Consider the following 57671-nt stretch of genomic DNA (forward strand, 5'->3'; position numbering starts at 1 on the left):
ACCAAAGGGGTATCAAATCACGCAGGATAATCAACCGATTTGTGTTAATGGTTTCATCGGAGTAGAATTAGCTGATGGCTCGACAAAGAAAATCGGAATCAATAGAATTCACTTGGAAGAAGATGCGGGCAAAAGCATTCATGACCAAGATGATAATTATTCTTTGGTTGATTTAAACCGTGCCGGGGTTCCTTTAATTGAAATTGTAACCGAACCTGATATTCGTAGCGCAGAAGAGGCATCGGTTTTATTGAGTGAAATTAGAAAGCTGGTTAGACATTTAAATGTAAGTGATGGGAATATGGAAGAGGGGAGTTTACGTTGCGATGCAAATATTTCGATACGTCCTTATGGTTCTACAGAATTTGGAACACGTTGCGAAGTCAAAAACCTAAACTCGATGCGTAACGTACGTAGAGCGATGGATTTTGAATTCGGCAGACAAGTGGAAGTGATTTCAAATGGTGAAAAAATTATCCAAAGCACTTTGAATTTTGATGCTGATAGAGGTACGACATCGCCAATGAGGACAAAGGAAGAGGCAAATGATTACCGTTATTTTTCAGATCCAGATTTACAACCTATCTTTATCTCTGATAATTGGTTAGCGGAAATTAAATCGGCTATGCCGGCTTTACCAAATGAGATTTCGAAACAAATGGTTTCTGAATTTGGTATCAGTAAAGCTGATTCGGCATTATTTGCTGAAAATATAGGTTTGATGAATTATTTTAATCAGGCGTTACCAATTGTTAATATAAAGAAAACATTAATTAATTGGCTAATTGGCCCAATTAGAGCAGTTTTAATTGAAAAAGGAATAACGATTAGCGATTATAAAGTAAAACCAGAACAATTGGCTGCTGCTATTAATTTGGTTGATGATAAAAAACTAACACAGCAAATTGCCATTCAACAATTGCTACCCGCTATTGAAGAAAAAGAAAATACCGATGTTAATGCTTCAGCAGAGTCGTTAAACCTACTTATTTTGGAAAATAGTGATGAATTAATTGACTTTATTAATGAAGTGTTGAATAAATATCCGCAACAGGTTGAGGCGTATAAAAAAGGAAAAAAAGGCGTTTTAGGTTTGTTTGTGGGCGACGTAATGAAATTGGCCAAAGGCAAAGCAGATGCTAAAAAATTAAATGAATTGATAATTGAAAAACTAAAATAATGAGATTAAAAAACTTAAGCCTTATCGTATTAATCGCGATTGCTTTTACAGCTTGTAAACCAAAAGATAGTTTTACCATTGATGGAACATTCCAAAACCTAGGAAAGGAAAAGAAAGTTTTTTTGTACGGAATGCAAAACAGCCAAATGATTGCCGTTGACTCAACCAATTTATCGGAAAAAGGAGAATTTAAATTTATACATAAAACACCGTCAGTAGATTTTTTTAGGGTTTCAGTAGGTAATCATGAATTTATGTTAATCGCTAAAAATGGAGATGAAATTAAATTAGAAGCAGATTTAGCCGATAAAACAATGGCTTATAAAATTTCTGGGGCTAATGAAGTTGAGAAGTTATCTGATTTAAATGCAATTAGAAATACTTATGCCAAACAAGTTGAGCAGTTGCAAGCAGATTTTGAAGCCAAAGTAGCAACACAACCACAAAATAGAGCTATGATTTTGGAAGAGTTAAAACCAAAATATGAATCTTACACAAATCAGCAAAATGCCTCAATTATTAAATTTGCAAAGGATAATAAAGGAACTTTAGCCAGCTTTTATGCAATGAATACTTTAAGTCCGCAGGAGTTTGAAGCAGAATTGGTGAAATTTGCTGATGAAGTAAAAGAAGAAATTAAAGGCAATGCAACGGTAGATACTTTTGTTAAACAAATGGCTTTATTGAAAGCAGTGCAGGTAGGGCAAATGGCTCCGGCGTTTACAATCAATACTGCCGATGGAAAACCAGTGAGTTTATCTGATTATAAAGGGAAATATATTTTAGTAGATTTTTGGGCATCCTGGTGTCAGCCTTGTCGCCAAGAAAACCCTAATGTAGTTAAGGTTTATAATAAGTATAAAACTAAGAACTTCGATATCTTAGGGATTTCTCTAGATACCGACAAAGCCGCATGGTTGGGTGCAATTAATGCCGATGGTTTAATGTGGACGCATGTTTCAGAATTGAAAGATTTTAATGGCGAAACGGTTAAAAAATATCAGGTTCAGGCAATTCCTACTTCATATTTAATTGACCCAAGTGGAAAAATCGCAGCAAAAAACCTTCGTGGTAACGAACTGGATTCGTTTTTAGCAAAAACGTTACGTTAAAAAAAACTCAATGTTAAACTAATTTAAGTCATTAACAATTTCTTAACTTAGGCTTAACTGAAAATTACTTCAGAGATACTACTTTCGTAACAAATATTTAATTTATGAACAATCCAGGTCAGAAAATATTAATTGTTGATGATGAACCAGATATTCTGGAATTGATTGAATACAATTTAAAGAAAGAAGGTTATCAGGTTTTTACAGCATCAAACGGACAGGAGGGAATTACTGTTGCCAAAAAAGTCCATCCAGATTTAATTATTCTAGATATCATGATGCCTAAAATGGATGGAATAGAAGCTTGTCGTTTGATGAGAGCCATTCCCGAATTCAAAAATACATTCATGGTTTTCTTAACTGCCAGAAGTGAGGAATATTCTGAAATTGCTGGTTTTAATGTCGGCGCTGATGATTACATTGCAAAACCCATTAAACCCCGTGCTTTAGTAAGTCGTATAAATGCTATTTTAAGAAGAAATTCGGGTACGGAAGAAATATCAGAAAATAAATTGGAAATTGGCGATTTGGTTATAGATCGTGAAGCGTATTTAGTTTTTCAAGGTGGAAATAAAGTAGTTTTAGCTAAGAAAGAATTTGAATTACTTTATCTATTGGCTTCAAAACCTGGCAAAGTTTACACGCGAGAAGCAATCTTAAAAAATATTTGGGAAGATTCAGTTGTGGTAACCAATAGAACCATTGATGTTCATATTCGTAAACTACGTGAAAAATTAGGTGAAACTTATGTATCTACAGTTAAAGGTGTAGGTTATAAATTCGAACTTTCTTAGAAATTTATCATAAAATATTTAAGCCGCAGATGAATAAAATTCATGCGGCTTTTTTGTGTTCTAACAATTTGTTATTATATTGTATTTCAACTAATTAAATACTATAAAATGACTGAAAATTCACTTAATCGTTATAATTTTATTGCAGACTGGGGTGGTGCTAGGATAGGTTTTTCTGAAATATCTGGTTTAGATATAGAAATAGAGACAGTTTCGGTAAGAGATGGCTCAAGTCCAGTAGACAGCGGCAGAAAGATTCCAGGTATTCGTAAATTTTCAAACATTATCTTAAAACGTGGAATAATTAAAGGCGACAATGATTTTTTTAACTGGATTAATTCTAAATCAAATGGTAACATAGAGCGAAGAAATATCGTAATTAAACTTCTAGATGAAACACATAACCCTATTTTTATATGGCAAGCTAAAAACGCTTTCCCTGTAAAATACATCGGACCAGTTCTAATTTCAGATGATAGTGAAGTTGCTCTTGAAATATTGGAACTGACACACGAGGGACTAACTGTTAGTTCTGCAAAATAGTAAAGGCTTTAACTTTCTTGTTTTTTGTAATTTATTCGAAAGCGATATCGTAGTAAGCTTACTACCTAAAAATAGTTGCCTTCCTTTCAAATTTCTAATTTGCGTCAATACTTTTATCTGTGGTTAATTTCTAAACCAATAAAAATAAATCTGTATTTTTGCGTTTCATTAATAATACCATAGATTGAAGTATCCTAATTTTAAAGATCTTATTCTTTTCGAAGATAGCGATTTTATTGTAATCAATAAACCTCCATTTCTGGCCTCACTCGATGAAAGAGGTGGTTCTGGGGAAACAAATGTTTTACGTTTAGCTAAACAATATAGTGATGATGCACAGGTTTGTCACCGATTGGATAAGGAAACTTCTGGTGCTTTAATTATTGCGAAAAATCCAGAAGCGTATCGTCATGCATCTATGCAATTTGAGCGAAGAAAGGTGAATAAAACTTATCATGCAGTGGTGGATGGACATGTTATCTTTGATAAGTTATTAGTTGATTTGCCCATTTTAAACGATGGAAATAAAAATGTAACCATCGATAGGGCTGAAGGTAAAAGGGCTGAAACCATTTTCGATTCATTAAAATACTACAAGAATTATACTTTGGTAGAATGTAAGCCAATTACAGGCAGAATGCACCAAATCCGGATTCATTTAGCTACACAACGTGCTGCTATTATTGGAGATGAAATGTATAAAGGAAAGTCTGTTTTTCTATCATCAATTAAGCGTGGCTATAAATTAACAAAAGGCGAAGAAGAGCAGCCTATAATGAAACGTTTTGCACTTCACGCAAGGCATTTAGTTTTTAAGGGATTAAATGACCAAGATATTTTTATTGATGCACCTTATCCTAAAGATTTTGCTACTCTTATTAAGCTTTTAGATAAGTTTGATGCTTAATCCCCTAAACCCGATAGTATGTATATCCGCTTTGTAAATTACCTTGATAAGATTAACCGTTACAGAAAATCAAAAATATCAAACCGTAATTTCTTAGTTATAATTGCAATTGTTGTTGGTGTTTTAGCAGGACTAGCAGCCGCGGCTTTAAAAAGTTTGACACATCATATCGAAGAGTTTCTTCAATCAGATTGGCAGTGGAAATACAAATACTTCCTCTATTTGCTTTTCCCGATGATTGGTATATTTCTTACGGTTTTATACATTAAATGCTTCATCCGTAAAAGTAAATTTGAAACAGGATTAACACCCTTGCTTTATGCGATTTCTAAAAAATCGAGCAGGATAGAGCCGCATAATATTTACTCCCAAATTATAACGGCGGCCATTACAGTAGGTTTTGGCGGTTCAACAGGATTGGAGGCACCAATTGTTACTAGTGGATCTGCCATTGGCTCAAATTTGGGAAGAGTTTTAGGCTTATCGTATCGGGAAATTACTATGTTGGTGGCTTGTGGCGCAGCTGCAGGAATAGCAGGAGCTTTCAATAGCCCCGTTGCAGGAATCGTTTTTGCTATTGAAATATTACTTCCCGAATTTACAATACCCGCATTTATTCCATTATTGCTGTCTGCAGCAACAGCTGCAGTAGTTGCAAGGTTATTTTATACACAACAATTATTTTTTCTGGTAACCGAGGGGTGGAAGGTAAATGCCTTATTTTACTACGTGATTTTAGCTTTATTGATTGGTTTATTTTCTATTTATTTTACCAAAGCAAATTATTTAGTAAAGGGATTTTTCTACAAAATTAAGCATCCATACACCAAAGTAATTATTGGTGGTTTGATGCTTGGCGCTTTAGTCTTTCTATTCCCAACGCTATATGGTGAGGGTTATATTACCATCAAAAGTCTCTTAAAAGGAGATTATCTGGCAGTGATAAACAATAGTATTTTTTCGGATTACAATACCGTTCCTGCGCTTGTAATTCTCTTTACGGTGGTTACGATTTTCATGAAATCAATCGCTACTTTGGTTACTTTGGGTGCTGGCGGTAATGGCGGTACTTTTGCACCCAGTTTAATAATGGGCGGACTGATCGGGTTTATTTTTGCCTATGTAGTTAATCTTTCAGGAATTGCTCAGTTAAATGTTTCGAATTTTATTGTTGCAGGTATGGCAGCAGCTTTAGGTGCTATAATGCATGCACCATTAACCGGTATTTTTTTAATAGCAGAAATTACTGGAGGATATATTCTGATGGTTCCTTTGATGATAACAACAGCTATATCTTATGCTGTTAACCGCAGTTCTCAAAAACATTCCATTTATACAAAAGCACTTGCAGATAAAGGTGAATTACTTTCTCATGAAGATAAGGACACCACAGTTTTAAATCAAATGAAACTGAAATATCTGCTTGAGAAAAACTATCCTGTGCTTAATATGGATGATTTGATTTCTTTAAAAATGCCTGAAATTTTGCAATCGCACAAAAATATTTGCGCAGTTACTGATGAGCTGGGTGATTTTAAAGGAATTATTTACGTGGAAGAGCTTTTTGGTGAGATGATTAACAACAATGGTAAGGAAAGTTTAACAGCCTCTCATTTACTTCAACAAGCACCAAATACCATTAGTGAAAATGACGATTTAAAAATTGTCTTACAAAAAATGGAGCAAGAAAATGCCTGGATTTTACCGGTTATTAATAACCAGAATCAATTTAAAGGTTTTGTTTCCAAAACAGCCATTTTTAATAAATACAGAGCATTATTGATGAGGCAGAATGATTACATGGGGTAAACCCAACCATCTACAGGGGGCTTCTGACTTTTTAACGCTCTTGCATTTTCGATAAAAAAAGTTGGAATAAATTAAGATAAATCTCAATATTCCAACTTAATATATCATAAATCTCGCTATTAGTTCCCGCTTTAGGGGCTAGGGAGTATCAGCTCTCTTTAAGCCAAATTTCTCAATCTTACTGTATAAATGACTTCTTTGGATGTCAATTTCATCAGCTGTTTTTGATACGTTCCAGTTATTTTTTTCCAGCTTAAATTTGATAAATTCTTTTTCAGCATGGTCTTTATAATCCTGAAAATTATTAAAACTATCAAAAGTAGATGATAAACCTGAACCAGCCAGGCCAGCAATTTGTGTACTTGTTGCTGCTCCAATATTGGTTCCCCCTCCCGGATTTGCAAAAGCACGAACATCATTTTCAGTAATTACTTTATCACTTAAAATAATTAAACGCTCAATCATGTTATGCAGTTCACGAACGTTACCTGTCCAGGGTAAAGCTTGCAGAGCGGCCATACCTCCGTCGTTAATTTTTTTTATCGGCATTCCGTAATCATTACAAATACTCTCTAAAAAATTTTGAGCAATTACTGGAATATCATCAGTACGCTCAGTTAAATGCGGCACATGAATATTAATTACATTTAAGCGGTGGTATAAATCCATTCGGAAATTACCATCTTCAATTTCTTTTAATAAATCTTTATTGGTCGCCGCCAATACGCGAACGTTTACTTCTATTTCTTTTTCGCCACCAACACGAGAAATTTTATGTTCTTGTAAAGCACGAAGCACTTTTGCTTGAGCCGAAAGGCTCATATCACCAATTTCATCTAAGAATAAAGTTCCGCCATTTGCCAGTTCGAATTTACCAATGCGTTGCTTTACAGCTGAGGTAAATGAACCTTTTTCATGACCAAATAATTCACTTTCGATTAACTCCGATGGAATAGCAGCGCAGTTTACTTCAATTAAAGGACTATCGGCACGATTAGATTTTTCGTGTAACCAACGGGCTACCAATTCTTTACCACTACCATTTGCACCAGTAATTAAAACCCTAGCTTCGGTAGGCGCAACACGTTCGATAGTTTCCTTAATTTTAGAAATACTTTCTGAAGCACCGAGAATCTCACGTGTTTTACTTACTTTACGCTTTAAAACCTTTGTTTCGGTAACTAAATTTCCCCGATCTAAACCATTGCGAACGGTAATTAATAAACGATTTAAGTCAGGTGGTTTAGAAATGAAATCGAAAGCGCCTTTTTTACTGGCCTCAATGGCAGTTTCAACTGTTCCATGACCAGAAATCATGATGAAAGGTAAATCCGGTTTAATGATTTGTGCCTGTTCTAGCACTTCCATACCATCCATCTTATTCATCTTAATATCGCACAGAACTAAGTCGAAATTACTTTTTTTAATCATTTCGAGTCCATCAATACCATTGTCGATGTCTTCAACATCGTAATTTTCGTATTCTAGGATTTCGCGTAAGGTACTCCTTATCGCTCGCTCATCATCAATTATTAATAGTTTAGCCATTTAGTATTCATTTCTTCTAATTGAAATGCGAATATATTATTTTTAAATTAATGTATAGTTTTTTATACAATGATTTTAAGCTAAAAATGATAAATAGAGGAAAAGGTTTTACAAGTTTTAACTAAAGTAATTAGGTTAGTTTTGGATTTTGAATTAGAGGTTTTCGTTAATTAAACCTGATGTGAGTAGTATATTTTTTTGATGATTCCTTCGACGAGCTCAGGATGACAATCGCAAAAAAGATATGGCAAACAGCAAGGCGCAAATAGCCAAAGAATTACTGCTTTCGCTTTTAAAAAAAATAAAAAAATGCAGGTCTATAAGCCGGGTTCTGTTTCCTGATTGCTCAGGATATCTATCATTAATCTACTATAAACGTTGCCATTTATCTCTAACGACCTACCCACTAACATCGGACGGGCAGCCCTACATGCGTTAGCCTATTTGGTCTTTCAACTCTCGGGGTTTACAAACCACTGCAGTCGCCTGCAATGCTCGGGCGCTCTTACCGCACGTTTTCACCCTTTCCCAACAATTAAATGTCGGGTGGTATATTTTCTGTTGCACTAATCCGTAATTCAGGTTTTCATTCCTAAATCCCTTTCCGTTAGAAAGCGAGATGCCCTGCGTTGCCCGGACTTTCCTCTCTCTCGATTTTATTCGAAACAGCGATAGAACAACCTGCATTTTGCGCAAAGATGGATTTTTTAAACCACAAAGCCACAAAGAACACAAAGTTTTTTATTGTAATTTACAATTTTGTAATTGGACAGAAACTTCTGTATAAGGAACAAAACCTTGTTTATTTCCGAATGAATTTGTAATGTAAACCATTACTTGCGCAACATCTATATCTGCTAATTCAGGAAAAGGAGGCATTTTTTCTTTATATTCTTTCCCATTAATAACAATCATTTCGTTTGCCCCATTTTTAATGATGCAAGCTAATCGGTTTTTATTGGTTTTTAAAAAAACTGAATCTGTTAGAGGAGGAGCCAACTGACCTAAACCCTCGCCATTTTCGCCATGGCAATTTTGACACCTGGATTTATAAACCTCTTTACCATTAGACATATAGTTCTGAAAATCAATTTCTTGCTGATTTTGACATGAGAAAATTATAGCGACGACTGAAAACAGAAAAATAGAATTGATAATGTATTTGCGCATTTACGTTTGCTTAAAAAGTCGTCATTTCGATCGGAATAAAATGTTGCCGTTAAATCTTTCAATGAGTTTAAAAGATTTATCCAATTCGGTCGAAATGACGACAAAGTTTAGTCTATTTCTTATATTCAGCCAATAAAACCAGAATATCTTTTTTCAATTGTTCTACTTGATCTTTTTTTGTTCCATCATAAGCACCGCGAATTCGTCGGTCTTTATCAATTAAAACTAAATATCCCTGATGAATGTAGCCATCTTTTGCCGTGCTATCTTCGCCTACGGCAACTAAATAGTTTTTTTCTGCTAAGGTGTAAACGCTGTCTTTACTTCCATAAAGGAATTGCCATTTAGCACCATCAACACCTAATTTTTGTGCATACTTTTTTAAAACCGATGGTTTATCATATTTAAAATCAATAGTATGTGAAACAAACATCACATCAGGATTGGTTTTAAATTCATTGTAAACCGTTATTAAATTACGGTGCATAGTTGGGCAAATGGTTGTGCAAGAAGTGAAGAAAAAATCGGCTATATAAATTTTGCCATCCGTTACTTTATTGGTTGTAACAACGCTATCCTGATTTAAAAAAGACCAATTTGGAATAGTTTGATAAACCGTATCAACCTTTTCTGAACCATCAGCACTTGTAGAGGTTTCAGCATGTCGTTCACCATAAAATGGCAGTTTTTTCTCTTGTTTACAAGATGATAATATGGTAATGGATAGCAAACAAACTGCTATCGAAAAAATCATTTTATTCATGGTATTTTTTATTAAAGTGTAAATATACTTACCGCGACTTAATATTTAAGGTTATTTTTGTGGTTTTCCTTTACATAAACCAACTACTTCATGGAATACATTATGTAACTCGCTAATTTTTTTAATTAGTTTCTCATCAGCAGCTTTATTTTTAACGAGCTGATTTAATTCTGTGATTTCAATGTTTAGTTTATTAATCGAATTTCGAATCTGCGGACTGTTATAAGCCAATGGAATCTTGGATTTCTTCAGCTCATTTGCTGTTTTCACTAATGCTCCACTTTTTTGCTTCAACGGTTTTAAATTACCCGTTTCGCTTGCGTGAAATGTCTCGGACATGATTTCATGAAATGCATTTAATTTTGGCCATTGGTTGAAAACATCCTGAGAAAATGAATGAATATTAATACCGACAACAAGTAAGAATGACATAATTAATGTTTTCATGCGCTACTTTTTGATATAATTTGACGGTTTTGCAACGAATTTTTGCTTGCAACTTTCTGCACAAAAATAGTAAGTTGTTTTGTTGTACACCACATTTTTCGCATTAGTTGTTTTAACCTTCATTTTACAAACAGGGTCTATATGCACTGTTTGCACGGTGTCTGTAACTATATTTTTCATGGTGTTATCGCTGGCTTTTGCATTAAAGGATGCGATGTAAAGAACAATGGTGCAAAGTGTAATCATAATGCTTAATTTTTTCATAATATTAGTGGTTACGAGGATTATCTAAACTTGATTGAATAGGAACAACCTGATAAGATTTAAGCAAAGAATCTGAAGTCCGGGTAACTTTAATGTATTCATCTTCAACTTCTCTTATTTTTATCATTTGTGTTTTATAATAATTAAGAGTTTCCTGCTCATTTTTACCTTTGAAATCATCTTTGAAAAAATGCATCCAATCCATCATATTTTCATCTGCTTTGTTTAATTTTTCAATCAACTGGCTGATTTTTGTCGTGTCTGGTGATGATTTAGCCTTTTCTGAAATAAGAAGTGTATCTAATTTCATTTTATTCTTAATCACTTTTTCGCCATCAACCATTACCTTATCATGGATGTTTAGCACTTCTTTGCGAACAGCTTGTGCATCTGGCTCAGTTTTGCAACCTGCAAAGAATACTATGCTTATTATTAAGTAATACCAGTGTTTTTTTAAGTTTTTCATCTTGTTAATTTAATATTTTAAAAAGGTAAAGATACGTGCAGCATCAGCCGATTACCTGCATAAGCTCTACCACCAGCCAAATCTTGAGCACGTACGTTTTGATAATTGGCACCAAAAGATAAACCTTTCATCGCAACCTCAACACCAGCAACAGCAGATAAAGAATAACCGCCCGATACGTCAACAGAGTATTTTTTACTTTCTACATCTTTTTCAGCCGTTTCATACAACATGCCCGCATTGGGTGCAACGGTAACAGTATTTGCAATTCTAAATTTGTAATACGCTAGTAGGTTTGCTGTAAACTTGTTTCCATAACGGTATTGAAACTTATTTTCGGTATTAATTTTATAATTCAAATTTGCGTTAATCCCCAAATCGTTCAGCCGAACATCATAAGCTGCATTAATTGTAAAATCTGTACTTGCTGTTCCGAGCTGAAAGTTGTTCGGTGATTCAGAAATCGCTAAGCGTTCTGTTGGCTCATATTTACCTGTAGGCATTTTAATACCTGCGCCAATCCATAGTGACTGAACCAGAAGTTTTTCGCCCAGTGTACCACTATGGTTAAATAAATTATAATAACCCATAACAGCGACATCTCCCAACCCTTGTTTTGTGCCGGTATTATCTTGTGTACTCCGCTTATTAAAGTTGTAAGGTACAAATGCAAGTACTCTAAATTTGCTGCCAATATTCCAACCACCCCAAACTTCAGTACTTTGATAAGTTTCATTCGCTGTAATCGGGGTAATTTGTCCTTGCGGACCTAAGTGGGTTTGCAAAGTTTTGTATTGGTATCGTAATCCTAAAAAACGCTTGTTGTATTCAGGTAATATGCCAATGTAGTAACTGCCAACACCGCAACCACAAATGTCGCAGGCAATGGCACTAAATGAACACATCAGAATAAATAAGCTTAATATAATTTTAAATTTCATTTTTTTTATGTGAATTATTGTTCGGCTAATAGTCTGTTGTTAATGAAAGATTCATCGTTTAAAGTAGCCAGAAAGGCGAGTAGCTTTGTTTTATCTGTCTCGGTTAAATTAATGCCAAGCTTACCGTTTTGATTTAAAATAGGGTCGAGGTTTTCTAAGTTTTGAACCTGACCGCTATAGTGCTCTAAAACGGCTCCTATGGTTAAAAATCTCCCATCGTGCATAAATGGTGCGGTGTAATTTAAGTTTCGTAATGATGGAACTTTGAATTTGTACCTGTCGGATGCCAGAAGCGTAGCCAGGTATAAACCCTGGTCTTTAACCGGACTCAGCGATAAACCATTATTTCTAAATGAACCATCTGTAAACAAAGGTTCTTTGTGGCACGACGAGCATTTTTCCTTAAATATATTGTAACCATCCAACTCCGTTTGGGTAAAAGAGGCATTGTCTTCTTTCCTCATTACCTTATCGTACTTAGAATTGCTACTAACACACATCACCATGAATTGTGATAAGGCCTTCATAAAACGACTTGTAGTAATATCTTCGCTACCAAAGGCGGATTTAAATAAAGCGGTGTATTTTGGTAAAGCCCTAAGTTTATTGAGCACATTATCTAAATTCTCATCCATTTCTTCGTGAGTGGTAATGGGTACAATAGGCTGTAAATCCAAATCATATACACCACCACCCCACATAAAGGCCTTATTCCATGCTAAATTCATTATCGGGGGAGAGTTTCTTGTGCCTAATCTATCATCAATACCGTGACTTACATCATGCCCATGTTGTGTAAATGCTGAAGATTGAATATGACAAGAGCCGCAGCTAACGGTGTTATTTCTTGATAATCTGGCTTCGTAAAAGAGTGTTCTACCTAGCTCAAAAACCGATTTTGTTACCGGATTTGCAGTAAAATTATAAACTGGTTCCGGGAAATTAGCAGGTTTCTGAAAACCTAAAAATGTTTCTATTTTCTCCTGAATAATTTCACTTTTTTTACATGCAAAAATGAAAATACTAATGGAGAGAATAATTATCCAGTGTCGCTTGTTCATCTTTATTAATTTTCAGTATGGTCATGTCTAAACATTTCGGTTAAATTCTTGGCAATGTTTACGCTGTAATCGCTAAACATTACATTCGGATGCTCGGCTATTTTAAAGCTATTAGTGCCATTAAATACTTTCATTGCATCCATAAATAAATGAACATTGCTTTGCCTGTCTTTTCTAACTTTAGCAATTCCAGCTTTCGTTAAATCAACCGTAATCGTTTTTATATTATTAATAGTAGGAGCGGAGTAACCACCAAAACCGCCAATGTGGTATTTGAATTGCTTTTTGCCAGTCGGGTCGCCGTTTACATCGTCAGAAATTACATTCGAATTTCCTTCAAATCTAAAAAAGATATAACCTGAATTCCAGCCCCAATACATGCCACCGCTATCATGCCCGCCATTTGCTGCAGGGTCTAAAACACCCGTCCGCTTGTCTATTCCCATGGTGCTGCGCAAACTGTCAACGCCCAGGGTAAAAGTAAGTCTGGTGTAATCACCTTCAGGAACACGAACTTTTGCAAATCGAGTAGACTTGTCAGAAGATTGGATTAAGAAATAACTGGAATCTTGCTTTACCGCATATTCCTTTCCATCTGCGGTAGCTACCTTAATGTTGCTAATGAAATATTGTAGCATTGAAATCGAAAAGGATTCTCCTTTAGCGTTAACATAAGGGGTTGTAGTATTGTTAAAACTCAGGGTTCTATCGCCAACTATATTATCAAATTCTACAGAAAAGGGCGCCAGATTTGTTTCTGCAAATTCTGGTGCTGGACTATCTTCTTTAGAACAGGATGCAAGTAATAAAATAGAGCAAAATGCGAGTAACGTAATTCTTATGCTTAAGTTTTTCATGATAAATTAATTAGGATTACTAAATTTTTTGTTGCTGATAAACGAGTTATCAGTTAATGCAGATAAAAATGCTTTGATGGCTATTTTCTCTGTCGCAGAAATTGGAATGCCTACATTTCCATTATTTTGATAAAGACTTTTATCCAGTGTTGCAGAAATTTTTATACCCGAATTATAATGTTCAAGTACATCATCAATGGTTTTAAATCTGCCATCGTGCATATACGGGGCAGTAAGCATTACATTTCTCAACGAAGGCGTTTTAAACTTTCCTAAATCAGCTAGGTTGAAGGTTACTCTAAATCTGCCCTGATAAATCCCTTCTAAATCATCAGGATAAGTATCGTCAATCCCATTGTTGCGGAATAAATCATCAGTAAAAAGTTCTCCAACATGGCATGAGCCACATTTTGCTTTTACTAAATTCATCCCCGATATTTCTACATCTAATAAGGAGACATTATTTTCCTTTCTAACGTACTGGTCGTATTTTGAGCCATCGGATATGAGTGTTCTTTGAAATTGGGCAAGGGCTTTCACGATGTTTGCAGATTTAACTTCTTCATTAAAAACTGCTTTAAATCTGGTTACATAGTTCGGAACCTGTTTCAACTCTGTTTCCAACTCCACAAGGTTTTGGTGCATTTCGTCGGCACTAGTTAATGGTCCAAATGCCTGAGATTCTAGATTTGTAGAACCACCATCCCAAAATAGTCCGTTTTTAGCCCAGGCTAAATTAAACAGCGCTGGTGTATGCCTTTCTAATTTCTTTCCAGAGGCACCAATGTTGGTTAAAGCAACTGCATCGGTAAAGGCAATGTCTTGTCTGTGGCACGATGCGCAAGATATCTTGTTGTTTCCCGAAAGCCTGGTATCATAAAATAAAAGTCGGCCAAGTTCAATACCTTCTGCAGTAAGCGGATTGTCAATATCATTATCAATTGCTGGAAAGTTAGACCCTGCTTTAAGTTTTACACTAGTAAGCTTTGGAATAATTTCATCCACAATATTATCCTTTTTGCATGCAGTTAAAACGCATGCAAAAAGGATACAGGCTGATAATTGCAGAAAAGCATTATTGCCTTTGTACATGATTAATTAGCAGATTTTACAGTAAAAACTTTAGTAGCGTAGTTGTTTGCAACAGCTGTCATCACGCTAGCCTGCGATGCACCTACAGTTGGTGTTGCAATTACATCAATACCATCAAATGCTTTTGCAACATCTACATTTAAAATGATGCTACTTGATTTTGAAGACCCGATTTTTACAGCTTGAGGGAAGTTTAAAGAAACTGTCTTGTAGTTTGCATTTAGTCCCGTTTCTACTTTCAAACTCTTGCTGGTAGACCCTTCTTTAACCGTTCCGGTAGCAGAGGTAAAAATGTAACTGGTTAACCACATCCACGAAACATTTGTCATTCCGTTTAATTGCGATAATTCTCCAGATTGAAGACTTAAGTTATCATTGTATTTTTGGTCTACACCAACTCCAAACTTAATGGCCTTATAATCTCCGGCAGGAATTTCTTTTAATGAAACATCTTCTCTTTTTGTAGCAGGATAAATGGTAGTAGAAACTTCGTTATTTACACCAACTAAATTGATGGCACCGGTTTCTTCTATTAAATAATATGAACCTTGAACTTTTACTTCTTCACCGGCAGCGTTAACCAATATTAAGTTACTTACCCAATATCTGAATTTATTAAAATTGAAGGTTTTTGTACCGAGTGCGAAATCCTTATTTAGGGCAAAGTCGCTACCATTGAAAGTTGCATCGAATGTTAAAGTTGTTTGTCCAGCTCCATCAGTTGTTGCGATTAAATCATCATCTTTAGAGCATGATGTAAATAAAATTGTAGCTAATGATAAGATTGTTAAAAATTTTTTCATTTTGATTTTTGTATTTTTCCAGGCCATGGCAGCTTGAAAACGCGTAAGCCATAGCCCAAACCGTTTTAAATATTTGAATAGTAATATTATTGACAGTACACGCTTAAAAGTGCACAGCAATAAAAAATAAATTGAATTTAAATTTCCCTAAAGCCGAGGTTTCGGATAAGGAATAAAAAGAAATTACTAAACCAATTTTGGCGGTTGAAAAATAGAAAAATGTAATGAAGTAAGTGGCTTTTGTATAAAACCAATTTCTGATTTTATTTCAAAAGAAGGGATAAGGCTAACTATATTGATATTCAAGAAAATAGGTTCAGCCTCAACAATTCTTTTTAAGTTATCTTGAATTTGTTTGTTCTTACCTTCTAAATCTTTAAGCTTTTTTGCTAGAAAACATTGACCGTCGCAATGTAATTCAGGATGTGCCTTATTAATACAGAAAACACTGGTAATATATTCTTTGTTCATTTGATAACCAGAAAACAGCACCAATTGCATCGCACCTTGAGATAAGGTGAACAAAACCAGTATGTATATAATTAATCTCTTGAACATAGTATTTGCTGCAAAAGTAATAAAAGATAACGGTTGAGGCAAGGAAATATTAAATGAATAATGATAGCTATAAATAAAAAAAAACACAGATGAAATTCTTCATCTGTGCTATCAATAAATTTGCAATTTAAAAACCTAAGCCTGCAAATCGGCCATTACCGCCTTAATCTTATCACCAAGTTCTCCATTTACTTTAGCAAAATCTGCTCTATCAGCCAATGGTGCATTTACGCTGCAATAAAATTTGATTTTTGGCTCTGTACCACTCGGACGGGCAGAAACGATACTTCCATCTTCAGTAATAAATTGCAACACATCCGATGCCGGATAATCTAATTTAGTTACTTTTCCACTTGCTAAATCAGTTTCCTTGCCCAGTTCGTAATCCTTTAATATCGAAACCTTAGAACCACCTAAAGATACTGGCGGATTGTTTCTAAACTTCTCCATCATGGCTTTAATTTCTTCAGCACCCGTTTTTCCTTTTTTGGTTAACGAAACTAAATCCTCTTTATACAAACCGTATTCTACATACATATCCAGCATTGCATTGTACAAACTCGCTCCTTTATCTTTGTAATAAGCCGTCATTTCAGAAATGAAAGCAGCAGATACGACAGCGTCCTTGTCGCGAACTAAATCACCAATTAAGTAACCGTAACTCTCTTCACCACCAGCAATAAAAGTTTTTTTACCTTGTAAATTGGTAATCACCTGTCCAATCCACTTGAAACCTGTTAAAGTATTAAAGTATTCTACGTTTTTAGCATCGCAAATTGCTTTAATTAAACTTGTAGTTACAATAGTAGATACCACATATTCTTTACCATCAAGTTTACCACTTTCTTGCCAAGCTGTTAAAAGATAATTAATCAATAAACTACCGGTTTGGTTACCATTAAGTAAAACCCACTCGCCATCGTTATCTTTAACTGCAATACCAACACGGTCGGCATCAGGGTCAGTTGCTAAAACTAAATCAGCATCAATTTCTTTTGCTTTATTCATGGCTAAAGTCAATGCTTCTTTTTCCTCTGGATTAGGATAAACCACTGTTGGAAAATTACCATCTGGCTCGCTTTGTTCTTCAACAACCGTTACGTTGGTAAAACCAAATTGCTTAAGTGCTTTTGGCACTAAAGTAATCCCTGTTCCGTGGATAGGAGAGTATACAATTTTTAAATCGTGTTGTCTTTTTATTGCATCAGGAGAAATTGAAAGTGCTGTAATACCGTCTAAGTAGAGCTTATCTATGGCCTCGCCTATTAATTCAACATTTGCAGCAACTCTATCAAACTTCACTTCATCAATGCTTTTGATTTTATTTACCTCATCGATAACCAATTTATCATCAGGAGAAGTAAACTGACCGCCATCTGCACCATAAGCTTTATAACCATTATATTCCTTTGGATTATGCGATGCTGTTAACATTACACCACTTCTGCAGCCAAAATGACGAACTGCAAAAGATAATTCAGGTGTTGGTCTTAAGGCCTCGAAGAAGTAAACATGGATACCGTTTGCGGAGAAAACATCTGCTGTAATTTTTGCGAAGTAATCTGAATTGTTTCTACTATCATGTGCTATGGCAACACTAATTTTTTCACCTGGATATTTGTTGTTCAAATAGTTCGCTAAACCTTGAGTTGCCGTTCCTATCGTGTATTTATTAATCCGATTAGAACCCGCACCCATAATACCGCGTAAACCACCTGTGCCAAACTCTAAGCTTCTATAAAAAGCATCTATAAGTTCTGTAATGGCGTCTTTATCTACAAGAGCCTGGATTTCTGACTTCGTTTTTTCGTCGTAATTTCCGCTTAGCCACTGATTAATTGTGGCCTGGGTCGATTGGTCAATTGATTGCATTTAGCTTTATTTTTAATTTAATATCTGGTGTTGAACAAATTTATGAGGATGAAGTTTGGTTAGAATCAATTAATTTCAATTCATCCAAATTTTATTTTGTTGAGGATGTTGCTTTTAAGCTGCTTTTGCTTATTTTCACGCCCCGATACAATAATAAAGAAAATTACATATTCCAGTATATAAATGAAACCATTATAATTTTTTTCTTTGATAAAAACTATGATAGTTGCATTACCGATAAAAATCAATAAGACTAAATGAAAATATTAAAATTTGGGGGTACTTCTGTAGGTAGTCCCGAGCGCATGACGAAGTTGTTGGATATTATTAATCCAAATGAAGAACAGATTGTAGTTTTATCAGCCGTGTCTGGTACTACAAATAGTTTAGTAGAAATTTCAAATTATTTTTTGGCCGGAGATAAGAAAAAGGGAAGCGAATGTGTTGAGAATTTATATCAAAAATATAAGGATTTTGTAATTGAACTTTTGCCAGCGCCTGATTTTCAGGAAATGGGAAATGAAGTTATTGATTATCACTTCAGCTTTTTAGCAGTGATTACCAACGATATTTTTACTTCGATTGAGGAAAAAGTTGTTTTGGCTCAGGGCGAATTATTATCAACCACCTTATATCATATCTATCTAAAATCAATTGGTGTAGAGTCTGTTTTATTACCAGCTTTAGATTTTATGAAAACAGACGAGGATAATGAGCCTGATATTCCATTTACAACCAAAAATTTAACGCCTTTATTGGAGGCAAATAAGGGTAATAAACTTTTCATTACCCAAGGATTTATTTGTCGCAATAGTTTTGGCGAAGTAGATAATTTACGTCGTGGTGGAAGTGATTATACTGCCTCCTTATTAGGTGCTGCAATTTTAGCAGAAGAAGTTCAAATCTGGACAGATATTGATGGAATGCACAATAACGACCCCCGAATTGTAAAGGGAACCAAACCAATTGCACAATTATCTTTCGATGAGGCAGCTGAGTTGGCGTACTTCGGAGCAAAAATTTTGCATCCGCAATCGGTTTTTCCAGCACAGAAATATAAAATCCCAGTTCGTTTATTAAATACCATGGAGCCATCGGCTGCCGGAACTTTAATTGCCCACGATAGCGAAAAAGGTAAAATTAAATCTATCGCCGCTAAAGATGGTATTACGGCAATCCGCATTCAGTCTAGCCGTATGTTACTAGCTTATGGTTTCTTACGTCGTGTATTCGAGGTTTTTGAACGTTATAAAACGCCAATAGATATGATTACTACATCGGAGGTTGCGGTTTCCTTAACAATAGACGAAATTGGAAATCTTCCGAAAATTATAGAAGAATTAGAAAGTTTCGGAACGGTTGAAGTAGATACTAACCACAGTATTGTTTGTGTAGTTGGTGATTTTGGTTCAGAAAAACATGGCTTTGCCAGTAGGGTCTTGGAAGGATTAAAGCACATTCCAATTCGTATGATTTCTTACGGAGGAAGTAATTATAATGTTTCGCTTTTGATTTTAAGTGAATATAAAACAGAAGCTTTAAGGAGTCTGCACAATAGGTTATTCGAATAGAAGATAAAAGGTACCGGTTACTACTAATAATCCGATAAGGAAATGAAAAGCCAAAAAACTTGCCGGCAGTAATCCGTTTTTGTATTTCTTGTAAGAATTGAATAAACCCAAACAAATAACGAAAACGATAAAAATGGAAGCTACTATCTTCATTTTTTAATAAATAAAAGGAATAATACAATCAGGAGTAAAACCAGAAAGAATCTAATTTTTCCATTATATTGTTTTTGGGTAATTCTTCCATGTTTTAAATCAAGGTAATTACCTATATAAATTAGCCCAAAGAATAAAATTAAAATTATAATAAGAAATTTGAACATGTTCGCCGATAAAGATATATCAAAGTTTAATAATATAGAAACACCTTTTTATTATTACGATACAGAGTTGCTTCAAAAAACGTTAAGCACTTGTGCAGAGGCTGCCGCTACCTATCAATTTCACATCCACTATGCAATGAAAGCGAATTTCAATTCGGTTTTATTGAGTCAAATTAAAGAAATTGGTTTTGGCGCAGATTGTGTAAGTTCAGGTGAAGTAAGAAGAGCAGCAGAAGTTGGTTTTGACCATAAAAAAATCGTTTTTGCTGGTGTAGGCAAATCAGATAAAGAAATAAACGAAGCTTTAGATTTAGATATTTTCTGTTTTAATGTAGAATCCATTCAGGAACTGGAAGTGTTAAATGAACTTGCTGCTGCAAAAGGTAAAACTGCCCAGGTAGCCATTCGTATTAACCCAAATGTTGATGCGCATACCCACCACAACATCACCACAGGTTTGGATGAGAATAAATTTGGTATCAATTCCTGGGATTTACCAGAATGTGCGGAAACTTTAAAGGTATCTAAGAACTTAAAATTCATTGGGATTCATTTTCACATCGGTTCGCAAATTACCAACCTCGATGTATATAAAAATCTTTGTGTTCGCGTAAACGAATTTGCGAAATGGTTTGAAGATAAAGGCTTTACTTTAGAAGTTTTAAACGTTGGTGGCGGTTTAGGTATCGATTATTATAATCCTGATAATCAAATACCTGACTTTAAATCTTATTTTAAAATATTTAATGAATTTTTAGAAGTTAAGGCTGGTCAGGAAGTTCATTTTGAACTTGGACGAGCGCTTGTTGGTCAATCAGCGTCACTAATTACCAGAGCTTTGTATATCAAAAATGGTAAGAAGAAGAATTTTGTTGTTTTGGATGCAGGAATGACAGAATTAATGCGCCCGGCGTTATACCAGGCATACCACAAGATAGAAAACTTAACTCAATCAAAAACAGTAAATCCAATATCCGAAATTATAAAATATGATATTGTTGGTCCAATTTGCGAAAGCACTGATTGCTTTGGAAAAGAAGTTGAGCAACCGGAATCGTTCAGAGGAGATATTTTTGCCATTCGTAGTGCAGGTGCTTATGGCGAAGTTATGGCATCAAAATATAATTTGAGAGATGCAATAAGATCTGTTTATAGTAACGAGATTTAGAGATGTGTCAAATTGAGCTTGTCGAAATGCTTTAAAGTTCTTCGACAAGCTCGAAATGACATCGTCTTTATTTTCTTTTCGATGCTACAAACACAAAAACGCCAGCTACTAAAATTATCCCACCAGCATAAGGCGGCCAATTAACTGATTTTTCTCTGTCTGCAGAGATTTGTATCGGACCAGCATCTACAATTTTTTCTTTTCGCGTGTATGTGAAGCCAGTCCAAACCAGCATTGCGATTCCAATAAGAATTAATATTAGTCCTACAGTCTTATTCATGATTTTATTTATTGATTAAAATCTAAACAGTTGTAAGAAGTTAATGTTTTATTCGTCAAAAAAATCAACCAATCCACCAATAAAATACTCTTCAATTCCTTCAGTAAATTCTTTATAATCTTCCTCAGGGATGTTGGTTTGCTTAAACTCTAAAGAAGTACCAGCTTTATCAGCATGAAGTTTAATTGTTACTATAGATGGTTCGCCATCTTCGCCAAAATACCATTGCTGCACAATTTTTTTATTGGTTTCAAACGCTATGTTTTTACCAACGATATCACCATCCCAAAAAGAAAACTCAGTATCTGATTTCTCTTCAAATTCTACTTCAGTACCAGTCCAAAGTTTAATGCTGATATCTTTTGTAAGTGCTAAATAAACTTCTTCAGGTGTTGCTGGTATGTATGTGTATTTTTTGTAGTCCATTCTTTATCAGGATTTTTAAGGATTTAAAGATTTTCAAGATGATAGTTCAAAAAATCAATTCGAGAGTAAATGTGCTTTTATAATTCGTTAATGAATATGATTTTTAATATTTAAAGATTTTCAAAATGATAGTTCAATAAATCAAATCAAGTGTAAATGTGCTTTTATAATTCGTTAATGAATATGATTTTTAATATTTAAAGATTTTCAAAATGATAGTTCAATAAATCAAATCAAGTGTAAATGTGCTTTTATAATTCCTTAATGAATATGATTGTTAATATTTAAGGATTTATCGCCTTGTCATTTAAATCCTCAAATCTTGTTCAATCCTGTTCTATATTTATTAATTATAGGGTTGTAAATCTTTTTAAATTGTAAACTTGTTGCCCCAAAATTAATCAATAATCCAATATTGAAATTATAAGCAACAACATAATTTTTTGCTTGTGCTAAGTGGTTATTTTCTAAATTTATACAAGCTTTAAGTTCTACCGTTAATAATTCTTCAACAACAAAATCAGCTCTTCGTTTTCCAACAATTAAACCATCATAAAAAATCTCTTGTTCAACCTCTCGTCTGAATTTTATTCCAGCTTTCTCTAACTCAATGGCTAGGCAACGTTGATAAATAACCTCTTGAAAACCATTTCCTAAAATGTTATGCACTCTCATTGCACAACCATTTATTCTATAGGTCAAATCTTCAATATCCATTTTTAAATAAATTAATGGAATGAAAAATACAACAATAGGGAACAGGATTAAAAGGATTTAAGAATTTTTAAGGTGATAGTTTCTAGAACTCAAATTAAGAAAATTTATATTATTTATTGAATCTTTAATTTTTATATATTAACTCAAAAAGCAAGTTGACAATCCTGCATTGATTTTATTCTTATATATTTCCTTTCAGAATAGAAATTTGTTAAACTTTTTAATCCTCTAATTTCAATTCTTATCTAGAAAATCTTTAAATCCTTTTAATCCTGCTCTTATTTAAATGCATTTAATCCCGTCACATCCATGCCTGTAATCAGTAAATGAATATCGTGAGTTCCCTCATAAGTTACTACTGATTCCAGATTCATCATGTGACGCATAATGGAATATTCGCCAGTAATTCCCATTCCGCCTAACATTTGGCGGGCATTTCTGGCGATATCTAATGCAATTTCAACACTATTTCTTTTAGCCATAGAAATTTGCTCTGCAGTCGCACGATTTTCACTTTTTAGCACACCCAAACGCCAAGCCAAAAGCTGACCCTTAGTAATTTCAGTAACCATTTCGGCTAGCTTTTTCTGCTGCAATTGAAATCCTCCAATAGGTTTTCCAAACTGAACTCGTTCTTTAGAGTAACGAAGCGCAGTATCATAACAATCCATTGCAGCACCTAAAGCACCCCAGGCAATTCCGTAACGAGCCTGGTTTAAACAACCTAAAGGACCTTTTAAACCGGTAACGTTAGGCAAAATATTTTCTTCAGGAATTTTTACATTATCAAAAACCAGTTCTCCTGTAGCTGATGCTCTTAAGCTCCATTTGTTATGTGTTTCAGGTGTAGAGAAACCATCCATCCCGCGTTCAACTATCATTCCTCTTATTTTACCAGATTCATCTTTCGCCCAAACCACCGCTATATCTGCAAAAGGAGCATTGCTAATCCACATTTTAGCACCATTTAAAATATAATGCGAGCCAGCATCTTTTATATTTGTAACCATTCCACCTGGGTTAGAGCCATGGTCTGGCTCGGTTAAACCGAAACAGCCCATCATTTCACCACTGGCTAATTTTGGTAAATATTTTTTACGTTGTTCTTCACTTCCATAAGCGTAAATAGGATACATAACCAAAGAACCTTGAACCGATGCAGTAGAACGAATGCCAGAATCGCCACGTTCAATTTCTTGCATTAAAATACCGTAAGCTGTATAATCTAAACCTGCTCCACCATATTCTACCGGAATCGTTGGTCCGAAGGCACCAATATCAGCTAATCCTTTTATTAAATGTTTTGGAAATTCTGCTTTTTGTGCATAATCTTCAATAATCGGACTCACTTCTTTTTTTACCCATTCGCGTGCTGAAGAACGTATAAGTTTATGTTCATCCGTTAACAATTCATCCAATAAATAGTAGTCTGGTGCCTCGTACAGGTCTTTTTTTACTGATTTGCTCATGTAATTTCGTATTATCTGGTTAAGAAATCCGTTCAATTTCAAAGGTAACAATTTACGGCAAGGGGCATGATATTCATGAATAAAAATATAATTTTACACCACACAAATTATACATGGGTAAATTTAAACAAACAGTAGCTTTAAAAGATGTAAAATGCTTTGCTTTGCATGGTTATTATCCTGAAGAGCAACTTATTGGAAATCATTTTATTATCGATTTAATAACTGAATTTTCACCTCATGGTTTTGATGATGAACTTGCTCAAACGGTAAATTACGAAGATTTGAATAAGATTATTCAAGAAGAAATGAAAAATACCCAAAAGCTTTTGGAAACCGTTTTGAATAATATGATTACCAAAGTTATTGAGCTATATCCTTTTGTAGAAACTGTTAATGTCAGTATAAAAAAATTAAATCCACCAATGCCAGGACAAATCGGGCATTCTTTTGTTCAATTATCTTACACATCAGCGAAATAGAAATGAACTTTACCAAAATAAATTCGGAAATTTTAGCAGAAATTAAATCAGCTATAGGCGAGGAAAAAGTATTTACCGATGCTGAAAGTTTAGATAATTACAGTCACGACGAAACGGAAGATTTGCGTTATCAGCCAGAAGTTGTGGTTAAACCGACATCTCCTAAAGATGTTTCTACATTACTTAAAATTTGTAATGCACATCATGTACCAGTAACGCCACGCGGTGGAGGAACAGGTTTAAGCGGTGCTGCTTTACCGATCTATGGTGGGGTTTCTTTATCGATGGAAAAATTTAAATCGATACTTGATATTGATACAGAAAACTTGCAGGCAACAGTTGAACCCGGTGTAATTACCGAAGAATTTATTAATGCGGTTGGCGAAAAAGGACTGCTTTATCCAGTAGATCCAAGTAGTAAAGGTTCTTGTTTTCTTGGTGGTAATGTTGCTCATGGTTCTGGCGGGCCAAGAGTTGTAAAATACGGAACAATCCGTGAGTATATTTTAAATCTCGAAGTTGTTTTACCTAACGGAGATATCATTTGGACGGGTGCTAATACATTAAAATATGCCTCAGGATATAATTTAACACAGTTAATGATTGGTTCGGAGGGAACTTTGGCTGTGGTAACAAAAATCGTAACTAAACTTTTGCCTAAACCAAGTCAATCAGTTTTAATGATGGGTTCTTTCAGTTCAAATGAGGATGCCTGTGCTGCAGTTTCGGCTATTTTTAGGGCAGGTGTAACACCATCTGCATTAGAGTTTATGGAACGGAAAGGAGTGGAGTGGGTAATTAAATTCGATGACATCAAGTTTGATTTAAAGGATGATGTTGCCGCATTGTTAATGATTGAATTTGATGGAGATGATTTAGATGACATATTCAAAAACTGCGAAAAAACTAATATCGTTTTAGAAGAGCACAATTGCACGGAGGTTTTATTCGCTGATACCGCATCGCAAAAGGAAGAACTATGGCGGATGCGTAGAACGATGGCTGAATCGGTAAAAGCAAATTCTGTTTATAAGGAAGAAGATACCGTTGTACCTCGTGCAGCTTTACCGAAATTAATCAACGGAATTAAAGAAATAGGATCTAAATATGGCTTTGAAAGTGTTTGTTATGGCCATGCAGGTGATGGAAATTTGCATGTTAACATTGTTAAGGCTGGTATGAGTGATGGAGATTGGAAGGATAAACTCAAATTTGGTATCGCTGAAATTTTCGAATTAACAACTGCTTTGGGTGGAACTTTATCCGGTGAACATGGAATTGGCTTGGTACAAAAAGAGTTTATGCCAATTAAATACTCCGAAATACATTTAAATTTAATGCGAGGAATCAAAAATGTTTTTGACCCAAATGGGATTTTAAACCCTGGGAAGATAATGCCGAACCCCCAAACCCCCTAAAGGGAGAGTTAAAGGCAAAGTGGAAAAGCGATTCAAAGAAATAAATGTGGTTTTTAGTGGCTCATAGAAAGACCTTTGGAAAGGCAAAGCCCCTTTAGTGTGTTGGGGGTATTGCTTCAAAGCCTAACATCTTTTGCTTTTCTGCATCTGGTATAGCTGTTGGTTTGCTTGTAGTATAATCAACAGCTATACAAATCGTTTTGCCCTTGCTACAGATTAACTCTTCTGTCCCTTTAATTTTTACAATTTGATATTCCAAATCAAAGCTTGTATTTCCGATTCTTGAAGTTTTTACATGAACGGCAATTTTATCATTCATCACGATAGGTAAAATGTAATCTAATTCTGCATGCGCGATTACAATTCCTGTTTTCTCCCAGTCCCATTTTACAATCTCTTCCCAATATTTCGTTCTGGCGATTTCTAAGTAGGTAAAATATACCGAATTATTAACGTGACCCATCATGTCGAAATCAATAAAACGCAAATGAATATTCGTTTTATAGTTGAATTTATCTGAAAATTCCCGAATATCTGTCAACTTGTCTTTTGATTTGGAAATAATTTGCCATAATGTCTTGAAAATCATAAATATTTGGTTTGGTATGTAAGTTGAATAATGGTTAATATCAAATTAAAAAAATAAAAATTAGAGATATGACACTTGTAAATTTTAACAACAGAACCCGCAACACAGCTCCTTACTTTAACAATGTTTTTGATTCATTGTTTAGCGATGCAGTAACTAAAAATAAAATGGTTGATAAATCGCCAAACGTAAATATTCACGAAAAGGAAACTTCTTATATTATTGAGTTAGCTGCGCCAGGTTTAAAGAAAGAAGATTTTCAAATCAACTTAAAAAAAGAGACTCTTTCTGTTTGGGCAGAAGTTAAGAAAGATGAAACCCAAGTAGCTAAAGATTTTACACGTAAAGAATTCGACTATAGCTCATTTGCAAGATCGTTTAATTTACCTGATAAAGCTGATGGTGATAAAATTACCGCTGAATATAAAGATGGTATTTTAAGTATCAATATCAGCAAAAAAGACGATGTTAAATTACAACACAAAGAAATTGTAGTATCGTGATAAAAATATTCTCGTAAGAGGGTTTTCATAATAGTTTAAGTTTAGGTTTTACGAGGTTAGCATTGGATAATGCTAACCTTATTTTTTACATGAACTTCTCAAGTATCTAATAAATAACCAGTGAACTAATTTACAATTGAACTAATGAACCATTTTTGTACTTTTGAGGCATGATGGCAAGAGAAATTCTAGATACTAAACGTAAAGCACTTAAAATAAATCTTGATCCGAGGATTTATGGAACTTTCGCTGAAATTGGGGCAGGGCAAGAAGTTTCCCGAAATTTTTTCAACGCTGGTGCAGCATCTGGAACCGTGGCCAAAACCATGTCGGCTTATGATATGACTTTTAGCGATGCCATTTACGGTGCTGAATCTACCGGCCGTTATGTTTCTCAAAACAGGCTCTTGCAAATGCTCGACCATGAGTTTGGCTTACTTAATGAGCGTCTATCCGCTGCAAAATATGATAGCCAAACTTTTTTTGCTTTTGCTGATACCGTTACTACGCTTAATTACAAACGTACAAATGAACCTCATGGTTGGGTTGGTATTCGTTTCCAGGATGAGCCTAGAGGTTTACCTAACGAAATATTTTTCCATGTTCGCCTGCTAGATACTGATGTAAATATGCAGCAACGTGTTTTGGGCATTATTGGTGTAAACCTGCTTTATGCAGCTTTTTATCATTATCAAGATCCAAAATTAATGGTCGAATCTTTAGCGGATAATTTAACCATTGGTTCTGTAGAAATTGATTTAATCTCTGTTAAAGGTCCTGCTTTTACTGAAGTTGATAACATCTTACTTAATCTTTATATGATTATGAAAGATTTCTCGGCAGCTGCAATCTTCGATTCAGATGCACATCCTCGCCAGGCAAAAGATTTGCTATATAAAAAGGATATCATGATTTTGAGAACTAAATATGGCCAGAAATCATTGCCTAACTTTAATTTATTTAATAAAGCAACCGACCAATTTAAACGTACCAATAAAGTAGAAGATGGTAATCTTGCCGTAATGATTGAGGTTTTATTAACAAATGTTTTAACTGATGAACAAGAAACACCTGATGATATTGATTTAGAATCTGTTGCGAAACGTACTCAAGAAATGTGCGATACAGGCAATATTGTGATTGTATCTAATTTCACACGTCACAACCGTTTGGCCAAATATTTAGCCCGATGTAAACCTAAAAGTGTTGGCTTGGCAACAAACATCAATAACCTAAAATTTGTATTTAATTCTACAAACTTCAAAGGTGAAAACTATTCAGGCCAGTTATTGAGTTATGTAAACGACATGTTTAATACAAACGTTCGATTGTTTGCTTACCCTTTTTTAGATAAAAAAACAAATGAAGTGATTACAACTTCGAATATGCCAATTACTCCAGAAGCGAAACCACTATTTGATTTTCTTTTGATAAATGGTTACATAACTGATATTAAAGATTATAATGAGGACGAAGTAAAAACTGTTTAGTATCGTTTATCTCGATAATGGCTTAAAGTAACGATACGGTGAAATGTTAAAGACTTCGAAGTGTCGAGACAGTTTCATTTACATCCAAAACATGTTTTACGCCGCACTTTAAAGCAAAGTTATTACGTTGATGGCCAACAGGAAAATCGAAAGCAATAGGATAGTTATATTCTTTAACTTTTTCCAGAACGATATCATAAATAGTTTTACCGAATTCTTCACCAACATCATCTGGCTTAACTTTGAAACCACCGATAATTAAACCTTTTAAGTTTTTAAGTTTACCACAACGCTTTAAATTCCAAAACATCCTATCAATACTGTAAAGATATTCTCCAGTATCCTCTATAAAGAGAATTTTGTTTTTGGTATCTAAATCAGAATCGCTTCCGGCTAATGTTTCGATGATACTTAAATTTCCACCCACTAAAACGCCATCAACTTTCCCCAATCTGTTGTTCGGATTGATAGGAGCAGTGTAAAACATTTGTTCACCGATAAGTGCATTTTTTATAGATAAAATGGTTTCTATTTGAATGGGTTCAGCTTTTTCCCAATCATCAGGAAAACTATTACACATTTTAGAATGGATAGAGGCAATACCATAATTTTTGGCCAAATGACAATGAAAAACGGTAATATCGCTAAAACCAATAATCCATTTTGGGGTTTTCTTTAATGATGAAAAATCCAGCTTATCAATTATCCTAACAAAACCATAGCCACCGCGAGCACACATAATTGCTTTAATATTATGGTCATCAAGCATTTTTTGAAAATCAATTAATCGCTCTTCATCCGTTCCGCCGTAGGTAAAATCTCGTTTGCCAATGGTTTCACCAATTTTAATATTGAAGCCCCAGCTTTGCATTTGCAAAACCGATGGCTGAATTTGTTCAAGGGTAATGTATCCCGCCGGACTTGTAATACCAATCGCATCACCTTGCTTTAGATATGGAGGAATTTTAAACGATGAACTTTCATTCTCTATCGGTTTTGCCAAAGTTTTAAAAACAGGAAGTATTGTTGCAGCCGCAATAAATGAAGAAAGGAAGTGTTTTCTGTTCATCTAGGTAAAGGTAGTTTGTTGATTTGGCTAATATATGATTTAAAATTTTTCCATAAAAGAAAAGGGATTTATATCCATAAATCCCTTTTTTAAACCAAACAAATTAATCTGTAAAAGATTAGTATAATGTGAATTATGAGTAGATAACCGTTAACTAAATAAAATGTTTTGATTTTTTTGAAAAAAATACGCTTTAGTTATTTAATCTATATACATAAAAGTTAAGGCTACCCATCGCGGATAGCCCTTGCTAACAACAAAACAAATATTAAGATAAGAAATCTTCCTGATTGAGCAGAATCAGGAATTGGTGCTATGAGTACACGTAGCGGTTAGTAATGGATTCGAAACATTATGCAAAAGTTTACGAAATTTCAACCTCCCAATCGGTCAACTGACCATATAATTTAAACAGGTTTTAACGCTAAAAAATCTTTTAATTCTACAGTCTGCTGCTGATTTAGCTTATCTTCATAATTTGATTTTTTTTGACCACATCAATCTTAACTTTATAATTCAAGCTGGGATATTCATCTATTGCTGGATATTGAAAATAAATTGACATGATTTCTGCACTTTAATTGTTTAACATATCTTTATACTGATTAACATTAAGTAAATCTATAAATTAGTGTATAACCTATAGATTTAGTAGTTTTAAAATAAAAAATAATTTAAGTTGCTGACATACAATTTATTATTTTTTATCACACTAGCTTTTTCTTCCAAGACACTTATCTAAATTAATAAACCTGGATAGAAATGATCCGGTTTTTCATCGAAAATAATGTATAGTAGGACTAACGTACCTAAGGATTAGCGGCATTCATTTTCAAGCCTTTCAATTCAATTTCTCAAAAGCTAATTATTTTAAGGATATTTGCATTTTCAAACATTAAAAATAATAAGCGTGTCATTAGATAAATTAAAACTGAGCAAACCGCTTGTAGCAGCCATGACTGATGCAGGATTTTTAAGTCCAAAGGAAATCCAAATCAAAACCATGTCTAGAATTTTAGGTGGCCAGGATGTTATTGCGGTAGGACCAGAGGGTGCAGGAAAAACTACTGCTTATGTTTTAGCTACTTTAATGAAGCTGAAATATGCCTTCGAGGAGGCTCCCAGGGCTTTAATCTTAGTTCCAGATGCAGAACATGTTGACCATGTTTTAGAACAATTTAAATTATTGAACCGTAATAATACTTTCAGAATTTTAGGAATTGATAGTCGTGGTGCCGTAGATACACAAATGAATGAGATTACAGATGGCGTTGATATTATTGTTGCCGTACCAGATAGGGCTCGTGCTTTGTATTTAAAATTAGCCTTAAACACTAATAAAATTCAACTATTCATTGTAGATAATGCCGAACTAATTGTTAAAAAAGGTTTGCAATTACCCGTTGTAGAATTAGCCAATAGTGCGTATAAATCTCAGCATTTAGTATTTACAGAAGTTTTGCATGAAAAATTGAATCACATGATTTCGCCTTTCATGAAAGAATCTACAACTACTATAGAAGTTGATGAAATTGGAGAAGCTCAAGCTGAAGTTTACCAGCAAATGTTGTATCAGGTTCCAAATTTTAGAACGAAGCTTAATCTTTTAACCTTATTATTAAATGATATTGAGTTTTTTGATAAGGTAATTGTTTTCGTAAATACCAGATTAACAGCTCAAACGGTTTATAAAAACTTTAATCATAACAAAGAAGGTGAAATTAGCATTTATCGTTCTTTATTTTTTGATGATAAAGGTTATGATGATATCGAAGATTTTAAAGATAATCCGGATGCGAGGGTGTTAATTGTAGCAAATGAAAATTTAGATGAGCTGGATATTCAAGGTATTCCATTTATTCTTCATTTAGAATTACCTGAGCAAAAAGAAACTTTGATTCAGCGTATTGTTAAGCGTATAGATGAAGATGTTGTTGCAATAACTTTTTCGACTGACATTGAATTAATTGAGGTGAAAAAGATTGAGCAGGCAATTGGCCAGCGTATGGAAGTGATGGAATTACCAGAAGATCTAAAAATTGTAGATGCAGCATCAAAACCAAAGAAAAAGAAAAATGGGGAAGAAGAGGATACATCTGAACGTGGCGCTGCTTTCCACGAAAAGAAAGCAAGTAATTTGAAGAATTACAATTATAGTGCTGGTACCAAAGCCAAAATGACGTATAAGAATAAGAAGGGCTTATCTTAATCAATGAAGTCCTTTGTAATTTGTTTGTCTGAGCTTGTCGAAGACTTTAATGCTGAGTACTTTGACAGACTTAGCTTGACATAATTAAATGCATAAATATTAAAACCTAAAAAGCCCCGATTTTCATCGGGGCTTTTCTATTTCATTTAACTATTAACTAGTATAAAGTAAATTCTACACGACGGTTTTCTTGACGACCAGCTGCAGTTTTGTTAGTTGAAATTGGTTGGTCAGGTCCGTAACCTGTAGCTTCAACTCTTGATGCATTAACACCTTGAGATACTAAATAAGCTTTTACCGATTCAGCTCTTTCTTTAGATAAACGTAAGTTTAACTCTCTGCCGCCAGTGTTATCTGTGTGGCCGGCTAATTTTAAGCTGAAGTTTTTGTCTACCAATAAACCTGCAACCCTGTTTAAAGTACTATAAGATTTAGAACGGATAGTTGATTTACCTAAATCGAATTCTAAGTTAGAAATTGCGTCTTTAACTACTTTACGATCTTCTTCTGTGATAACTCTTGTTTCCTTAATAATTTCGCGTTGAACTTTGATTGGGCAACCTGCACCATCTACTACAGTACCTGATACTGATCCAGGGCATTTGTCGAATTTATTTGCAACACCGTCATTATCATCATCAGCTAAATCTTTAGCATATTGGGCTCTATCAGCTGCTGCGTTTTGTTCTGCTGTTGATAATGCTTTTCTTAATTCAGCACTTTCTTCAGCACTTTGTTTACGAAGATCAGCTACTGCACTGTAGTTTTGCAATTGTGAATTTTCTTTATTTCCTAAAGCAAATTCTAAACCTGCGTGTGCATAAGAAAACCTACTTTCGTTATAAGCACTTTTAACTGTTGGAGATGATTTGATGAAATTGATATCGTAACCCAAATCTATATTGATACCTTTAGATACACCAAATTTGAATCCAACTCCCGTTGGGATATACCAGCCTTCTCTTTCTGAAAAAACCTGAGTACTTCCAACCTGAGAATCAGATGACATGTAACCAGCACCTGCTTTAATGTAAGGGATTAAAACAGCGTTTTCAGTATTTAAACTAAAGTTAGCAATGTTTAAAACAGCTGTTAACGACCCAGACCAGTTGATGCTATTTTTTTGTTCGATAGTGCTGGTTGTGTTAAGTGTTTTAATTTCACCACGTAAGAAATCAGCTTGTAAGCCTAAGGCTGGTAAAATTTGTTTTTTAATGAAAGCACCGTATCCAATACTTTTAAATTCATCTGCTTTAACGCTTCCACCACCTAAAAAAGTGTTTTGACTTAAGATACCGCCATGAGCACCAATGCTCCATGTTCTTAATGATTGCTTACCAAACCTACCGGATGTAGTTGGTGTTTCTTGTGCAAATAATTGTGATGACAAACCTAATAAGGCTACCAACATTGTTGATTTTGTAATTCTCGAATTCATTTTTTATTATTTTGTAATTGTACTCTTAACAGCTTTTTTTTGATACTGTTTTGAATCGTCTAAGAAAAAATCTTGCCAAACTATTATTTTTCTGTCAAGAATCAGGTAATCAATCAATTATAAAGTTAAGAAATGTTTCAAGAAAGTTACGAAAGAGCAAACGCAGTTTTAAAAGTTGTACAGAAAATAGTACAATGTGGTACGAGAGATATAGTTAAGCTATTTATTTAGGAATTCTCTTTACTCTTTAGTTATATATTCAGGATTTTTTCAATTTTACTCGCCCTGTACTCCCTGCATTGCTGATAAAACCGTTTATCAGCTTACTGATTTAAAATACTATTTCGTAATTATATAAGTGATTAAACACGAAACTGTCAAAAATATTGGAATTTCAGAAAAATTTATGAGCATACTTTATCACAGGTAGGGACTCTATAATAAAGTACTCGAACACATTCTACATAAAACTATGCTCTATATGGTGTTTCTTATGAAAAAGATTCTAAGTTTTTTACAAAATCTATCTGAGTTTCAATTTAGCGAAGAAATCCCAAAGAACTATGCCAGCAGAGATTACAATGTTAAAAGAATGTTTTGTTCCAAATTGGGGTATTTCGATGCATTCATCTATTTTTAGCATTACTTCGTCACTTATACCTTCTACTTCATTTCCAAATATCAAAGCATATTTTTTGTTGGAATCAGGTTTAAAAGTATGTAACATTTTGCTGTTTTCAGCTTGTTCTATGGCTACAATTTGGTAACCTGAGGCTCTTAAATCAACAACGGCTTGAATAGTATCTGAATAATGAATCCAATCCACAGATTGCGTTGCACCTAAAGCTGTCTTTTCTATATCGCGATGTGGTGGTTGAGCTGTGATACCACAAAGAATAACTTTTTGTAAAGCAAAACCATCAGCCGTTCTAAATATGGAACCAACATTATGCATGCTCCTAACATTATCTAAAACCACAACAACCGGAAGTTTTTCCTGTGCTTTAAATTCTTCTATATCCGGACGATTTAAATCGTCTAATTTTAATTTTCTCATTTTATTTGATAGCCACAGATTTACAGATTTTAATTTGGAAATTGATTTGCGAATTTTGGGCTAAATATTTTATAGCTTATTAATTTTTGGTTAGCAAAGAATAACAGATTTTAAACTTAAATGAATCTGCAAATCTGTGGTTAAATATTTTCTATAACTTAATTGGTCCGTTACCAATTTCACTTACATAAATTTCTGCAGGATAACCAATTCTTTCCACGTAATAATCCGTTAAATGTTTAATAAAATCTTCTTCAAAACCTTTTTCTAATAAGGCAATTGCACAGCCCCCAAAACCTGCACCTGTCATACGGGCACCAATAACATGTTCGTAAATTGCACAAAAATCAACTACAGTATCTAATTCTTTTCCGCTAACTTCATACAATTCTTTTAACGATTGATGTGAAGCATACATCAAGCGGCCAAATTCAGATAGCTCACCTCCATTTAAAGCTTTGGCTGCCAAATGAACACGGTCGTTTTCTTTAACAACATGAGTTGCACGATTTAGAATAATTTCATCTTTTATCAAATGGCTATGCAATGCAAATTTCTCTGCAGTTAACTGGCAAAGGTTATTTAATTTAATCTGTTCATTTAATAAAGCCAGTGCTGTTTGACATTCCTGAACCCTTTCATTGTATTTGGAATCTGCGAGTTCACGAGGTTTTTTCGTATTTATAATTGCAAGCAAATAATTGCCCAAATTAACATCAACCATTTTATATTTTAAAGTCTCGCAATCTAAAACAATTGCTTTGTCTTTCTCTCCAAAAGCTACAGCAAACTGGTCCATTATACCAGAATTTAAACCAATAAAATCGTTTTCAACTCGCTTAGCAATTTTCACTAAGTCCAGGTTATCGTATCCTAAATTAAAATAATTGTTAAGAGCAAAAGCAGTTGCAATCTCTATTGATGCAGATGAAGATAACCCTGATCCAATTGGAATGTCTCCAAAATAAAGAAAATCTAACCCTGATATTTCTTTGCCGTCATTAATAAATTCATTTATAACGCCAATTGGATAATTTGCCCATAAGCTTCCGTTCTTTTCATGAGTTTGATTACTTTGAACTTCGGTTTGTAATTCAAAATTTAAACTCTTAAACCTAAACTTATTCTCGGTATTTGGTGCGATGGCAATCCATGTACCTAATGTAATTGCACAAGGCATAACCAAACCGCCATTGTAATCAATATGCTCGCCAATAAGGTTAACGCGACCTGGTGTAAAGTAAACTGCATCAGCATTTTTATGGTATTGCTCGGCAAATTTTTCCTCAAGTTTAATCTTCATTTGGTAGAAAATATTTAAATAATGTTATGTTTGTTTTTGGAAACAAAAGCCCTAAGATACAATTTATGAGCATTCAGCAGAAACCTACAGAAAAATTTATTAATGGCGAAGAAGTTATTGCAATAGAACTTACTAACAATAAAGGTACTTATGTTGAAATATTTAATTATGGAGCGATAATTAACAAGTTTATTGTTAAAAATGCTAAGGGAGAAATGCAAGATATTGTTTTAGGTTTTGATAGTGTTGAACAATATTTTGATAAAGAATATTTAGAGAACAATCCTCATATTGGTGCTGTAATTGGTAGGTATGCTAATCGAATCAAAAATGGAGAATTTAGCATCAATGGTGAAAACTATAAATTAACGAAGAACACAGGTACAGATTCACTCCACGGAGGAATAGAAGGTTTTGATAAAAAAGTTTGGGATATTGTTGAAGTTGGAGAATCGTTTATAACGCTCGAATACGAAAGTATTGATAAAGAAGAAGGATTTCCGGGTAGTTTAATTATTGGGTTAACTTTCGAATTAACTGAAAACGATGAGCTTATTTTAAGTTATGAAGCTGAAACAGATAAAGCGACAGCCATTAACTTAACACATCATGGTTATTTTAATTTAGCACCTAATGGTGGAAATATAGGCAAACACAAACAACAAATTTTCGCTTCAAATTACCTCGAACAAGATGAGAATTATTGTGTTACAGGAAAATTAATACCTGTTAAAAATACACAGATGGATTTTACTCTATCAAAAGAGATTTCTAAAGACTGGAATCCCGAGGAAGGTTATGATCAAACCTTTGTATTAGATAAAATCTATGGCGACTTATCTCTAGCGACTAAAACATTTGAGCAAGAAAGCGGTTTAACGTTAAGTGTATATACTACAGAGCCCGTGGCTCATTTATATACTTCAAAATATTTAAATGTGCAAAACGGAAAGGGCGGGAGGCATTATGGTGCTTATGATGCATTTTGTATAGAAACTCAGCATCATCCAAACGCAATTAATATTGAGGAGTTTCCATCAACTGTTTTACTGCCAGAGGATTTGTATACGCAAACAACAATATTTAAAGTTTCACTAAATAAATAATTATGTTTAATATCAAGGAATTAAATCAGCTGAATCTAAACTAAATTCAGGTGCAGATTTTCCTCAATTTATTAAAGTAATAAAGGAAATAAGCGTTGTTCAAAATAATGTATAAGTTTCTAACGGTTTATCTATTTATTTTGGTAGCGAAGACTATTCTGCACAGGCTTGTCCTGATGAATACCCTGAATTCATAATTAATGATGAAGCATTTATATATAAATTAAAACACGCCTTAAAAGCTCATTAAAAAGGAAAAACTGATTATTTATTTTTTTGCAAGCAAGCTGCTGATGCAGGTATTGAAAAATGGGTAATCCATTTAAATGAAATTACTTGTGTTGATCTTGATACCAAACAAAATGAGTTGGTACAAGAAAAAATTCTAGCAGCATAATGTTTACTACGGAATACTTATCTGCCCGTAGTAAATTCTAGATTCGCTCTAAAACGAGCTTTATTGCTTTTTCTATGATTTTATCGGGCTCGTTGCTAAATTCAAACTTTACTCTACTGGCCAAAATTGCATTAACTGATAATGCATTATGCCCTAAAACTTTTGCCAAAGCATAAATTCCTGCCGTTTCCATTTCTAAGTTTGTAATTCTGTTTTGATTGCTTTTAAAGGTATTGATTAATCCGATAAAATTTGGTACAGCATTTTTAGCACGAACTTGTCTGCCTTGCGGAGCATAAAACCCAGGGGCGGTAACCGTAATCCCATGCACCATATCTTTACCAACTGTATTTAGCAAGTTTTGGGAAGCTGCTGTTAAATATGGATTGATGTTTTTAAGGTGACCAAAATGAGTTTTTACATCATCAAGTAAGCTTCTTTCATCGCTGGATAAATCATGCACATAATAATTCATCAAAGCATCCATACCTAAGCCGTAAGAAGAAGCTAAAATTGTCCCCATTGGGATATCAGGTTGAACGGAACCAGAAGTGCCAATGCGGATAATATTTAAAGATGTAAGTTGTTTTTTTACCTCTCTTGTTTTGAAATCGATATTAACCAACGCATCTAATTCATTAAAAACAATATCAATATTATCTGTTCCAATACCCGTAGAAAGCACGGTAATACGTTTTTTACCAACAAAACCAGTATGCGTAATAAATTCGCGTTTGCCTTTTTTAAATTCTAAACTATCGAAATGTTTACTTATTCCACTTACGCGATCAGGATCGCCGACCGTAATTACAGTTTCTGCTATATCGTCAGGTAAAAGATTCAAATGATAAATACTTCCATCTGGATTGATGATTAAATCGCTTTCTGCTACCATATTGATTATTTTTTTATGAAAAATTTAACTGAGTCTATGGCTATACTTTATATTAGTTTGTATATAAGTATTTTATGATTAAACCTTCAATTTTATCAAATTTACTTAAAATCATATTTAATTGTGCTTTTCTAACCTCAAATTTTAAAATGCAATGGATATCAAAGTTTTGCGCTAAAACATAAAGATTCTCGTCTTTAATCAATTTCATAACATCATTCATTTGCATATATTCAAAGTGAACCTCGTAAACATCGTTAATACTTTTAGTTATAATTTTTGATGCTGCAATAGCTTCGATACTAGCTGTTTTGTAGGCATTAATTAAACCAGGAACACCTAATAATGTACCACCGAAGTAGCGTACAACAATTATCAATATATTGGTTAAATCGTCAGATAGCAGGCAGTTTAAAATAGGCCTTCCTGCAGTTCCTGAAGGCTCTCCATCATCATTTATCCTGAATACAGATCTATCAGGCGTTAAACGATAAGCGTAACAAAAATGCCTGGCTTTGGAGTGTTCAGATTTTAAATTATTAATGAGATGTTTTAGTTCATCCTCAGAACGAATAGGATAGGCATATGCGATAAATTTACTTCCCTTATCTCTGTAAATTCCTTTTGCATTACCGTCTATTGTTTTATAAGAATCATCAAACAGCATTTAATTGAGATAATGTGATTAGAATAACTGCACAAACTGCAAGCGCAATTCCTAAATAATTGAGTTTTGATAGTTTTTCTTTGAATACAATAATTCCTATTAAAGTACCAACTACAATAACACCTAAATTCATGGAAGCAAAAACCGTTGATGGATTGGAAGCCAGAGCCTTATGAGCCTTTAAGTAAAATAAAATATTTCCAAAATTAAATACTCCAAGTATCAGTCCGCAACCGACATTTACCAATTGAATTTTAGTTTTTTTACGAATAACCATTGTAGCTACAATAATAATGGAAACTAAAAATGAGAGACAAAAAACCACAAAAAGTGAGGTTGTGTAAGGCAATTCTTTGTGTAGCGCAATTTGTTTAAAAAGTATATCGATAACACCAAAACCAATAAAAACCATTATTGGATATAGCCATTTATTTGATTTTGATTGAGCTTCGGTTTTGCGTAAAAAAGTTAAAATAATAGCTAAAAAGGCAATACCCAGGCCAATAAATTTTAATTGATTAAAATCTTCCTTAAAAATAAAGTAGGCCGCCAAAATAGGGATAAATAAAGATAGCCTTTGAGCAATATCGGTTTTAACAATACCTAAGTGTTTAACAGATGCCGCAAGGAATAAAAATATTGTTGGTAGTAAAACCGATAATACAATATAAATTGGCCAGGGAGCTGATGAATTTATTACTTTAAAATCAGGCTTAAAAAACAATAAACTTAATACTATTACAGTTAAATAATTTATAGTTACGGCTTGTATTATACTAATTTGGTATCGCTTTGCAAGTTTTAATAACATGGCAACTGTTACACTGCAAAAAATACTTAAAACAATGTATATCATTTATTTATATCGTTTAAATAGATGGAAAGTTTATCATTATCAATTTGAAAATGCTCTGTTACAAAACCATTTATTACAGGAGAAGGAACACCTTCAATCCAGCTATTTTGCGAAGTAAAAATACGAGCTTCATCCCAAAGGTTAGCATCTAAAAACTGTTTAATAATATTAGCACCACCTTCAATAATTACCGATTGAATATCCATTAGATAAAGCTGAAATGCGATTTTTTGCGCCAAGTAAAACTTCATATCTTCCATTTGTATGTAATGGATATTATCAATCACATCTGTTTTAACTTCATTAAAAACAATAGTTTTGGCTTCTTTGTTAAAAATGTGATTACTTTGTGGAATGTTTAAATTTTTATCTATAACCAGTCTAAGGGGGTTTTTACCAGGCCAATCTCTACTTGTTAACTGAGGATTATCCATAATTGCTGTATGCTTTCCAATTAAAATTGCATCTTCTTCGGTACGCCATTGATGTGCCAAACGCTTGGCTAAACCACCGCTTATCCATTTTTGATGACCATTTATAGTTGCAAAATATCCATTAGCAGTTTCAGCCCATTTTAAAATAATAAAAGGTCTTTGCTTTTCTACTCTGGTAAAAAACCGACGATTAAAATACCTGCATTCATTATCTAAAATTCCACTTATAACTTCAATTCCAGCATTTTTAAGTTTTTCTATTCCTTTGCCATTAACGCCTGCAAATGGATCTCCATTGCCAATTACTACCTTCTTTATTTGATGTTTGATAAATAAATCTGCACATGGAGGAGTTTTCCCAAAATGTGCACAAGGTTCGAGGTTAACATATGCTGTTGCTTGTTTTAGCAGATGTTCAGCCTCAATTCCATGTCTATCAAATACAGATTTTACAGCATTTGGTTCTGCATGGGCTTCGCCAAATTTTTGATGATAACCTTCACCAATAATTTTTCCATCAACAACAATAACGCACCCCACCATTGGATTAGGATTTACATTTCCTATGGCCAAAGCTGCTAATTCTAAACAACGCTTAACGTAAAATTCATCGGTCATCAACGCAAAAGTAGTTAAATTATGACAAGGTTAGCGGACCAAATTATTACTTTTGCAATCGATGAATATTAAAGATTTAGAAAAAGAATATATACAGAGTTTAAAACATTTTTACGATGCAGCAGAAGCGAAAGCAATATTCAATTTGTCTGCAATTAGTATTTTAAAAGTAACTCAAAGTGAATTATTAGTTCAGAAAGATAAATTATTATCAGAAAACCATTTAAAGGAACTTATTAATGTTTTAAATGGATTAAAGAGTGGCAAACCTGTTCAGCAAATTTTAGGTAAAACTATTTTTTATGGATTACCACTTCGAATAAACGAAGATGTACTTATTCCCCGGCCTGAAACAGAAGAACTTGTAGATTGGATTATAAAAGAAGTTAAAGATAAAAAGAAAACAATTTTAGATATTGGAACAGGTTCTGGATGTATTTCTGTTATTTTAAAAAAGAACTTACCTAATCTAGATGTTTCTGCATTAGATATTTCTCAAGGTGCATTGAAGATAGCCGCAGAAAATGCTAAACTCAATGAAACAGAAATTAATTTTATTGAGGCTGATATTTTAAATTATTCTAGTAACGACAAGTACGATATCATTGTAAGCAATCCACCATATATTCGCGAACTAGAAAAAGCTGACATCCATGAAAATGTTCTTTCGCATGAACCACATACTGCATTGTTTGTAAGTGATGAAAACCCCTTAATTTTTTATGATGCGATTTCTGATTTTGCTATTAAAAATTTAAACCCAAATGGTTATTTATTTTTTGAAATTAATGAACACTTATGGTCAGAAACACTTGATATTTTGATAGCTAAACACTTCAAAAACATAGAATTAAAGAAAGATATGCAAGGTAAAGATAGAATGATTATGGCTCGAACGAATCCTTAAGATCTTGGGTGGAACTGGGTAATCACTTCCCTTAAATAATCTCTGTCAATATGCGTGTAAATTTCGGTTGTTGTAATGCTCGAATGTCCAAGCATTTCTTGTACTGCACGTAAATCGGCACCACCTTCAATTAAATGGGTTGCAAATGAGTGGCGCAAAGTATGCGGACTAATTGTCTTTTTTAATCCCACTGCATTGGCTAAACTTTTTATCAGATTAAAGATTGAAATTCTTGATAATTTTGCGCCAAAACGATTCAGAAATATAAAATCTTCATTTCCCTTCTTTATGTTAACATGTAAACGGATTTGATTGATGTAAATATCCAAAAGCTTTAAGGCAACACCTCCAATTGGAACAAGTCGCTCTTTGTTACCTTTGCCAATTATCTTTATAAATTCTATTTGAGGGTAAAGATTTGAAATTTTCATTTCGGTTAATTCTGTTACTCTTAAACCGCATCCATACATAACTTCAATAATAGCTTTATTACGCATTCCTTCAGGTTTTGAAGCGTCGATAGCATCTATTAGACTATTTATTTCATAGATATTTAAAGTATCTGGTAATTTTCTAACCAGTTTTGGAGCTTCGATTAATGAAGTTGGATCACTTTGAATAACATCTTCAATCATTAAGTATGAAAAGAATGCTTTTAATCCTGAAATCACTCTTGCTTGTGTACTCGAAAGCATGCCCAAATTATTTAGCCAGCTTATAAAAGATTTGATATCCTCTACCGTAATTTCATTTAATTTCGGCACAATTTCCAAAGATTGATAATATTGGCTTAATTTATCAAGGTCAGTTAAATATGCATCAACCGAATTGCCCGAGAGTGCACGTTCTAATTTTAAATAAGCCTTAAACCCTTTGATGTATGATTGCCAAAGCATATTTTTATTTAAGTTTTTTTTAATAACATTGCAACGTTACAAATTTAACTTTACACAATATCATGAAACCATCATGATATTTCAAAATTCAATACAACAATATAAAGATGAAAATACAAATTATAAATGGCCCGAATTTAAATCTTTTAGGTGTCCGTGAACCTTCAATTTATGGAAATACAAGCATTGAAGATTATATTAAAACATTAAAAGAAATTTATACAATTGTAGATTTAGATTATTTTCAAAGTAATATTGAAGGTGAGTTAATAAATAAACTTCATGAAGTTGGTTTCAGTTACGATGGAATTATACTAAATGCTGGCGGTTACACACATACATCTGTAGCCATTGCAGATGCTATTGCAGCTATAAAAACACCTGTTATTGAAGTACATATTTCTAATATTTACGCAAGAGAAGAGTATCGCCACGTTTCGTTAACAGGGAAAAATTGCAAGGGAGTTTTAACCGGATTTGGTATTAACGGTTATAGATTAGCTATAGAAAGTTTACTTATAAATGCTTAAAAAATGATAAAAACAGCGCTCTTTATTCTACTATCTTTCTTTTCGCAGGTAGTGTTTTCACAATCATCTAACACTCAAAATCGAGCTATGCTTGATGAAAAATCTATTGTAAGAGGTGAGGATGGGATGGTTTATCCGCATGAGGTATGGAAAAAGCTTTTACAAACGGGAAAGTTTTCGATAAAAAGCAGAAACACAAAAACAGAAAACGGGCAACAGGAATGGGTTATTTATGAGCTTACTGCAGAACATCGTAAAGCATTAATGGAAAGAATGCCTAAACCCATGCAAAGTGATTCTTTTATCGCCGGCGAAAAATTTGATGGCTTCAAAACTTCTGATATAAATGGCAATAAGTTTGATTTAAAAAATACCGACGGAAAAATTATCGTTTTAAACTTTTGGTTTATTAATTGTCCACCTTGTAAAGCCGAAATTCCTGAGTTAAACGAATTAACTGAGGCTTATAAAGAAAATAATAATGTTATTTTCATTGCCATCGCTTTAGATGATCGCTACGATTTAAAAGATTTTTTAAAAACAACACCTTTCAATTATAATATTGTAAATAGTGGAAGATCTTTCGCAGAAAGATATGGTGTTAAAAGTTACCCAACTCATGTTGTAATTGATAAAACTGGTACAATAAAATTCAGCACCCTTGGTTTAGCCACTAATACAATCGCTTGGATCAAAAAATCGATAGATGAATCTTTAGCTTCAAACTAAAGGTTTGAAAAGAATTTAACTTTCTTTATAAAAAACGCCCAAACCACACTATTCTTGTAAACACCTTTATGCATAGAATATGGCTTTTGATATTTATTTCTTTTTTTCGCTGTTTTCGCTAAATCTTTAATAAAATGCCAATGGCCTTTACTTACCGCAAGTGTAAACTTAGGTTTTCCTGATAATAAAAAGTGCCACCATGCAATAAAATCAATAAGCATTCTAACCGTAATCCTGAGAATTGCGTCGCCGGCAGGTAAGTTTTTTTGCATGATTATTAGGTTATTCCTAAAGTTTAAATACGTTTTGAAAGGATTTTCTGTTTGAAGCGTTCCGCCGCCAACGTGGTAAACTTCTGAATCAGAACAGTAAACTACTTTGTAATCTAAATTTTTTAATCTCCAACATAAGTCTATCTCTTCCATGTGTGCAAATAGATCGGCATCTAAACCACCTATTTCCTTCCAGTATTTGCTTTTTATAAAAAATGCAGCACCACTTGCCCAAAAAACCTCCTCAGTTTCATTATATTGATCAGTATCTACTTCGTAAACATTAAATAAGCGTCCGCGGCAGAAAGGGTAGGCGTAAATATCTAAAAAGCCACCCGCAGCACCAGCATATTCAAATTGATTTTTATTTAGCTGCCATTTAATTTTAGGTTGTGCCGCCGCGATTTTATCATCGCTTTGCATTAAGTAGATAACTGGTTTTATCCAGTTTGGTGTAACTTCAACATCAGAGTTAAGAAGAATAAAATAATCAGCTTCAACACGTTCTAAAATTTTGTTATAACCACCAGCAAAGCCATAATTTGTATCATTTTTTAAAATTTTAACTGTTGGAAAGTTTAATTCGATAAAATTCACAGAATCATCGGTAGAGCCATTATCTCCTACAACAACTTGCAGATTGTCATATTCAGACAGTAATACTCCAGGCAAAAATTGTTTAAGAAATGATTTTCCGTTCCAGTTTAAAATTACAACCGCTACTGATGGGCTCATGTATTATTTAATTCAGGTTTAAATTTCCAGCGTTTATGGCTCCAAAGCCAAAATTCGGGTTTATCTTTAATTATTTTTTCTAAGTACTCAAAATGTAAACTGGTAATCTCTCCATCAACAGTAAGTGATGGATTTGAGCACATCGGCAAAACTTCCACATTATAATAACCCATTTTTACTGGAGTTACTTTAAAATAATAAATCGGTCGGTTAGTAGCCTTGGCAATTTTTTCAACTCCTAATAAAGCAGCAGTTGGTTGATTTAAAAAGTTTACAAAATGTTTGTATTCTGAAACAACCGGCGATTGGTCGCTAGCAAAGCATAGCAAACTTGGCTCATTTTTGTATGTAGCTATAGCTCTTAAAGTTTGCTTCATCGCCACAAAAATATTCCCATATTTTGTACGGAATTTATTAAACCAGGCCTCAAAAATTTTATTATTTATTGGTTTAAAAATAACGATTGTTTCTCCTGTTAGGTTTAAACCTAAAGCTAATGTTCCTAATTCCCAATTTCCATAATGCCCCGTACAAGCTAAAACACTTTCACCCTTTTCAAAGTGTTTTTCAATTTGCTCTAAGCCTGCAAATTTAACTCTTTTTAGGGTTTCGGCCTTTGTAATTGTAGTTAACTCTATAATTTCGAAAACCAACTGAGCCAAATATTTGAAATATTTTTTCTCAATACTTATAATTTCTAATGCAGATTTCTCAGGAAAGGAATTGATTAGGTTTGACCTTACTATTTTTTTTCTGTAACCAATTACGTAATAAAGGAGATAATATAGTAATCTTGCAAAAAAGAACAATACCCAAAGAGGAAGCAAAGATATTAGGTATAAAAAAAATACGCCAACATGCGCAATCACTCTTTTAATCATTAATTTTAAAACGTTTGAACTACAAACATATATTTTCAAATGCAAAATACCGCTATACTTCCTTTATTTTATCTACCACCTGTAAGCTATTTTACTAAAATTCAAGAACTTACCCAAGAATTTTTAATTGAGAAATTCGAGCATTTCCCCAAGCAAACTTATCGCAATAGGGCAACTATATATTCTCCTAACGGAAAATTAGATATTACTGTTCCGATATTAAAGGGTTCGAAAATGAGAATACCATTAAAGGATGTTAGAATTAGTTATGATTTTAATTGGCAGCGCCTGCATTGGTTAAGCCTTGAAAGTTGTTACAGAAGCTCTGCTTATTTTGAATTTTATGAAGATGAGCTGTCTATTTTTTACAAAAAAAAATTCAATTTCCTTTTTGATTATAATTTGGAACTGGTTCAATGGCTAACAAAAAAATTGAAACTAAGTGTTGATTACAAATTCACATCAGAATACATTGATGATTTAGAGCCTGGCTTAGACTATCGTGAGATGATGAGTCCAAAGAAAAATGATGATTATATAAATAATAAGCCTTATTATCAGGTTTTTGAAGACAGACATCAATTTATGCCGAATTTAAGCATTGTTGATTTATTATTTAATCAAGGTCCGCAGGCCCGATTATACCTTTAAATTATGGCAAAGAATAAACCTAGAAACCGACATAAGCATTATAACGTTCCAGAACCTGGCACAAGTCCGGGATCGTATTCAATTGATAAGGATGCATTAAGACCCAAAATTACACTTCATACCTACAACGAAAAAACACATAAAAAAGAGGAGCTGAAAGACATAAATAACATTGATAAACTAACAGAAAACCAAGATTTTAACTACTGGTTTGATATAAAAGGATTAGCTGACTCAAGCATTTTTGAAACACTATATTCGAAATTAAACATTAGTAAATTAGTTTTAGAAGATATTACCAGCTCTTATCAACGCCCAAAACTTGATGAATATGATGGCGATAAATATGTTTTCGCAGTAAGTAGACATTTATACCTTAATGAGGATAAAGATTTGTGTAATGAGCAGATTTCTTTTGTATTGACTTCAAAATGTTTAATAACTTTTCAGGAAAATTATGATGATTGCTTTAATCCTGTAAGAAAAAGATTAGAAGTTGGTAAAGGAAATATAAGAATTGGAGGTTCCAGCTATTTAATGTATGCAATAATGGATGTTATTATTGATAATTATTTCTCTTTGTTAAATCATTGGGGTGAAGAATTAGATTCTATTGAAGATCGTTTATTTGATAAACCAGATAAGCGAATTATGTACGACACTCAGGCAATTAAGCGCTCGTTAATAACAATTAGAAAAGTAACTTGGCCCGAACGGGATAAACTGAATGATATTTTAAGGAGTGATAGCAATTTAATTACAGATTTAACCAAAACCTATATTAAAGATGCTTACGACCATTGCATTCAAATAATCGATTTTATAGAATCATTAAAGGAAATTGCTTCAGCAAATATCGATATGAATCTTTCAATCATCAGCAACAGGATGAATGAAATTATGAAGGTTTTAACCATTATATCATCCATATTTATTCCCTTAACTTTTATTGCTGGTATTTATGGAATGAATTTTAGTCGTGAAGACCCAGTAACCGGAAAAATTTTGAAAGATAACATGCCCGAATTATATGCCGAACATGGTTATTTATATACTTGGTTAGTGATGTTAGTTATTGCAATATTTCAGATAATTTACTTTTGGAGAAGGGGTTGGTTTAAATAAGATATTTTCTTCTCGCAAAATTTAAATTTTTAACATTAAAATAGCATACTTTACCTATTTTAGGAGCTTTAGCATTATGCAATCATCATTCGAAATAGATAAAAGCGATGTACTCAAGGTTAAAAACGCAGTTTTAGCCGGTGATGAAACTTTAAAAACAGTTTTAAAGGATTATCATGCTTCAGAAATTGCCATTTTATTCGAACGTTTAGATAAATCGGAGCAACAGCATATCATCAATTTATTGCCGGCAGAAATTGCTTCGGAGATTATCTCTGAAATGGATGAAGAATCTCATCCTGAAGATTTACTCTTCAAGCTTCATCCTGATAAACGTACCGAAATTGTTGAAGAACTTGATTACGATGATGCAACAGATATTATTTCCCAATTAGAAGATCATGAGCAGAAAGAAATTCTAGAAGATCTTAATGAAGAAGATGCATCAAACATCCGTAACTTACTAACATACGACGAGAAAACTGCCGGTGGTTTGATGAATACGGACCTTATCTGCGTAAACATTAACCTTACTAAAAAAGATGCAATAGATGAAATTATTCGCCAAAGCGAAGAAATGGAAGAGTTTTACACCATTTACGTGGTTGATGATAATGAAGTTTTCAAAGGTATTGTTTCATTAAAAGACATTATTAAAGCAAAGCATAATGCACAAATAACAGAATTGGTTAAAATTGATGCCGTTTATGTTCATCCGGATACCGACCAAGAAGAGGTTGCTAATTTGATTTCGCAATATAATTTAACTAGTATTCCGGTAATTGATGAACATCAAAAATTACTTGGACGCGTAACTTTTGATGATGTTATTGATGTAATGGAAGCTGAAAGTACAGAAGATATTTTAAAAATATCAGGTGTATCAGAAGATGAGGAATTAAGCGGTAATTGGGTCGAAGCTGTAAAATCTCGCTTGCCGTGGCTGGTTATTAATTTAGGAACCGCATTTTTAGCCTCATCAGTTGTTCGTTATTTCGACCCAACCATAAAACTAATTCCTTCGCTTGCAGCCTACATGACAATAATTGCCGGGATGGGAGGGAATGCTGCAACTCAGGCTTTAGCGGTAACTGTTCGTCGTATATCACTTTATGATTTATCTGATAAACAATCTTATAGAACGGTTTTAAAAGAATTTACAGTTGGCTTAATCAATGGTGCTGCAAATGGATTAATTGTATTTCTTTTCGCATATTTTTTTGATGGCAACCCAATGTTAGGCTTAGTTATCTTCCTGGCCATGACGGGTAATTTGGTGATTGCAGGTATAACAGGAGCCGGAATTCCGCTAATTTTGAAGCGTGTTGGTATAGATCCTGCCATTGCTTCATCTATAATTATTACTACTTTTACGGATGTTTTTGGCTTTATGCTTATTTTAGGCTTGGCCAGTAAACTTTTACTATGATAATTGGTGTTGATATTGATTTAAGTATTTTTAGGTTGCTTAATCAATTGCGAATTATAAAAATATAACCATGTTAAACCTTATATCCAAAAAATCCTGACCCGACAATGCAAACTACCAGACACGATTGGAGCAAAGAAGAAATATTAGAAATTTATAACAGACCATTTTTAGATTTGGTTTATGAAGCCGCCAGCATACACAGAGCAAATAAAGATTACAATGAAGTACAAGTAAGTTCATTAATCTCCATTAAAACTGGTGGTTGCGCAGAAGACTGTTCTTATTGTCCGCAAGCAGCACGATACCATACAGAATTGGAAGTACAGCCTTTGATGCAGGTAAGCCAAGTTGTTAACGCCGCAGTTAAGGCGAAAGAGGGTGGAGCATCTCGCCTTTGTATGGGTGCAGCATGGAGAGAAGTACGCGACAACCGCGATTTTGACCGCGTAATAGAAATGGTTAAAGCCGTTAATGATATGGATATGGAAGTCTGCTGTACTTTAGGTATGCTTACTGAAAACCAGGCGCAACGCTTAGCAGATGCAGGTTTATATGCTTATAACCATAATATAGATACATCAGAAGATGATTATAAACGAATTATTTCTACCCGTACTTATGATGATAGGTTAAATACGATTAAAAATGTTCGCAAAGCAAAATTAACCGTTTGCAGTGGTGGCATTATTGGATTGGGTGAAACTGTAGAAGATAGAGTTTCGATGTTACAAACGCTATCTAATATGGAAAAACACCCTGAATCCGTTCCTGTAAATGCTTTGGTGCCTGTTAAAGGCACACCATTAGAAAATCAACCGAGAGTACCAATTTGGGATATGGTAAGAATGATCGCTACAGCTCGTATTGTAATGCCAAACTCCGTTGTACGTTTATCTGCTGGAAGAAATGAAATGAGCACTTTAGAGCAAGCTTTTTGTTTTATGGCTGGAGCAAGTTCTATTTTTGCTGGCGATAAATTATTAACTACGCCAAATCCTGCATTTGTAGATGATATGGCAATGTTTGAATTACTAGGTTTAAAGACTCGTGATGCTTTCAAAAATGGCAGACCAGAAAATACAAAAGTTACACACGAGGAAATTGTTTAATTAAATTATAATCTAAAAAAAGCCGTCGCATTGAATTATGCGGCGGCTTTCTTTATTAATTTACAATTTTAAATTGCAGTAATTCTCACTTCAATATTACCACGTGTAGCTTTAGAATAAGGACAAGCTTTGTGGGCTTTTTCAGCTAATGCCTGAGCCTCTTCATGCGAAATCCCTGGAATATGTACATCCAAATCTGCAGAGAGTACAAAAGCATTACCATCTTTGTTAAATGAAACCAACACATTTACAGTTGCTTCACTGATATCAACACCTTCTCGCTCAGCAACAGAACCCAAAGCACCTAAATAACATGGTCCCCAGGCAGCTGCAAATAGTTGTTCAGGGTTAGTTGCACCACCTTGACCATCTAATTCTTTCGGTCTTCTTACTTCAAATTCAAGTTGGCCATCACTTGATTTTATATGACCATCTCTTCCTCCTGTTGCTGTTACTTCAGCAGTATATAGCTTTTCCATAATATATTTTTATTGTAGTATTGATTAACAATCATCAACCTCCATTGTTTGTTAGATAATTTTAGAAAGCTTTACCATAGATTAAAAGAGCTGGCAAAAACTAAATTTTAATCTTAACAGATAGTACGAAATACAGGATAGAAGATATCTTTGCAGCTGGCAAAAACTAAATTTTAATCTTAACAGATAGTTTATATAAATCGTAGGCAACTTTTTGAATCAAATCAAACTGTTCAGGAACTAAATCTTCGCCAGATTTAATATTTAGAGAATTGTCATTCAATCTTATAAGAGGAACATTTTCAACCGTATTTTGTCCTTTTTCAAGATTATTGATACAGGTATCTAATAAATAGATGGTATTATTTGCAATTGGCTTTAACGCATCGAAGTTTTCAAAGTGAAAATCGTGCTCCTTATTATAAAGCGAAAGTGTTGCAATGTATGATGAACTAAGGTGACTTAAAGCTGTAAACTGATGAACCTCCTTAATAAATAATTGCTTACTTTTAGGTTCTGAAAACATTCTCTGAAACAAAGAGGCTAAATTGGCTGTACTTACATACACTTCTTTTCTAGCCAGTTTATAATCCGTCCTATTATAATTTTTTTCAAAATAGAGCTTTACAACCTGTTCGAAATAAGCTTTATTAGACCTTAAAATATTAATCATCGCCTCTTTAAGTTTTTCATGCTCCCAAGTAGGAAATAATGAATAACTAGCCAAAAGTGCAATTCCAGAACCTATAAATGTATCATAAATTCTTTCTCTCGCCAATGCTAATGAACCCATTCCTAAGAAATCAAAAAGAATTAAAATATAAGGTGTCATAAAAAGAACACTCACCACATAATTTTTCCTTTGAAAACTATAACATCCAATCATACAAATTAGCAAAATTACAAATAGTGTATTCCTATCATGAACATAAGTTAAAACGCCCATTCCAATAAATGCACCAACAGTTGTTCCTATTAACCGTTGATAATTTCTCTGTTTTGTAAGGCTGAAACCCGGTTTAGAAATTACGAGGATAGTTAGTAATATCCAATAGCTATGAGAGAAATTCAGTAGCTGAGAAACAACAAATCCTAAAACCATTACCACAGTTACCCTTAGAGAATGCCTGAATGTTGATGAGCTATACGTTAAGTTTTCGGTAAAAAGATTAAAATCGAACTTTTGGCGAGTAATAAATTTTTCCGTGTCAACTTCTGCTTTACGGATGTCTTTACTACTCCTAAGCTTAAAATAACTATTTATCGTCTTTACCCTACCAAGTATATTTTCGATATTAACTTCTATATTCTTTAATGCTATAATACCTGAAGTGCTAAATTGCTGTTTATCGTTGTTTTTCTCAAAGTTATTTATCTTAATTTTTAATCTTTCAATTTCAATCAATAATCTTTTCGAAACTACTGGTGTACCACCACTTTTAAGCGCAAATGCAATATCATCTAATGCGTAAGAAATGCGTTTAATTGCCATTTCGTAATCCGGCAAAATGCCTGCCGTATCAAATTGCTCATGCAGCTGTTTGTAATTGTAATAAGTAGACATAACTTGTTCAAACAAATCGACCATATCGACAAAAACGAGCATTAAAAATCTACCTTCAGGCGTGGAATCTCTTATAATTTCGCGGGTTTTGAATAGTAATTCCCTTACCGCATCTTGCTTCTCGTGTACAGAAACCTGCAATTGAAGTAAATCAGCATAAGTTTTATCATAATTATTATTTCTGTGATAAAACTTTGCTTTTTCTCTTAAAAACTCAGCAACTTCCAAAATGGAATCACTTAAAGATTGTTGCACCAGGCGAAAGGGGCGTAGCCGATAAACAAAATAGCTCAATCCTGTGTACCATAAACTTCCGGCTAAAACCATCAATGAATGGATAAGAACCTCCTGCCATGGTCTTATATCATCAATACTCAAAACCATAATCAATAGGGTTGCAGTACCAATTGCTGCTGCTCTTACTCCATAAATGTAAAACATAGAGAAAATGAAGCTGGAAATAGCTAATAAAAATCCAATGAAATAATGGCTTTTATTAGTTAAACCTGTGATGATAGAAAAAACAAAAATTAACCCCGTAGTAACTAACATCGCATTTCTACGGTGAACCATTGGCCCCGGACTATCTACAACGCTTACGCATAAAGCACCGAGAGATAAAGTCATCCCGTATTTAAGCATTCCAAACTGTGCAAGTATTAAAGATGGAAGCAAAACCCCAACAGTAATACGTAAGCCATCAGCAAAGTATGTACTAAGTAAAAAATCCTGAACACTTCTTATGGGTTGCCTTATTTGCATCGTTACAAAAATAACATAATACAGAAGCTTTTGCTACACGTTTTTATCTAACTTTTTTAATCATTTTAATGTTTTACGCATAAATCTTAAATTTATTAAATCAATAAATTTTAATGTATTGTTTACAAGTGGTTTCTGGTTGAATGTTAACAACCTCAAACTATGCTCAATTTCTAGTCGATTAAGCATAATTTTTACTAAAATTAATTGTTAATAACTCTATTTTTCAGGTGGATAACTTTGTTTATAAAAACTATTACTTTTCTATTGACAGGAATGTTTTTAGACGCTATATTAGTTTATATCAAATACGGAGTATTTTGAAAGTCTGAAAAGAAAATTCAAAAGAGAAACAGAATCGAAAGAGGAAGTTTTTCGAATTATCTTCAAAAGAATATGATTGTTTCTTAAATGGGTTAAACCAAATAAGGATATGAATGTTGAAATTGCAAAATGGAAACATCAGAAAATCAAAAGGCTTTAGCAGACATTGTTGAAAATAGTATTGTTTTAAGGAACAGGGCTGTCGGAAATAATTTCTAAACGATTTACAGAAGTTGTAAAACCAAGTAGAGACGAAGAATTTCAATTTACAGATTTATTAGATACTTTTTTAACAATTACGGTTGTTATTAAGGTTAAAACGGGGAACTGAATCGCAAGAAGAAGAACCCCGTTTTTGTTTTTTAGATATTCCTCATTCATTTTCATCCCAAATTAATTAATCAGAATTATATGGATGAAAATCAAATTTCTTACCTTGTAAGGGTATGCATTTACAGCGTCTACAAGGCACTTGGACCAGGTCTTTTAGAATCAGCATACCACGCTGTTTTATTGCATGTGCTTAGAGAGGAAGTTTTAGAGGTTCAATCAGAAGTATTCTTACCAGTAATTTATAATGGGATTATTTTTGATGCTGGCTACAGAATAGATTTACTGATAGAGAATTTAGTACTGATTGAAATAAAATCTGTAGAGAATCTTTTGCCTGTTCATCACAAACAGGTGCTTACATATCTAAAATTATCAAATTTAAAATTGGGTTTGTTAGTCAATTTTAATTCTTCAGATATTTCGACAGCAATTGTGCGAAAAGTAAATGGTTTATAATTGCTTCAGCATTTGAAGTTTTTGGGTTTTCACTGATTCGATTAATTTTTCATAAATGATATAGTAGAGATTCTTAATTCTGCGTAAATCTGCGAGTTCAGCGGGAAATTTTTCATTTGCAATTCTAATATGTTCTCCCGAAGATTACGCTAATCTTCACAGAAAAATCGAAAATTAAATTTCTGCATAAGTCTGTGAGTTCAGCTGGAGATTTTTCAATTGCAATTCCAATATGTTCTCCCGCAGATTACGCTGATCTTCGCAGAAAAATTTCAAGCTGAATTTCTGCGTAAGTCTGTGAGTTCAGCGGGAGGTTTTTCATTTGCAATTCCAATATACTCTCCCGCAGATTACGCAGAAAACTTCTGTATCCATTGCGAGAAAATTTTTTAGCTGGTGATTTACTAAAGAAATCCTAAATTTACAGAATGGCTAAAAAAGTTAAATCGGTCTCCAATTCATCAAAAAAAATTTTCGTTTTAGATACTTCCGTAATACTTTACGATCATGATGCGATAAATAACTTTCACGAACATGATGTAGCCATCCCAATTCAGGTTTTAGAAGAATTGGATAATTTCAAGAGTGGGAACGATACACGGAATTTTGAAGCCAGAAGTTTTATCCGACTAATAGACCAGGTTTCAAAACAAAAACTAATTAGCGATTGGGTATCCCTTAAAGCACCAAATTCGGGTAAGTTTAAGGTTGTTTTAAACGAAAAGCCTTTAAAAACCGATGCCGAAGAAATTTATGGAAAAGGAAAAACTGACCATAAAATTTTAAATGCTGCATTAAGTTTAAAAGAAGAAAATGCTGATAATAAGGTAGTTCTGGTATCAAAAGATATTTGTCTGCGTTTAAAAGCAAAAGCACTTAATTTAAATGCAGAAGATTATGAAACCGGTAAAATTAAAAATGTTGATGAGCTTTATGCAGGTAAAACGGAATTGTTAAACTTTTCTGAAACCGCAATTGATGAATTGAAAATGAATCGAATTCTAGATTCGAATGATATAGAACTGCCTCCAAGAACAGCAAATCATTTTTACATTCTTAAAAATAAGCGCAAATCAGTTAATGTATTTTATAATCATGTTCAAAAAACCGTTTCTTCAGTTTCATCTGAGCCAATATTTAAAATAAAGCCTAAAAATCCTGAACAAGCTTTTGCTATTCATGCTTTACTAAATCCAGATATTAAATTAGTAAGTATTCAAGGGAATGCTGGAACAGGTAAAACGCTTTTAGCATTAGCCAGTGCATTAGAGCAGCGGAGAGATTTTAGACAAATTTACATCACCCGACCGATTGTTTCTTTAAGCAATAAGGATATTGGCTTTTTACCAGGCGATGCTAAATCAAAAACAGATCCCTTTATGGCGCCCATTTGGGATAACCTTCGTTTTATTAAAGAACAATTTATTGGCGACGATAAGATGTCTGCAAAGATTGATGAATTAATAACAACAGAAAAAATCGCAATTGCACCGTTAGCTTTTATAAGAGGCAGAACTTTAACTAAGATTTTTTTTATTATTGACGAAGCACAAAATTTAACCCCTCATGAGGTGAAAACAATTATATCCAGAGCAGGGGAGCATACTAAAATTGTTTTCACAGGAGATATTTATCAAATTGATACACCTTACTTGGATTCGGAAAGTAATGGCCTATCATATCTAATTGAAAATGCAAAAAATCATCCACTTTATGCACATATAACTTTGCATAAAGGAGAACGGAGTGAGCTGGCTAATTTGGCTAATGAGTTGCTTTAATGATACTTTCTTAAGGCTCTAATCGCAATAAACAATCCAATCAATGTTAAAAATGCACTCAAAATAAATGGTGCTCCGGGAAAATAAATTGGTGTGCCATCCTGTATAAAATATACAAAAATGTGACTCGCTAAAAAAGGACCAATAATAGCAGCTAAACTCTGTAAACTTGTGGTAATCCCCTGGATTTCTCCTTGTGCATTTTCTGGAACCTGATTAGAAATAATACTTTGCATTGCCGGTCCGCCGATACCAGCTAAACAATATGGAATTATAAATAGCATCATCATTAATCCATTTGCAGCAAAGGCGAAACAAAAAAAGCCGATAATATATAAAATCAGTCCAAAATAAATTGCCTTTCTATTTCCAATTTTTGGGATAATTACCCTTATTAATCCTCCTTGAACTATTGCAACTAATAAACCGACAACACCTAAAGAATATCCAATCATTGTCGAATCCCATTGAAACTTTTCGATAACATAATAAGACCAATTTGATTGAACTGAGTGGCTGGCTACATAAAGTAATAGGAGCGTAGCAAGTAAGCCTAATATTGCAGGGTACTTTGATGCATTAATAAACGAACCAATCGGATTAGCTCTTTTCCATGAAAATTTTCTCCGGTTGACTTGCAACAAAGATTCTGGAAGAATAAAATAGCCATAAAGCCAGTTTATTAATGCTAAACCTGCTGATATCATAAAAGGAACCCTTAATCCAAATGTACTGAATAAACCACCTATAACCGGGCCCAAAATAAAACCAACCCCGAAAGCTGCACCAACTAAGCCAAAGTTTTGAGCTTTCTTTTCAGGTTCCGAAATATCGGCAATGTAAGCCATTGCCGTTGTAAAACTTGCGCCAGTTACACCAGCAATTATTCTTCCTATAAATAACCAAAAAATTGATGGTGCAAACGACAGGAAAATATAATCTATCCCTAAACCAAATAATGAGAACAATAAAATTGGTCTTCTGCCATATTGGTCACTAAGGCCACCCATAATTGGTGAGAATATAAATTGCGCCAAAGCGAATGCTACCATTAAATAGCCTCCATAATCTGCAGCAACACTAACACTACCGCCTGTAAATTCTTGTATTAGCTTGGGTAAAACAGGTATTATAATTCCAAAACCTGTAAAATCTATCAGGAGAGTTATCATGATAAATATCATTGCTGATTTTTTTTGTTCGGCCATTGCTAAATTGATTGATACACAAAAGTATCAGAAACAATATTAAATTAAGATTTTATTTAAATCACTTAGAATAAGAATTGGTAAATAATCAAGATTATGAATGGTTTAAAATCATTTAAACATCACTGTAAGAACGTATAAAAAAGCAGCTATCTCAAAACCTACCTCAATAGTCAAAACTTTTCCACAATGCCTTAATTCGGCATAATTTTGCTAAATTCGCAAGGTTATAATAATACCTTTTTTAATATCGTTTTAATAGCGAGAATAATAATTTATGGCAGAAGATTTAGAAAATCAGCAAAACGACAAAATCATTCAAATAAATATTGAAGAGCAGATGAAATCGGCCTACATTGACTATTCAATGTCGGTAATTGTATCAAGGGCGTTGCCCGATGTACGCGATGGATTGAAACCGGTACACCGCCGCGTTTTATATGGCATGCTCGATTTAGGTGTAACAAGCAATAAACCACATAAAAAATCTGCCCGTATTGTGGGTGAGGTTTTAGGTAAATACCATCCCCACGGTGATGCGTCGGTATATTTTACAATGGTTCGTATGGCTCAGGATTGGAGTTTGCGTTACCCTATGGTAGATGGGCAAGGAAACTTTGGTCACATTGATGGTGATTCGCCTGCCGCAATGCGTTACACGGAGGCACGTTTCGCTAAAATTGCGGAGGAAATGCTTGCCGATATCAATAAAGATACTGTAGATTTTCAGTTAAACTTTGATGATACCTTACAGGAACCAACTGTTTTACCAGCAAAAATCCCTAACCTTTTGGTTAATGGTTCATCGGGTATTGCGGTAGGTATGGC

General features: G+C 33.7%; 57 protein-coding genes, 1 other RNA gene and 1 pseudogene (2 of these 59 cut by a window edge). 25 read left to right on the forward strand and 34 right to left on the reverse strand.

Going from position 1 to position 57671, the window contains the following annotated elements; translation table 11 throughout:
* The 6 genes from gatB to IEV50_RS10545 all read left to right on the forward strand — a co-directional run.
* Positions 1 to 1180 carry the 3' portion of an Asp-tRNA(Asn)/Glu-tRNA(Gln) amidotransferase subunit GatB gene (gene gatB, locus IEV50_RS10520; RefSeq protein ID WP_188413926.1) on the forward strand. The gene continues 278 nt to the left of window position 1, outside the view, so 1180 of the gene's 1458 nt are visible here — the last part of the coding sequence; its start codon lies off the left edge, out of view; it ends in the stop codon at positions 1178 to 1180.
* Entirely contained in the window at positions 1180 to 2292 is a 1113-nt protein-coding gene (locus tag IEV50_RS10525; RefSeq protein ID WP_188413929.1) for a TlpA disulfide reductase family protein, read from the forward strand. The genes gatB and IEV50_RS10525 overlap by 1 nt, the downstream gene beginning before the upstream one ends.
* A 104-nt stretch (positions 2293 to 2396) precedes the next feature.
* The gene (locus IEV50_RS10530) at positions 2397 to 3086 is read left to right on the forward strand and encodes a response regulator transcription factor (protein ID WP_188413931.1); all 690 of its coding nucleotides are present in this window, start codon (positions 2397 to 2399) and stop codon (positions 3084 to 3086) included.
* Positions 3087 to 3194: 108 nt separating this feature from the next.
* Positions 3195 to 3629, forward strand: coding sequence for a phage tail protein (locus tag IEV50_RS10535; protein ID WP_188413933.1), 435 nt, complete (start codon positions 3195 to 3197; stop codon positions 3627 to 3629).
* 184 nt (positions 3630 to 3813) lie between these two features.
* Positions 3814 to 4536 (forward strand): RluA family pseudouridine synthase, encoded by a 723-nt coding sequence (locus IEV50_RS10540; protein WP_188413934.1) that lies wholly within the window; start codon positions 3814 to 3816, stop codon positions 4534 to 4536.
* An 18-nt stretch (positions 4537 to 4554) separates the two neighbouring features.
* Positions 4555 to 6345, forward strand: a complete 1791-nt coding sequence (locus tag IEV50_RS10545; RefSeq protein ID WP_188413936.1) for a chloride channel protein — start codon at positions 4555 to 4557, stop codon at positions 6343 to 6345.
* A 138-nt stretch (positions 6346 to 6483) separates the two neighbouring features.
* Here the strand turns inward: IEV50_RS10545 and IEV50_RS10550 are convergent, their stop codons facing one another.
* From IEV50_RS10550 to IEV50_RS10615, 14 genes are all read right to left on the reverse strand, one after another.
* Positions 6484 to 7893: a sigma-54-dependent transcriptional regulator gene (locus IEV50_RS10550; protein WP_188413938.1), complete on the reverse strand. Its 1410-nt coding sequence runs from the start codon at positions 7891 to 7893 to the stop codon at positions 6484 to 6486.
* A gap of 304 nt (positions 7894 to 8197) precedes the next feature.
* Positions 8198 to 8581, reverse strand: an RNA gene (gene rnpB, locus IEV50_RS10555) — RNase P RNA component class A.
* 53 nt (positions 8582 to 8634) lie between these two features.
* A complete protein-coding gene (locus tag IEV50_RS10560) occupies positions 8635 to 9063 on the reverse strand; it encodes a c-type cytochrome (protein ID WP_188413940.1) in 429 nt (142 codons plus the stop codon).
* A gap of 112 nt (positions 9064 to 9175) precedes the next feature.
* Positions 9176 to 9826: an SCO family protein gene (locus IEV50_RS10565; RefSeq protein ID WP_188413942.1), complete on the reverse strand. Its 651-nt coding sequence runs from the start codon at positions 9824 to 9826 to the stop codon at positions 9176 to 9178.
* Positions 9827 to 9877: 51 nt separating this feature from the next.
* Positions 9878 to 10273 carry a hypothetical protein gene (locus IEV50_RS10570; protein WP_188413944.1) on the reverse strand — a complete coding sequence of 132 codons (396 nt, stop codon included), beginning with the start codon at positions 10271 to 10273 and terminating at the stop codon, positions 9878 to 9880.
* A 3-nt stretch (positions 10274 to 10276) separates the two neighbouring features.
* Positions 10277 to 10537 carry a YHS domain-containing protein gene (locus IEV50_RS10575; protein ID WP_229746701.1) on the reverse strand — a complete coding sequence of 87 codons (261 nt, stop codon included), beginning with the start codon at positions 10535 to 10537 and terminating at the stop codon, positions 10277 to 10279.
* 4 nt (positions 10538 to 10541) lie between these two features.
* Positions 10542 to 11003, reverse strand: coding sequence for a hypothetical protein (locus IEV50_RS10580; RefSeq protein WP_188413946.1), 462 nt, complete (start codon positions 11001 to 11003; stop codon positions 10542 to 10544).
* 17 nt (positions 11004 to 11020) lie between these two features.
* Positions 11021 to 11944, reverse strand: coding sequence for a transporter (locus IEV50_RS10585; RefSeq protein WP_188413948.1), 924 nt, complete (start codon positions 11942 to 11944; stop codon positions 11021 to 11023).
* 14 nt (positions 11945 to 11958) lie between these two features.
* Complete coding sequence (locus IEV50_RS10590; protein ID WP_188413950.1) at positions 11959 to 13005, reverse strand: cytochrome-c peroxidase; 1047 nt, start codon at positions 13003 to 13005, stop codon at positions 11959 to 11961.
* A gap of 5 nt (positions 13006 to 13010) precedes the next feature.
* Positions 13011 to 13862 (reverse strand): MbnP family protein, encoded by an 852-nt coding sequence (locus IEV50_RS10595; protein WP_188413952.1) that lies wholly within the window; start codon positions 13860 to 13862, stop codon positions 13011 to 13013.
* Positions 13863 to 13868: 6 nt separating this feature from the next.
* Complete coding sequence (locus IEV50_RS10600; protein ID WP_188413954.1) at positions 13869 to 14954, reverse strand: cytochrome-c peroxidase; 1086 nt, start codon at positions 14952 to 14954, stop codon at positions 13869 to 13871.
* A 2-nt stretch (positions 14955 to 14956) separates the two neighbouring features.
* The gene (locus IEV50_RS10605) at positions 14957 to 15757 is read right to left on the reverse strand and encodes an MbnP family protein (protein ID WP_188413956.1); all 801 of its coding nucleotides are present in this window, start codon (positions 15755 to 15757) and stop codon (positions 14957 to 14959) included.
* A 186-nt stretch (positions 15758 to 15943) separates the two neighbouring features.
* The gene (locus IEV50_RS10610) at positions 15944 to 16315 is read right to left on the reverse strand and encodes a hypothetical protein (protein WP_188413957.1); all 372 of its coding nucleotides are present in this window, start codon (positions 16313 to 16315) and stop codon (positions 15944 to 15946) included.
* Positions 16316 to 16450: 135 nt separating this feature from the next.
* Positions 16451 to 18187 (reverse strand): phospho-sugar mutase, encoded by a 1737-nt coding sequence (locus IEV50_RS10615; protein ID WP_188413959.1) that lies wholly within the window; start codon positions 18185 to 18187, stop codon positions 16451 to 16453.
* Positions 18188 to 18444: 257 nt separating this feature from the next.
* Between IEV50_RS10615 and IEV50_RS10620 the strand changes: the two genes are divergently transcribed.
* Positions 18445 to 19758 (forward strand): aspartate kinase, encoded by a 1314-nt coding sequence (locus IEV50_RS10620; RefSeq protein ID WP_188413961.1) that lies wholly within the window; start codon positions 18445 to 18447, stop codon positions 19756 to 19758.
* Here IEV50_RS10620 and IEV50_RS10625 read toward each other — a convergent pair.
* Positions 19747 to 19911: a hypothetical protein gene (locus IEV50_RS10625; RefSeq protein WP_188413963.1), complete on the reverse strand. Its 165-nt coding sequence runs from the start codon at positions 19909 to 19911 to the stop codon at positions 19747 to 19749. The genes IEV50_RS10620 and IEV50_RS10625 overlap by 12 nt on opposite strands.
* A 165-nt stretch (positions 19912 to 20076) precedes the next feature.
* On the opposite strand from IEV50_RS10625, the gene lysA reads away from it, so the two are divergent.
* Positions 20077 to 21246 (forward strand): diaminopimelate decarboxylase, encoded by a 1170-nt coding sequence (lysA, locus tag IEV50_RS10630; RefSeq protein ID WP_188413965.1) that lies wholly within the window; start codon positions 20077 to 20079, stop codon positions 21244 to 21246.
* 67 nt (positions 21247 to 21313) lie between these two features.
* Here the strand turns inward: lysA and IEV50_RS10635 are convergent, their stop codons facing one another.
* From IEV50_RS10635 to IEV50_RS10650, 4 genes are all read right to left on the reverse strand, one after another.
* Entirely contained in the window at positions 21314 to 21526 is a 213-nt protein-coding gene (locus IEV50_RS10635) for a hypothetical protein (protein ID WP_188413968.1), read from the reverse strand.
* A 48-nt stretch (positions 21527 to 21574) separates the two neighbouring features.
* Positions 21575 to 21952 carry an SRPBCC domain-containing protein gene (locus IEV50_RS10640; protein ID WP_188413975.1) on the reverse strand — a complete coding sequence of 126 codons (378 nt, stop codon included), beginning with the start codon at positions 21950 to 21952 and terminating at the stop codon, positions 21575 to 21577.
* A 315-nt stretch (positions 21953 to 22267) separates the two neighbouring features.
* Complete coding sequence (locus IEV50_RS10645; protein ID WP_188413976.1) at positions 22268 to 22669, reverse strand: GxxExxY protein; 402 nt, start codon at positions 22667 to 22669, stop codon at positions 22268 to 22270.
* Between the two features lie 278 nt (positions 22670 to 22947).
* The gene (locus IEV50_RS10650) at positions 22948 to 24138 is read right to left on the reverse strand and encodes an acyl-CoA dehydrogenase family protein (RefSeq protein WP_188413979.1); all 1191 of its coding nucleotides are present in this window, start codon (positions 24136 to 24138) and stop codon (positions 22948 to 22950) included.
* A gap of 113 nt (positions 24139 to 24251) precedes the next feature.
* On the opposite strand from IEV50_RS10650, the gene folB reads away from it, so the two are divergent.
* Together folB and IEV50_RS10660 are read left to right on the forward strand one after the other, a co-directional pair.
* Positions 24252 to 24620 carry a dihydroneopterin aldolase gene (gene folB, locus IEV50_RS10655; protein WP_188413981.1) on the forward strand — a complete coding sequence of 123 codons (369 nt, stop codon included), beginning with the start codon at positions 24252 to 24254 and terminating at the stop codon, positions 24618 to 24620.
* A 2-nt stretch (positions 24621 to 24622) separates the two neighbouring features.
* Positions 24623 to 26038: an FAD-binding oxidoreductase gene (locus IEV50_RS10660; protein WP_188413983.1), complete on the forward strand. Its 1416-nt coding sequence runs from the start codon at positions 24623 to 24625 to the stop codon at positions 26036 to 26038.
* A 94-nt stretch (positions 26039 to 26132) separates the two neighbouring features.
* Here IEV50_RS10660 and IEV50_RS10665 read toward each other — a convergent pair whose 3' ends face one another.
* Positions 26133 to 26627, reverse strand: coding sequence for an acyl-CoA thioesterase (locus IEV50_RS10665; RefSeq protein WP_188413985.1), 495 nt, complete (start codon positions 26625 to 26627; stop codon positions 26133 to 26135).
* A gap of 68 nt (positions 26628 to 26695) precedes the next feature.
* Here IEV50_RS10665 and IEV50_RS10670 point away from each other — a divergent pair, with 68 nt between their 5' ends.
* Together IEV50_RS10670 and IEV50_RS10675 are read left to right on the forward strand one after the other, a co-directional pair.
* Entirely contained in the window at positions 26696 to 27130 is a 435-nt protein-coding gene (locus IEV50_RS10670; protein WP_188413987.1) for an Hsp20/alpha crystallin family protein, read from the forward strand.
* Between the two features lie 173 nt (positions 27131 to 27303).
* Positions 27304 to 28620 (forward strand): nicotinamide mononucleotide adenylyltransferase, encoded by a 1317-nt coding sequence (locus tag IEV50_RS10675; protein WP_188414408.1) that lies wholly within the window; start codon positions 27304 to 27306, stop codon positions 28618 to 28620.
* Positions 28621 to 28666: 46 nt separating this feature from the next.
* On the opposite strand, the gene IEV50_RS10680 is transcribed toward IEV50_RS10675, so the two are convergent.
* Positions 28667 to 29689, reverse strand: coding sequence for a S66 peptidase family protein (locus IEV50_RS10680; protein ID WP_188413989.1), 1023 nt, complete (start codon positions 29687 to 29689; stop codon positions 28667 to 28669).
* 910 nt (positions 29690 to 30599) lie between these two features.
* Between IEV50_RS10680 and IEV50_RS10685 the strand changes: the two genes are divergently transcribed.
* Entirely contained in the window at positions 30600 to 31898 is a 1299-nt protein-coding gene (locus tag IEV50_RS10685) for a DEAD/DEAH box helicase (RefSeq protein ID WP_188413991.1), read from the forward strand.
* 157 nt (positions 31899 to 32055) lie between these two features.
* Here the strand turns inward: IEV50_RS10685 and IEV50_RS10690 are convergent, their stop codons facing one another.
* The 3 genes from IEV50_RS10690 to IEV50_RS10700 all read right to left on the reverse strand — a co-directional run bounded on the left by IEV50_RS10690 (position 32056) and on the right by IEV50_RS10700 (position 35696).
* Positions 32056 to 33336: an OmpA family protein gene (locus IEV50_RS10690; protein WP_188413993.1), complete on the reverse strand. Its 1281-nt coding sequence runs from the start codon at positions 33334 to 33336 to the stop codon at positions 32056 to 32058.
* A 523-nt stretch (positions 33337 to 33859) separates the two neighbouring features.
* Positions 33860 to 34393 carry an RNA methyltransferase gene (locus IEV50_RS10695; protein WP_188413995.1) on the reverse strand — a complete coding sequence of 178 codons (534 nt, stop codon included), beginning with the start codon at positions 34391 to 34393 and terminating at the stop codon, positions 33860 to 33862.
* A gap of 151 nt (positions 34394 to 34544) precedes the next feature.
* The gene (locus IEV50_RS10700; protein ID WP_188413996.1) at positions 34545 to 35696 is read right to left on the reverse strand and encodes a galactokinase; all 1152 of its coding nucleotides are present in this window, start codon (positions 35694 to 35696) and stop codon (positions 34545 to 34547) included.
* A 65-nt stretch (positions 35697 to 35761) separates the two neighbouring features.
* Here IEV50_RS10700 and IEV50_RS10705 point away from each other — a divergent pair, with 65 nt between their 5' ends.
* Both IEV50_RS10705 and IEV50_RS19930 read left to right on the forward strand, forming a co-directional pair.
* On the forward strand, positions 35762 to 36802 hold the full coding sequence (locus IEV50_RS10705; protein WP_188413998.1) for an aldose epimerase family protein: 1041 nt from the start codon (positions 35762 to 35764) through the stop codon (positions 36800 to 36802).
* A gap of 265 nt (positions 36803 to 37067) precedes the next feature.
* Positions 37068 to 37199 (forward strand): annotated as a pseudogene (locus IEV50_RS19930) (DUF1398 family protein); the annotation flags it as partial.
* A 37-nt stretch (positions 37200 to 37236) separates the two neighbouring features.
* Here IEV50_RS19930 and IEV50_RS10715 read toward each other — a convergent pair.
* The 4 genes from IEV50_RS10715 to ribD are packed head-to-tail and all read right to left on the reverse strand — an operon-like array spanning position 37237 to position 40669.
* On the reverse strand, positions 37237 to 38094 hold the full coding sequence (locus IEV50_RS10715; RefSeq protein ID WP_188414000.1) for a nucleoside phosphorylase: 858 nt from the start codon (positions 38092 to 38094) through the stop codon (positions 37237 to 37239).
* Positions 38095 to 38146: 52 nt separating this feature from the next.
* Positions 38147 to 38761 (reverse strand): IMPACT family protein, encoded by a 615-nt coding sequence (locus IEV50_RS10720; RefSeq protein WP_188414002.1) that lies wholly within the window; start codon positions 38759 to 38761, stop codon positions 38147 to 38149.
* Positions 38751 to 39617, reverse strand: a complete 867-nt coding sequence (locus tag IEV50_RS10725) for an EamA family transporter (protein WP_188414004.1) — start codon at positions 39615 to 39617, stop codon at positions 38751 to 38753. The genes IEV50_RS10720 and IEV50_RS10725 overlap by 11 nt, the downstream gene beginning before the upstream one ends.
* A complete protein-coding gene (gene ribD / locus IEV50_RS10730; RefSeq protein ID WP_188414006.1) occupies positions 39614 to 40669 on the reverse strand; it encodes a bifunctional diaminohydroxyphosphoribosylaminopyrimidine deaminase/5-amino-6-(5-phosphoribosylamino)uracil reductase RibD in 1056 nt (351 codons plus the stop codon). Before ribD ends, IEV50_RS10725 begins: the two co-directional genes overlap by 4 nt.
* Before the next feature lie 61 nt (positions 40670 to 40730).
* Between ribD and prmC the strand changes: the two genes are divergently transcribed.
* Positions 40731 to 41576, forward strand: a complete 846-nt coding sequence (gene prmC / locus IEV50_RS10735) for a peptide chain release factor N(5)-glutamine methyltransferase (RefSeq protein WP_188414009.1) — start codon at positions 40731 to 40733, stop codon at positions 41574 to 41576.
* On the opposite strand, the gene xerD is transcribed toward prmC, so the two are convergent.
* The gene (xerD, locus tag IEV50_RS10740) at positions 41573 to 42472 is read right to left on the reverse strand and encodes a site-specific tyrosine recombinase XerD (RefSeq protein WP_188414012.1); all 900 of its coding nucleotides are present in this window, start codon (positions 42470 to 42472) and stop codon (positions 41573 to 41575) included. The genes prmC and xerD overlap by 4 nt on opposite strands.
* A 107-nt stretch (positions 42473 to 42579) precedes the next feature.
* Here xerD and aroQ point away from each other — a divergent pair, with 107 nt between their 5' ends.
* Entirely contained in the window at positions 42580 to 43002 is a 423-nt protein-coding gene (aroQ, locus tag IEV50_RS10745) for a type II 3-dehydroquinate dehydratase (RefSeq protein WP_188414014.1), read from the forward strand.
* A gap of 3 nt (positions 43003 to 43005) precedes the next feature.
* Positions 43006 to 43731: a TlpA family protein disulfide reductase gene (locus tag IEV50_RS10750; protein ID WP_188414016.1), complete on the forward strand. Its 726-nt coding sequence runs from the start codon at positions 43006 to 43008 to the stop codon at positions 43729 to 43731.
* Here the strand turns inward: IEV50_RS10750 and IEV50_RS10755 are convergent.
* Both IEV50_RS10755 and IEV50_RS10760 read right to left on the reverse strand, forming a co-directional pair.
* Positions 43728 to 44738, reverse strand: a complete 1011-nt coding sequence (locus tag IEV50_RS10755; RefSeq protein ID WP_188414018.1) for a glycosyltransferase family 2 protein — start codon at positions 44736 to 44738, stop codon at positions 43728 to 43730. The genes IEV50_RS10750 and IEV50_RS10755 overlap by 4 nt on opposite strands.
* Positions 44735 to 45619, reverse strand: coding sequence for a lysophospholipid acyltransferase family protein (locus tag IEV50_RS10760; RefSeq protein ID WP_188414020.1), 885 nt, complete (start codon positions 45617 to 45619; stop codon positions 44735 to 44737). Before IEV50_RS10760 ends, IEV50_RS10755 begins: the two co-directional genes overlap by 4 nt.
* Positions 45620 to 45658: 39 nt before the next feature.
* Between IEV50_RS10760 and IEV50_RS10765 the strand changes: the two genes are divergently transcribed.
* From IEV50_RS10765 to bioB, 4 genes are all read left to right on the forward strand, one after another.
* The gene (locus IEV50_RS10765; RefSeq protein ID WP_188414027.1) at positions 45659 to 46270 is read left to right on the forward strand and encodes a WbqC family protein; all 612 of its coding nucleotides are present in this window, start codon (positions 45659 to 45661) and stop codon (positions 46268 to 46270) included.
* Positions 46271 to 46273: 3 nt separating this feature from the next.
* Positions 46274 to 47395, forward strand: a complete 1122-nt coding sequence (corA, locus tag IEV50_RS10770; RefSeq protein ID WP_188414030.1) for a magnesium/cobalt transporter CorA — start codon at positions 46274 to 46276, stop codon at positions 47393 to 47395.
* A gap of 76 nt (positions 47396 to 47471) precedes the next feature.
* Positions 47472 to 48824 (forward strand): magnesium transporter, encoded by a 1353-nt coding sequence (gene mgtE, locus IEV50_RS10775; protein WP_188414032.1) that lies wholly within the window; start codon positions 47472 to 47474, stop codon positions 48822 to 48824.
* 107 nt (positions 48825 to 48931) lie between these two features.
* Positions 48932 to 49936, forward strand: a complete 1005-nt coding sequence (gene bioB / locus IEV50_RS10780; protein ID WP_188414034.1) for a biotin synthase BioB — start codon at positions 48932 to 48934, stop codon at positions 49934 to 49936.
* Between the two features lie 68 nt (positions 49937 to 50004).
* On the opposite strand, the gene IEV50_RS10785 is transcribed toward bioB, so the two are convergent.
* On the reverse strand, positions 50005 to 50415 hold the full coding sequence (locus IEV50_RS10785; RefSeq protein ID WP_188414036.1) for an organic hydroperoxide resistance protein: 411 nt from the start codon (positions 50413 to 50415) through the stop codon (positions 50005 to 50007).
* Positions 50416 to 50581: 166 nt separating this feature from the next.
* Positions 50582 to 52741: an FUSC family protein gene (locus IEV50_RS10790; protein ID WP_188414038.1), complete on the reverse strand. Its 2160-nt coding sequence runs from the start codon at positions 52739 to 52741 to the stop codon at positions 50582 to 50584.
* A gap of 735 nt (positions 52742 to 53476) precedes the next feature.
* On the opposite strand from IEV50_RS10790, the gene IEV50_RS10795 reads away from it, so the two are divergent.
* Both IEV50_RS10795 and IEV50_RS10800 read left to right on the forward strand, forming a co-directional pair.
* Entirely contained in the window at positions 53477 to 53854 is a 378-nt protein-coding gene (locus IEV50_RS10795) for a GxxExxY protein (protein WP_188414040.1), read from the forward strand.
* A gap of 428 nt (positions 53855 to 54282) precedes the next feature.
* Positions 54283 to 55635, forward strand: a complete 1353-nt coding sequence (locus IEV50_RS10800; protein ID WP_188414042.1) for a PhoH family protein — start codon at positions 54283 to 54285, stop codon at positions 55633 to 55635.
* Here IEV50_RS10800 and IEV50_RS10805 read toward each other — a convergent pair.
* Positions 55632 to 56843 (reverse strand): TCR/Tet family MFS transporter, encoded by a 1212-nt coding sequence (locus IEV50_RS10805; RefSeq protein ID WP_188414044.1) that lies wholly within the window; start codon positions 56841 to 56843, stop codon positions 55632 to 55634. The genes IEV50_RS10800 and IEV50_RS10805 overlap by 4 nt on opposite strands.
* 277 nt (positions 56844 to 57120) lie before the next feature.
* Here IEV50_RS10805 and gyrA point away from each other — a divergent pair, with 277 nt between their 5' ends.
* On the forward strand, positions 57121 to 57671 hold the beginning of the coding sequence (gene gyrA / locus IEV50_RS10810) for a DNA gyrase subunit A (RefSeq protein WP_188414046.1). The gene runs 2044 nt beyond the window's last position; 551 of the gene's 2595 nt are visible here — the first part of the coding sequence; its start codon is at positions 57121 to 57123; its stop codon lies beyond the right edge, outside the window.

Source organism: Pedobacter mendelii (assembly GCF_014635725.1).
Lineage (GTDB): Bacteria > Bacteroidota > Bacteroidia > Sphingobacteriales > Sphingobacteriaceae > Pedobacter > Pedobacter mendelii.

What these genes read in the sequence shown, in the direction of transcription:
- IEV50_RS10750 (WP_188414016.1), top strand. Translation starts at nt 43,006, where the DNA reads ATGATAAAAACAGCGCTCTTTATTCTACTATCTTTCTTTTCGCAGGTA.
- IEV50_RS10545 (WP_188413936.1), top strand. Translation starts at nt 4,555, where the DNA reads ATGTATATCCGCTTTGTAAATTACCTTGATAAGATTAACCGTTACAGA.
- IEV50_RS10665 (WP_188413985.1), bottom strand. Translation starts at nt 26,627, where the DNA reads ATGATTTTCAAGACATTATGGCAAATTATTTCCAAATCAAAAGACAAG.
- IEV50_RS10595 (WP_188413952.1), bottom strand. Translation starts at nt 13,862, where the DNA reads ATGAAAAACTTAAGCATAAGAATTACGTTACTCGCATTTTGCTCTATT.
- IEV50_RS10725 (WP_188414004.1), bottom strand. Translation starts at nt 39,617, where the DNA reads ATGATATACATTGTTTTAAGTATTTTTTGCAGTGTAACAGTTGCCATG.
- IEV50_RS10550 (WP_188413938.1), bottom strand. Translation starts at nt 7,893, where the DNA reads ATGGCTAAACTATTAATAATTGATGATGAGCGAGCGATAAGGAGTACC.
- IEV50_RS10790 (WP_188414038.1), bottom strand. Translation starts at nt 52,741, where the DNA reads ATGCAAATAAGGCAACCCATAAGAAGTGTTCAGGATTTTTTACTTAGT.
- IEV50_RS10640 (WP_188413975.1), bottom strand. Translation starts at nt 21,952, where the DNA reads ATGGACTACAAAAAATACACATACATACCAGCAACACCTGAAGAAGTT.
- IEV50_RS10690 (WP_188413993.1), bottom strand. Translation starts at nt 33,336, where the DNA reads ATGAATTCGAGAATTACAAAATCAACAATGTTGGTAGCCTTATTAGGT.
- IEV50_RS10785 (WP_188414036.1), bottom strand. Translation starts at nt 50,415, where the DNA reads ATGGAAAAGCTATATACTGCTGAAGTAACAGCAACAGGAGGAAGAGAT.
- IEV50_RS10535 (WP_188413933.1), top strand. Translation starts at nt 3,195, where the DNA reads ATGACTGAAAATTCACTTAATCGTTATAATTTTATTGCAGACTGGGGT.
- mgtE (WP_188414032.1), top strand. Translation starts at nt 47,472, where the DNA reads ATGCAATCATCATTCGAAATAGATAAAAGCGATGTACTCAAGGTTAAA.
- IEV50_RS10805 (WP_188414044.1), bottom strand. Translation starts at nt 56,843, where the DNA reads ATGGCCGAACAAAAAAAATCAGCAATGATATTTATCATGATAACTCTC.
- IEV50_RS10625 (WP_188413963.1), bottom strand. Translation starts at nt 19,911, where the DNA reads ATGAAGATAGTAGCTTCCATTTTTATCGTTTTCGTTATTTGTTTGGGT.
- IEV50_RS10765 (WP_188414027.1), top strand. Translation starts at nt 45,659, where the DNA reads ATGCAAAATACCGCTATACTTCCTTTATTTTATCTACCACCTGTAAGC.
- IEV50_RS10575 (WP_229746701.1), bottom strand. Translation starts at nt 10,537, where the DNA reads ATGAAAAAATTAAGCATTATGATTACACTTTGCACCATTGTTCTTTAC.
- IEV50_RS10600 (WP_188413954.1), bottom strand. Translation starts at nt 14,954, where the DNA reads ATGTACAAAGGCAATAATGCTTTTCTGCAATTATCAGCCTGTATCCTT.
- IEV50_RS10680 (WP_188413989.1), bottom strand. Translation starts at nt 29,689, where the DNA reads ATGAACAGAAAACACTTCCTTTCTTCATTTATTGCGGCTGCAACAATA.
- IEV50_RS10585 (WP_188413948.1), bottom strand. Translation starts at nt 11,944, where the DNA reads ATGAAATTTAAAATTATATTAAGCTTATTTATTCTGATGTGTTCATTT.
- IEV50_RS10580 (WP_188413946.1), bottom strand. Translation starts at nt 11,003, where the DNA reads ATGAAAAACTTAAAAAAACACTGGTATTACTTAATAATAAGCATAGTA.
- IEV50_RS10590 (WP_188413950.1), bottom strand. Translation starts at nt 13,005, where the DNA reads ATGAACAAGCGACACTGGATAATTATTCTCTCCATTAGTATTTTCATT.
- aroQ (WP_188414014.1), top strand. Translation starts at nt 42,580, where the DNA reads ATGAAAATACAAATTATAAATGGCCCGAATTTAAATCTTTTAGGTGTC.
- bioB (WP_188414034.1), top strand. Translation starts at nt 48,932, where the DNA reads ATGCAAACTACCAGACACGATTGGAGCAAAGAAGAAATATTAGAAATT.
- corA (WP_188414030.1), top strand. Translation starts at nt 46,274, where the DNA reads ATGGCAAAGAATAAACCTAGAAACCGACATAAGCATTATAACGTTCCA.
- xerD (WP_188414012.1), bottom strand. Translation starts at nt 42,472, where the DNA reads ATGCTTTGGCAATCATACATCAAAGGGTTTAAGGCTTATTTAAAATTA.
- IEV50_RS10565 (WP_188413942.1), bottom strand. Translation starts at nt 9,826, where the DNA reads ATGAATAAAATGATTTTTTCGATAGCAGTTTGTTTGCTATCCATTACC.
- IEV50_RS10645 (WP_188413976.1), bottom strand. Translation starts at nt 22,669, where the DNA reads ATGGATATTGAAGATTTGACCTATAGAATAAATGGTTGTGCAATGAGA.
- IEV50_RS10620 (WP_188413961.1), top strand. Translation starts at nt 18,445, where the DNA reads ATGAAAATATTAAAATTTGGGGGTACTTCTGTAGGTAGTCCCGAGCGC.
- IEV50_RS10760 (WP_188414020.1), bottom strand. Translation starts at nt 45,619, where the DNA reads ATGATTAAAAGAGTGATTGCGCATGTTGGCGTATTTTTTTTATACCTA.
- IEV50_RS10800 (WP_188414042.1), top strand. Translation starts at nt 54,283, where the DNA reads ATGGCTAAAAAAGTTAAATCGGTCTCCAATTCATCAAAAAAAATTTTC.
- lysA (WP_188413965.1), top strand. Translation starts at nt 20,077, where the DNA reads ATGTTCGCCGATAAAGATATATCAAAGTTTAATAATATAGAAACACCT.
- IEV50_RS10605 (WP_188413956.1), bottom strand. Translation starts at nt 15,757, where the DNA reads ATGAAAAAATTTTTAACAATCTTATCATTAGCTACAATTTTATTTACA.
- IEV50_RS10700 (WP_188413996.1), bottom strand. Translation starts at nt 35,696, where the DNA reads ATGAAGATTAAACTTGAGGAAAAATTTGCCGAGCAATACCATAAAAAT.
- IEV50_RS10560 (WP_188413940.1), bottom strand. Translation starts at nt 9,063, where the DNA reads ATGCGCAAATACATTATCAATTCTATTTTTCTGTTTTCAGTCGTCGCT.
- ribD (WP_188414006.1), bottom strand. Translation starts at nt 40,669, where the DNA reads ATGACCGATGAATTTTACGTTAAGCGTTGTTTAGAATTAGCAGCTTTG.
- IEV50_RS10695 (WP_188413995.1), bottom strand. Translation starts at nt 34,393, where the DNA reads ATGAGAAAATTAAAATTAGACGATTTAAATCGTCCGGATATAGAAGAA.
- IEV50_RS10615 (WP_188413959.1), bottom strand. Translation starts at nt 18,187, where the DNA reads ATGCAATCAATTGACCAATCGACCCAGGCCACAATTAATCAGTGGCTA.
- IEV50_RS10755 (WP_188414018.1), bottom strand. Translation starts at nt 44,738, where the DNA reads ATGAGCCCATCAGTAGCGGTTGTAATTTTAAACTGGAACGGAAAATCA.
- IEV50_RS10720 (WP_188414002.1), bottom strand. Translation starts at nt 38,761, where the DNA reads ATGCTGTTTGATGATTCTTATAAAACAATAGACGGTAATGCAAAAGGA.
- folB (WP_188413981.1), top strand. Translation starts at nt 24,252, where the DNA reads ATGGGTAAATTTAAACAAACAGTAGCTTTAAAAGATGTAAAATGCTTT.
- IEV50_RS10675 (WP_188414408.1), top strand. Translation starts at nt 27,304, where the DNA reads ATGGCAAGAGAAATTCTAGATACTAAACGTAAAGCACTTAAAATAAAT.
- IEV50_RS10525 (WP_188413929.1), top strand. Translation starts at nt 1,180, where the DNA reads ATGAGATTAAAAAACTTAAGCCTTATCGTATTAATCGCGATTGCTTTT.
- IEV50_RS10610 (WP_188413957.1), bottom strand. Translation starts at nt 16,315, where the DNA reads ATGTTCAAGAGATTAATTATATACATACTGGTTTTGTTCACCTTATCT.
- IEV50_RS10650 (WP_188413979.1), bottom strand. Translation starts at nt 24,138, where the DNA reads ATGAGCAAATCAGTAAAAAAAGACCTGTACGAGGCACCAGACTACTAT.
- prmC (WP_188414009.1), top strand. Translation starts at nt 40,731, where the DNA reads ATGAATATTAAAGATTTAGAAAAAGAATATATACAGAGTTTAAAACAT.
- IEV50_RS10670 (WP_188413987.1), top strand. Translation starts at nt 26,696, where the DNA reads ATGACACTTGTAAATTTTAACAACAGAACCCGCAACACAGCTCCTTAC.
- IEV50_RS10635 (WP_188413968.1), bottom strand. Translation starts at nt 21,526, where the DNA reads ATGAATAAGACTGTAGGACTAATATTAATTCTTATTGGAATCGCAATG.
- IEV50_RS10795 (WP_188414040.1), top strand. Translation starts at nt 53,477, where the DNA reads ATGGATGAAAATCAAATTTCTTACCTTGTAAGGGTATGCATTTACAGC.
- IEV50_RS10660 (WP_188413983.1), top strand. Translation starts at nt 24,623, where the DNA reads ATGAACTTTACCAAAATAAATTCGGAAATTTTAGCAGAAATTAAATCA.
- IEV50_RS10705 (WP_188413998.1), top strand. Translation starts at nt 35,762, where the DNA reads ATGAGCATTCAGCAGAAACCTACAGAAAAATTTATTAATGGCGAAGAA.
- IEV50_RS10570 (WP_188413944.1), bottom strand. Translation starts at nt 10,273, where the DNA reads ATGAAAACATTAATTATGTCATTCTTACTTGTTGTCGGTATTAATATT.
- IEV50_RS10715 (WP_188414000.1), bottom strand. Translation starts at nt 38,094, where the DNA reads ATGGTAGCAGAAAGCGATTTAATCATCAATCCAGATGGAAGTATTTAT.
- IEV50_RS10530 (WP_188413931.1), top strand. Translation starts at nt 2,397, where the DNA reads ATGAACAATCCAGGTCAGAAAATATTAATTGTTGATGATGAACCAGAT.